The sequence below is a fragment of the Streptomyces sp. NPDC001070 genome, from assembly GCF_053598835.1.
Genome location: NZ_JBSFLB010000024.1, coordinates 1 through 54961, shown reverse-complemented (window position 1 = coordinate 54961; position 54961 = coordinate 1). Strand labels below are relative to the sequence as shown.

At 73.8% G+C, this 54961-nt stretch carries 55 protein-coding genes and 2 pseudogenes; 31 read left to right on the top strand and 26 right to left on the bottom strand.

The window, feature by feature from the left end; all coding sequences use genetic code 11:
• Positions 1-17: 17 nt before the first annotated feature.
• Positions 18-221, bottom strand: a complete 204-nt coding sequence (locus ACWDAS_RS27135; RefSeq protein WP_450395837.1) for a cold-shock protein — start codon at positions 219-221, stop codon at positions 18-20.
• A gap of 445 nt (positions 222-666) precedes the next feature.
• On the opposite strand from ACWDAS_RS27135, the gene ACWDAS_RS27130 reads away from it, so the two are divergent.
• The 9 genes from ACWDAS_RS27130 to ACWDAS_RS27090 all read left to right on the top strand — a co-directional run bounded on the left by ACWDAS_RS27130 (position 667) and on the right by ACWDAS_RS27090 (position 16547).
• A complete protein-coding gene (locus tag ACWDAS_RS27130) occupies positions 667-1770 on the top strand; it encodes an AfsR/SARP family transcriptional regulator (protein WP_450395833.1) in 1104 nt (367 codons plus the stop codon).
• An 81-nt stretch (positions 1771-1851) separates the two neighbouring features.
• Positions 1852-4101, top strand: a complete 2250-nt coding sequence (locus ACWDAS_RS27125) for a TOMM precursor leader peptide-binding protein (protein ID WP_450395830.1) — start codon at positions 1852-1854, stop codon at positions 4099-4101.
• A complete protein-coding gene (locus tag ACWDAS_RS27120) occupies positions 4091-6019 on the top strand; it encodes a TOMM precursor leader peptide-binding protein (protein WP_450395828.1) in 1929 nt (642 codons plus the stop codon). Before ACWDAS_RS27125 ends, ACWDAS_RS27120 begins: the two co-directional genes overlap by 11 nt.
• 51 nt (positions 6020-6070) lie before the next feature.
• Positions 6071-7714, top strand: a complete 1644-nt coding sequence (locus ACWDAS_RS27115) for a SagB family peptide dehydrogenase (protein WP_450395825.1) — start codon at positions 6071-6073, stop codon at positions 7712-7714.
• Positions 7715-7770: 56 nt separating this feature from the next.
• Positions 7771-10473, top strand: coding sequence for a lantibiotic dehydratase (locus ACWDAS_RS27110; protein WP_450396078.1), 2703 nt, complete (start codon positions 7771-7773; stop codon positions 10471-10473).
• Positions 10470-11582 (top strand): lantibiotic dehydratase C-terminal domain-containing protein, encoded by a 1113-nt coding sequence (locus ACWDAS_RS27105; protein ID WP_450395823.1) that lies wholly within the window; start codon positions 10470-10472, stop codon positions 11580-11582. The genes ACWDAS_RS27110 and ACWDAS_RS27105 overlap by 4 nt, the downstream gene beginning before the upstream one ends.
• Before the next feature lie 1364 nt (positions 11583-12946).
• Complete coding sequence (locus ACWDAS_RS27100) at positions 12947-13861, top strand: ABC transporter ATP-binding protein (RefSeq protein ID WP_450396075.1); 915 nt, start codon at positions 12947-12949, stop codon at positions 13859-13861.
• Between the two features lie 2 nt (positions 13862-13863).
• Entirely contained in the window at positions 13864-14625 is a 762-nt protein-coding gene (locus tag ACWDAS_RS27095; protein ID WP_450395820.1) for an ABC transporter permease, read from the top strand.
• Positions 14622-16547: a TOMM precursor leader peptide-binding protein gene (locus ACWDAS_RS27090; RefSeq protein WP_450395818.1), complete on the top strand. Its 1926-nt coding sequence runs from the start codon at positions 14622-14624 to the stop codon at positions 16545-16547. The genes ACWDAS_RS27095 and ACWDAS_RS27090 overlap by 4 nt, the downstream gene beginning before the upstream one ends.
• 91 nt (positions 16548-16638) lie before the next feature.
• On the opposite strand, the gene ACWDAS_RS27085 is transcribed toward ACWDAS_RS27090, so the two are convergent.
• Entirely contained in the window at positions 16639-16812 is a 174-nt protein-coding gene (locus ACWDAS_RS27085; RefSeq protein ID WP_089228050.1) for a thiazolylpeptide-type bacteriocin, read from the bottom strand.
• A gap of 220 nt (positions 16813-17032) precedes the next feature.
• Here ACWDAS_RS27085 and ACWDAS_RS27080 point away from each other — a divergent pair, with 220 nt between their 5' ends.
• A complete protein-coding gene (locus ACWDAS_RS27080; protein WP_450395815.1) occupies positions 17033-18349 on the top strand; it encodes an amidohydrolase in 1317 nt (438 codons plus the stop codon).
• A gap of 144 nt (positions 18350-18493) precedes the next feature.
• Here ACWDAS_RS27080 and ACWDAS_RS27075 read toward each other — a convergent pair whose 3' ends face one another.
• Positions 18494-18928, bottom strand: a complete 435-nt coding sequence (locus ACWDAS_RS27075) for a YciI family protein (protein ID WP_450395812.1) — start codon at positions 18926-18928, stop codon at positions 18494-18496.
• 348 nt (positions 18929-19276) lie between these two features.
• On the opposite strand from ACWDAS_RS27075, the gene ACWDAS_RS27070 reads away from it, so the two are divergent.
• Positions 19277-20212 (top strand): Ppx/GppA phosphatase family protein, encoded by a 936-nt coding sequence (locus ACWDAS_RS27070; RefSeq protein ID WP_450395809.1) that lies wholly within the window; start codon positions 19277-19279, stop codon positions 20210-20212.
• Between the two features lie 164 nt (positions 20213-20376).
• Here the strand turns inward: ACWDAS_RS27070 and ACWDAS_RS27065 are convergent, their stop codons facing one another.
• Positions 20377-21558, bottom strand: coding sequence for a PP2C family protein-serine/threonine phosphatase (locus tag ACWDAS_RS27065; protein ID WP_450395806.1), 1182 nt, complete (start codon positions 21556-21558; stop codon positions 20377-20379).
• Positions 21555-23243 (bottom strand): sensor histidine kinase, encoded by a 1689-nt coding sequence (locus ACWDAS_RS27060; RefSeq protein WP_450395803.1) that lies wholly within the window; start codon positions 23241-23243, stop codon positions 21555-21557. Before ACWDAS_RS27060 ends, ACWDAS_RS27065 begins: the two co-directional genes overlap by 4 nt.
• Positions 23244-23362: 119 nt before the next feature.
• Between ACWDAS_RS27060 and ACWDAS_RS27055 the strand changes: the two genes are divergently transcribed.
• The 8 genes from ACWDAS_RS27055 to ACWDAS_RS27020 all read left to right on the top strand — a co-directional run bounded on the left by ACWDAS_RS27055 (position 23363) and on the right by ACWDAS_RS27020 (position 28852).
• Positions 23363-23743 (top strand): hypothetical protein, encoded by a 381-nt coding sequence (locus tag ACWDAS_RS27055; protein WP_450395800.1) that lies wholly within the window; start codon positions 23363-23365, stop codon positions 23741-23743.
• Positions 23744-23745: 2 nt separating this feature from the next.
• Complete coding sequence (locus ACWDAS_RS27050; RefSeq protein WP_450395797.1) at positions 23746-24174, top strand: response regulator; 429 nt, start codon at positions 23746-23748, stop codon at positions 24172-24174.
• Positions 24175-24289: 115 nt separating this feature from the next.
• Complete coding sequence (locus ACWDAS_RS27045) at positions 24290-24748, top strand: ATP-binding protein (RefSeq protein WP_450395794.1); 459 nt, start codon at positions 24290-24292, stop codon at positions 24746-24748.
• Between the two features lie 170 nt (positions 24749-24918).
• A complete protein-coding gene (locus ACWDAS_RS27040; protein ID WP_450395791.1) occupies positions 24919-25485 on the top strand; it encodes an NADPH-dependent FMN reductase in 567 nt (188 codons plus the stop codon).
• Positions 25486-25556: 71 nt separating this feature from the next.
• Positions 25557-26414, top strand: a complete 858-nt coding sequence (locus ACWDAS_RS27035) for a PP2C family protein-serine/threonine phosphatase (RefSeq protein ID WP_450395788.1) — start codon at positions 25557-25559, stop codon at positions 26412-26414.
• A gap of 9 nt (positions 26415-26423) precedes the next feature.
• Positions 26424-27650, top strand: coding sequence for a PP2C family protein-serine/threonine phosphatase (locus ACWDAS_RS27030; RefSeq protein WP_450395786.1), 1227 nt, complete (start codon positions 26424-26426; stop codon positions 27648-27650).
• 99 nt (positions 27651-27749) lie between these two features.
• Positions 27750-28370, top strand: coding sequence for a DUF1349 domain-containing protein (locus ACWDAS_RS27025; protein ID WP_450395783.1), 621 nt, complete (start codon positions 27750-27752; stop codon positions 28368-28370).
• Between the two features lie 197 nt (positions 28371-28567).
• Positions 28568-28852, top strand: a complete 285-nt coding sequence (locus ACWDAS_RS27020) for a hypothetical protein (RefSeq protein ID WP_450395782.1) — start codon at positions 28568-28570, stop codon at positions 28850-28852.
• A gap of 161 nt (positions 28853-29013) precedes the next feature.
• Here ACWDAS_RS27020 and ACWDAS_RS27015 read toward each other — a convergent pair.
• The 3 genes and pseudogenes from ACWDAS_RS27015 to ACWDAS_RS27005 form a co-directional block, all read right to left on the bottom strand.
• Positions 29014-29082 (bottom strand): annotated as a pseudogene (locus ACWDAS_RS27015) (hypothetical protein); the annotation flags it as partial.
• A gap of 684 nt (positions 29083-29766) precedes the next feature.
• Complete coding sequence (locus ACWDAS_RS27010; protein ID WP_450395780.1) at positions 29767-30633, bottom strand: alpha/beta fold hydrolase; 867 nt, start codon at positions 30631-30633, stop codon at positions 29767-29769.
• 92 nt (positions 30634-30725) lie between these two features.
• Positions 30726-31379: a hypothetical protein gene (locus ACWDAS_RS27005; protein WP_450395778.1), complete on the bottom strand. Its 654-nt coding sequence runs from the start codon at positions 31377-31379 to the stop codon at positions 30726-30728.
• Positions 31380-31557: 178 nt separating this feature from the next.
• Between ACWDAS_RS27005 and ACWDAS_RS27000 the strand changes: the two genes are divergently transcribed.
• Positions 31558-32325 carry a hypothetical protein gene (locus ACWDAS_RS27000; RefSeq protein WP_450395775.1) on the top strand — a complete coding sequence of 256 codons (768 nt, stop codon included), beginning with the start codon at positions 31558-31560 and terminating at the stop codon, positions 32323-32325.
• Positions 32326-32465: 140 nt separating this feature from the next.
• Here the strand turns inward: ACWDAS_RS27000 and ACWDAS_RS26995 are convergent, their stop codons facing one another.
• Positions 32466-33389, bottom strand: a complete 924-nt coding sequence (locus ACWDAS_RS26995; RefSeq protein ID WP_450395772.1) for an RNA polymerase sigma-70 factor — start codon at positions 33387-33389, stop codon at positions 32466-32468.
• Between the two features lie 426 nt (positions 33390-33815).
• Here ACWDAS_RS26995 and lexA point away from each other — a divergent pair, with 426 nt between their 5' ends.
• The gene (gene lexA / locus ACWDAS_RS26990) at positions 33816-34514 is read left to right on the top strand and encodes a transcriptional repressor LexA (protein WP_450395769.1); all 699 of its coding nucleotides are present in this window, start codon (positions 33816-33818) and stop codon (positions 34512-34514) included.
• A gap of 30 nt (positions 34515-34544) precedes the next feature.
• Here lexA and ACWDAS_RS26985 read toward each other — a convergent pair whose 3' ends face one another.
• Positions 34545-35219 (bottom strand): ThuA domain-containing protein, encoded by a 675-nt coding sequence (locus ACWDAS_RS26985; protein WP_450395767.1) that lies wholly within the window; start codon positions 35217-35219, stop codon positions 34545-34547.
• A 264-nt stretch (positions 35220-35483) separates the two neighbouring features.
• Entirely contained in the window at positions 35484-36419 is a 936-nt protein-coding gene (gene hemC, locus ACWDAS_RS26980) for a hydroxymethylbilane synthase (protein WP_450395764.1), read from the bottom strand.
• Positions 36420-36573: 154 nt separating this feature from the next.
• Here hemC and ACWDAS_RS26975 point away from each other — a divergent pair, with 154 nt between their 5' ends.
• Together ACWDAS_RS26975 and ACWDAS_RS26970 are read left to right on the top strand one after the other, a co-directional pair.
• A complete protein-coding gene (locus ACWDAS_RS26975) occupies positions 36574-38271 on the top strand; it encodes an ArnT family glycosyltransferase (protein WP_450395762.1) in 1698 nt (565 codons plus the stop codon).
• Positions 38272-38839: 568 nt separating this feature from the next.
• Positions 38840-40417 (top strand): Na+/H+ antiporter, encoded by a 1578-nt coding sequence (locus tag ACWDAS_RS26970; RefSeq protein WP_450395759.1) that lies wholly within the window; start codon positions 38840-38842, stop codon positions 40415-40417.
• 15 nt (positions 40418-40432) lie between these two features.
• Here the strand turns inward: ACWDAS_RS26970 and ACWDAS_RS26965 are convergent, their stop codons facing one another.
• The 7 genes and pseudogenes from ACWDAS_RS26965 to ACWDAS_RS26935 all read right to left on the bottom strand — a co-directional run bounded on the left by ACWDAS_RS26965 (position 40433) and on the right by ACWDAS_RS26935 (position 43110).
• Positions 40433-40705, bottom strand: coding sequence for a UBP-type zinc finger domain-containing protein (locus ACWDAS_RS26965; protein WP_450395757.1), 273 nt, complete (start codon positions 40703-40705; stop codon positions 40433-40435).
• 53 nt (positions 40706-40758) lie between these two features.
• On the bottom strand, positions 40759-40884 hold the full coding sequence (locus tag ACWDAS_RS26960; RefSeq protein ID WP_450395753.1) for a hypothetical protein: 126 nt from the start codon (positions 40882-40884) through the stop codon (positions 40759-40761).
• 55 nt (positions 40885-40939) lie between these two features.
• Complete coding sequence (locus ACWDAS_RS26955; protein WP_450395751.1) at positions 40940-41467, bottom strand: GNAT family N-acetyltransferase; 528 nt, start codon at positions 41465-41467, stop codon at positions 40940-40942.
• A gap of 102 nt (positions 41468-41569) precedes the next feature.
• The gene (locus ACWDAS_RS26950) at positions 41570-42142 is read right to left on the bottom strand and encodes a Clp protease N-terminal domain-containing protein (protein ID WP_450395749.1); all 573 of its coding nucleotides are present in this window, start codon (positions 42140-42142) and stop codon (positions 41570-41572) included.
• Positions 42143-42144: 2 nt separating this feature from the next.
• The gene (locus tag ACWDAS_RS26945) at positions 42145-42354 is read right to left on the bottom strand and encodes a helix-turn-helix domain-containing protein (protein ID WP_450395746.1); all 210 of its coding nucleotides are present in this window, start codon (positions 42352-42354) and stop codon (positions 42145-42147) included.
• A 5-nt stretch (positions 42355-42359) separates the two neighbouring features.
• Positions 42360-42778: pseudogene (locus tag ACWDAS_RS26940) on the bottom strand (DUF6204 family protein).
• Between the two features lie 119 nt (positions 42779-42897).
• A complete protein-coding gene (locus ACWDAS_RS26935) occupies positions 42898-43110 on the bottom strand; it encodes a hypothetical protein (RefSeq protein ID WP_450395745.1) in 213 nt (70 codons plus the stop codon).
• 171 nt (positions 43111-43281) lie between these two features.
• Here ACWDAS_RS26935 and ACWDAS_RS26930 point away from each other — a divergent pair, with 171 nt between their 5' ends.
• The 3 genes from ACWDAS_RS26930 to ACWDAS_RS26920 all read left to right on the top strand — a co-directional run bounded on the left by ACWDAS_RS26930 (position 43282) and on the right by ACWDAS_RS26920 (position 45249).
• Positions 43282-43659: a DUF2255 family protein gene (locus ACWDAS_RS26930; protein WP_450395743.1), complete on the top strand. Its 378-nt coding sequence runs from the start codon at positions 43282-43284 to the stop codon at positions 43657-43659.
• 33 nt (positions 43660-43692) lie between these two features.
• Positions 43693-44358, top strand: coding sequence for an SDR family NAD(P)-dependent oxidoreductase (locus tag ACWDAS_RS26925; RefSeq protein ID WP_450395741.1), 666 nt, complete (start codon positions 43693-43695; stop codon positions 44356-44358).
• A gap of 150 nt (positions 44359-44508) precedes the next feature.
• Positions 44509-45249: an SDR family NAD(P)-dependent oxidoreductase gene (locus ACWDAS_RS26920; protein ID WP_450395738.1), complete on the top strand. Its 741-nt coding sequence runs from the start codon at positions 44509-44511 to the stop codon at positions 45247-45249.
• 55 nt (positions 45250-45304) lie between these two features.
• On the opposite strand, the gene ACWDAS_RS26915 is transcribed toward ACWDAS_RS26920, so the two are convergent.
• Positions 45305-46756 (bottom strand): MFS transporter, encoded by a 1452-nt coding sequence (locus ACWDAS_RS26915; RefSeq protein WP_450395736.1) that lies wholly within the window; start codon positions 46754-46756, stop codon positions 45305-45307.
• A 165-nt stretch (positions 46757-46921) separates the two neighbouring features.
• Between ACWDAS_RS26915 and ACWDAS_RS26910 the strand changes: the two genes are divergently transcribed.
• Positions 46922-47377, top strand: coding sequence for a MarR family winged helix-turn-helix transcriptional regulator (locus tag ACWDAS_RS26910; protein ID WP_450395735.1), 456 nt, complete (start codon positions 46922-46924; stop codon positions 47375-47377).
• On the opposite strand, the gene ACWDAS_RS26905 is transcribed toward ACWDAS_RS26910, so the two are convergent.
• On the bottom strand, positions 47349-47972 hold the full coding sequence (locus ACWDAS_RS26905; protein WP_450395733.1) for a DUF6817 domain-containing protein: 624 nt from the start codon (positions 47970-47972) through the stop codon (positions 47349-47351). The two genes, ACWDAS_RS26910 and ACWDAS_RS26905, sit on opposite strands and share 29 nt — an antisense overlap.
• Positions 47973-48200: 228 nt before the next feature.
• Here ACWDAS_RS26905 and ACWDAS_RS26900 point away from each other — a divergent pair, with 228 nt between their 5' ends.
• The 3 genes from ACWDAS_RS26900 to ACWDAS_RS26890 all read left to right on the top strand — a co-directional run bounded on the left by ACWDAS_RS26900 (position 48201) and on the right by ACWDAS_RS26890 (position 49873).
• Positions 48201-49151: a threonine/serine dehydratase gene (locus ACWDAS_RS26900; RefSeq protein WP_450395732.1), complete on the top strand. Its 951-nt coding sequence runs from the start codon at positions 48201-48203 to the stop codon at positions 49149-49151.
• 186 nt (positions 49152-49337) lie between these two features.
• Positions 49338-49535, top strand: coding sequence for a hypothetical protein (locus ACWDAS_RS26895; protein WP_450395729.1), 198 nt, complete (start codon positions 49338-49340; stop codon positions 49533-49535).
• Entirely contained in the window at positions 49532-49873 is a 342-nt protein-coding gene (locus ACWDAS_RS26890; protein WP_450395726.1) for a YcxB family protein, read from the top strand. The genes ACWDAS_RS26895 and ACWDAS_RS26890 overlap by 4 nt, the downstream gene beginning before the upstream one ends.
• On the opposite strand, the gene ACWDAS_RS26885 is transcribed toward ACWDAS_RS26890, so the two are convergent.
• From ACWDAS_RS26885 to ACWDAS_RS26860, 6 genes are all read right to left on the bottom strand, one after another.
• A complete protein-coding gene (locus ACWDAS_RS26885; RefSeq protein ID WP_450395724.1) occupies positions 49827-50486 on the bottom strand; it encodes a TetR/AcrR family transcriptional regulator in 660 nt (219 codons plus the stop codon). The genes ACWDAS_RS26890 and ACWDAS_RS26885 overlap by 47 nt on opposite strands.
• A gap of 25 nt (positions 50487-50511) precedes the next feature.
• Positions 50512-51615, bottom strand: a complete 1104-nt coding sequence (locus ACWDAS_RS26880; RefSeq protein ID WP_450395722.1) for a DNA alkylation repair protein — start codon at positions 51613-51615, stop codon at positions 50512-50514.
• 21 nt (positions 51616-51636) lie between these two features.
• A complete protein-coding gene (locus ACWDAS_RS26875) occupies positions 51637-52149 on the bottom strand; it encodes a winged helix-turn-helix transcriptional regulator (RefSeq protein WP_450395720.1) in 513 nt (170 codons plus the stop codon).
• Positions 52150-52259: 110 nt separating this feature from the next.
• Positions 52260-52619 (bottom strand): nuclear transport factor 2 family protein, encoded by a 360-nt coding sequence (locus ACWDAS_RS26870; RefSeq protein WP_450395717.1) that lies wholly within the window; start codon positions 52617-52619, stop codon positions 52260-52262.
• A 23-nt stretch (positions 52620-52642) separates the two neighbouring features.
• Positions 52643-53428 carry an SDR family oxidoreductase gene (locus tag ACWDAS_RS26865; RefSeq protein ID WP_450395714.1) on the bottom strand — a complete coding sequence of 262 codons (786 nt, stop codon included), beginning with the start codon at positions 53426-53428 and terminating at the stop codon, positions 52643-52645.
• A gap of 753 nt (positions 53429-54181) precedes the next feature.
• Positions 54182-54340: a hypothetical protein gene (locus tag ACWDAS_RS26860; RefSeq protein ID WP_450395712.1), complete on the bottom strand. Its 159-nt coding sequence runs from the start codon at positions 54338-54340 to the stop codon at positions 54182-54184.
• 177 nt (positions 54341-54517) lie between these two features.
• Between ACWDAS_RS26860 and ACWDAS_RS26855 the strand changes: the two genes are divergently transcribed.
• Positions 54518-54781: an SHOCT domain-containing protein gene (locus tag ACWDAS_RS26855; RefSeq protein ID WP_450395709.1), complete on the top strand. Its 264-nt coding sequence runs from the start codon at positions 54518-54520 to the stop codon at positions 54779-54781.
• Positions 54782-54961 lie beyond the last annotated feature (180 nt).

The following is a 54961-nucleotide window of genomic DNA, read 5'->3' as shown; positions in this document are numbered from 1 at the left end:
ACCCCGGTCACGAGCCGTCAGTTGCGGATGATGTTCTCCGCCTGCGGCCCCTTCTGTCCCTGGGTGACGTCGAACGTCACGGCCTCACCCTCGAGCAGTTCGCGGTAGCCGGTGCCGGCGATGTTCGAGTAGTGCGCGAACACGTCGGGGCCACCCCCGTCCTGCGCGATGAAGCCGAAGCCCTTTTCCGAGTTGAACCACTTCACGACGCCTGTCGCCACCGCGTCCATCCTTCACGTTCCAGCTGACGAGCCACGCCGACTGCGTGGCCCGCAGTCGTCCCGTGTCCGGGACGCCCACGGACCCCTCCATACCCGATGTGCTCGACTTTTACGCCACCCAGCCTCATGCGTACGCCCCCTGCGGCGGCGGACCGTCCGGCAGGCCGGTGCCGAACCGGGGGCGGCCGACCGTGCGGCGGCACGAAAGGACGCCGCTCCGGGGCGCCGCTCCGCACCGACTTCCGCACATTCGTGGAGCAATGCCCGAAGTCCGCCGGGAGAGCCCCGCGGAATTTTGCGCACCTCTGGGTCGACACGCGTAGATGTTTTAGGTTAAATGGTGCATACGCTGTCGCGGCAATCCCCGGGCAGGGCTTGCGATCCCCTTGTGACGAGTTCGTGTGCGTGATACGTTCGCGGGCGTCAGCGGGGAGTGTGGGCGGAAATGCATAAAAAGCAATCTGTCGACCATGTCCAAGAAGCGTCCGGTGACCTCGGACCGATCAACTTATTAGATTCGGACGAATTAAGTCCGAAGTTCCTCATGCTGGGACCGGTGAGGCTGGCGGGCGGTGGCAATGTCGTCGCACTGCAGCCGTCGAAGCCCGCCAATCTCCTGGCGGCGCTCCTTTTACATCCCAATTCCACGGTGTCCGCGGAATTCCTGCAGCGGGTGGTGTGGGGCGAGGAGCAGCCCGTCTCCGCCAGGTCGGCCCTGCACACGTGCGTGCAGCGACTGCGGCAGCTCTTCGCCAAGTACGGCATCGCCGGCACCCTGATCGAGGCCGTCCCGGGCGGCTACCGGATCGGCGCGGACGCCGGCTCGCTCGACCTGATCGCCTTCCGCGACCTGCTGCGCGGCGCGGAGGAGGCACCGGACCCGGAGCGCGAACTGCGCATCCTGCGGGCCGCGCTGGCGCTGTGGCAGGGCCCGCTGCTGGCCAACATCCACTCCGACATCCTGCAGCGCGAGGTCGTGCCCCGGCTGACCGAGGAGCGCCTGCGCGCCATGGAGCGGGTCTTCGACATCGAGCTCGCGCTCGGCCGGTGTCGCCAGGTACTCGCGGAGCTGTGGCCGGTGGCCCGCTCCCATCCGGCCCACGAACCCTTCTGGGCACAGCTGGTCCAGGCCCTGCACCGGACCGGCCGGCGCGCCGAGGCGCTGAGCGAGTACCGGGTGGTCAAGCAGTACCTGCGCACGGAACTCGGGGTCGACCCCGGGCCCGCCCTGCAACGGCTGGAGCTGGCGGTACTGCGCGGCGACGACCTGTCGGCCGGCCCTCCCGGACGTTTCCTCCCGCATTCCGGCACCAATGGTCGAGACCATTCCGCCGCCCGTTCCGATATCGCCCCGGCGGATCCCGCACCCGGTAGCTCTTTCCTGTCCCGGGGCGCCGCCCAGGTCCTGGAAACGCTCATCGGGGCCGGCCTGCTGGAGGAGGGGCCGGACGGCCACTACCGAATGCACGACTCGCTCCGCATTCTCGCCCGGGGGGCGATGGAATTGCGGACGGAGGCGTCCGGTCCCGATATGTCCCCCAGTTCCTGATCGCCGTTCCCGGCGGCTCCGGGAATGTTACCGCCGGTATCCGTTGTCCGCTGACCGCGCCCGAATGGGAGTAATGACGGCATGACCGCTGCGTACGAGGAAGTCGCGCATTCGTATCCCCGTATCCGTCGTGACGTTCTTTTCACCGAGACACCGGACGGCGTCGTATTCCATAACGCCCACGGTGGATTCAATCTGCGGGGCAGATCGGCCTACCGGTTCGCCTCGCTCGTCGTCCCCCACCTGAACGGGACGAACCGCGTCGAGCAGATCTGCGCGGGCCTGGGCGACCAGCAGCGGGCCATGGTGGGCGAACTGGTCGGCGCCCTGTACGGCAGGGGCTTCGCCCGCGACGTCCTCCCCGGCAGTGACGGCCTCGACGAGCTGGCCCCCGAGGTAGCCGAGCACTTCGCCGCGCAGATCGACTACATCGACCACTACGTCGGTGAGGCGGGGACCCGCTTCCGCCGCTTCCGGGAGATCCGCGTCGCGGTGCTCGGCGACGATCCGGTGGCCCAGTGGTGCGCGCTCAGCCTGGTCCGCAACGGCTGCGCCGCGCTCGCGCTCCCGGCCGCCACCGGTCCCGGCACCGACCCCTTCGGCGAGGCCCTGCGCGAGGTGGCGGGCCTGGACGGCGAAGGCTGCCCCGTGGAGGTCGTCCGATGGGACGTGACGGGCGACGACGGCTGGGACGACCTCGCCGGCTACGACGTGGTCCTGACGACCGGCGCGCCGGGCGCCGCCCTGCGGCTGCTGGAGGCCGGTGTCCCCGAGGGCGTCCGGCTGCTGCCCGCCTGGACCTTCGGCGACCAGGCGGTCGTGGGACCGGTCATGACGGCCGGGACGGCGGGGTGCTGGTCCTGCGCCGCTCTGCGCCTGGGCGCCAACGGCGAGCCTGGCGCGGCCGCCGACCTGTGGAGCGCCGTCCGCCTGGACGACCCGGAGCGGGCCGAGCAGGGGCGGATGTCCGGGCCGCCCGCCGCCATGCTCGGCAACCTGCTGGCGTACGAGGTGTTCCGGCTGGTGACCGGCGTGCTGGCCCCGGAGACCGAGGGCCGTCTCGTCCTGCAGGACCTCGACTCCCTCGACGTCGTCACCGAGCCGCTGCTCCCGCACCCGCGCTGCCCCTTCTGCCGGGAGGACGAGGAGCCGGCCGGCGAAGCCGCCCTCGGCGCGGCGGACCTGACGGACGATCTGCCGGGCGGCCTGCCGGCGACCGCCCCCGGGGCGATGGCGCCCGAGGCGGACGCCGACGAGGCGCTCGCCGCACTCGACGCCCGCGCCGCGCTGACCCACCCCCGCGCCGGGGTGTTCGGCGCGTTCGCCGACGACGCCTGGGAGCAGACCCCGCTCAAGGCGGGGACCGTCCGGCTGGCCGTGGGGCACTCCGGCCCGCGGGAGATCACGGCGTTCGACGTCCATCATGTCGCGGGTGCCCGGCTGCGGGCGCTGTACCGGGCCGCGGAGGTCTACGCCGAGCACGTCGTCCCCCAGCGGGGTGTGGTGGCGGGCGCCGCGCTGGAGGTGGCGCGCGAGAAGTGGCCGCTGCTGGCCCCGGCCGCCCTGGACATCGCATCCGGCACCGGCGCGACCGCGGAGTCGGTGCGTTCCTGGGTCCCGGCCACGTCCCTGGGCGGGGCCCGTACCGCGCTCGTCCCGGCGGCGGCCGTCCGGACGTTCGGCGGCCACAACCTCGACCGGCTCTTCGTGCCGACCTCCGCCGGGTCGGCGGCGGGTCCGTCACCGTCACGGGCCGCGGTGCGCGCCCTGTACTCGGCGGTGGCCTTCCACACGCTGACGCTGGCACTGCGGTCCCGCTGCGCGGCGTCGCCGACGGCCCCGCGGTGGGCCGCTGACGACCCGGAGGTGGTCTTCCTCCTCCGCTCGGCGGCGAACCTCGGCCTGGACGCCGAAGTGCTGGACCTCGGCGGCCCGGGCGGACTCGCACCCGTGATGTTCGCCCGCGCCGAGGACCCGCACACCGGTCGCCCGGCGTGGGCGATCGAAGCCGCGCCGACCCGGCGCCGCGCGGCGGTCGGCGCGCTGCGCGACCTCCTCGGGCAGGTGCAGCTCGGCCGGGACCACGCGCTGACCTCGCCCCTCGACACGGGCGACCCGTTCCTGGGCGACCTCGACCCGATGACCGTCGCCGTCACCGGGGAGACAGCGGACGGGGAACCGGCGGCCGCCGACGGTGCCGAGGTGCTGCGCCGGGTGCGGGACCGCGGTCTCGACGCCCTTGTCGTCACCACCGGTTCCGCCGATCTCCGGTCGGCCGGTGTCCATGTCGCCCGGGTCCTGCTCACGCACGGGGCCGTGGATGCCCTCTGACGTGAGCGTGCGGCCGTCCGGCACCGCAGGCGTCGTGGAGGAGCTGCTGGGCCGCGGCCTGCGCCGCCACCCGGGCGCCGGCCCCCCGCCGCGGGTCACCCTGCTCGGCTTCCGGGACGAGCAGGAGGTCCCCGCCGGGGAGGGACGCCGACATCCCGGCACCCCGGTGCATCTGTACGGGCACCACGCGCTCGTGGGGCCCGGGCCCGGCACGGACGGGACGGCGGCGTGCACGCGCTGTCTGGCGCGGCGCTGGCAGGCCGTACGGCCCGGCATCCTGCGCGACGCCCTCGAACTCGGCTCCGCCACAGGGGCGACGGGCCCGTGGCCGTTCACCACCGCCTTCGCGATGGACGCCGTCGCCGCCCTCGTCGCCGCGGCCGGGCGGCGTTCCGCGGCGGGGGCGGACGGGGGCCGCCACCCCGTCGTCCACCTCCTCGACCTGGAGAGCCTGGAGGTCAACCGGGCCGTGGTCGTGCCCGACGCCGAGTGCCCGGAGTGCGACCGGCGCGTCCCCGACTCCCCCGAGGCCGCGACCATCGCGGTGCGCAGCGTGCCCAAGGCGGACCCCTCGGGGTTCCGCAGCCGGCCGATCGAGGCGTACGACCTGCCGCTGGAGGCGTTCGTCAACCCGGTGACGGGCATGCTCGGGCCCTCGGTCGCGCCGGACCTCACCTCGGCGTCGACCGCCTCCACCGTCGGCGCCTTCACGCTGCGCTCCGGAAGCTACCTGCGGGAGTCCTACTGGGGTGGCCACACGGGCAGTTACGCCCGCAGCGTGCGGGTCGGCGTCCTGGAGGGCATGGAACGGCTCGCCGGGATGCGGGCCCGCGGCAAGCGGACGACCGTTGTGGCCCCGCTGACGGAACTCGGCGACGACGCCATCGACCCGCGCACGTGCGGGGTCTACTCCGACGTCTTCTACCGGGCCCAGCGGGTCGTGCGGCCGTTCGCGCCCGACCGGCCGATCCCGTGGGTGTGGGGGTACTCGCTGCGCGACCGGCGTCCGCTGCTGGTGCCGGAGGTGCTGGCGTACTACCACGCGCCCGGCGGCCTGGAGAACCGCTTCGTGCAGGAGAGCTCCAACGGCTGCGCGTCCGGCGGCAGTCTGGAGGAGGCCGTGCTGTTCGGCCTCATGGAGGCCGTCGAACGGGACGCCTTCCTGATCGCCTGGTACGCGGGCCTGGCCCTGCCGGAGATCGATCCGGCCACCAGCACCCGGGCAGCGACCCGGCACATGGTCGACCGGCTGGCCATGTACGGCTACCGCGCCCGGTTCTTCGACACGCGGATCACCTTCCCCGTCCCCGTCGTGACGGCCGTCGCGGAACGCGTCGACGGCGGCACGGGGGCGCTGTGCTTCGGCGCCGGGGCCGCCTGGGACCCGGAGGCCGCGCTCGCCGCGGGCCTGTCGGAGATCGCCACCGACGCGGTCAAGCTGCGGCGCCGCACCGAGCGGGACCACGACCGGCTGGCCGCCATGGCCGCGGACTTCGGCACGGTCCATGTGCTCCACGACCACCCGCTGATGTACGGGCTGCCGGAGATGGCACGGCACGCCGCCTTCCTGCTGGACGGGCGCGGGCGGCCGGGGACGCCGCCGCTGGCCGTGGCCGACCTGCGGACCGGCCGCCCGCCGGCCGCCGACCTGCGCGAGGACCTCGACGCCGCAGTGGCCGCGGTCACCGCGCACGGCTTCGACGTCGTGGTCGTGGACCAGACGATGCCCGAACAGCGCGACGTGGGCCTGCACACGGCCTCCGTCCTCGTGCCCGGGCTGATCCCCATCGACTTCGGCTGGCACCGCCAGCGCGCCCTGCACATGCCCCGGCTCCGCACCGCCCCGCGCGAGGCCGGATTCGCCGACCGCGACCTGCGGACGGCGGAGCTGAACCTCGCCCCGCACCCCTTCCCGTGAACCGCCGCCCGTGCGCAGCGGCAGAACAGCCGCAGACAGAAAGGACCGGACATGGGGCACACCCATGAGTACGCGACCGCGGTGATGCGGCGCGGCAGGGTCGCGATGGAGCCCTCCGACTTCGTACCCGACTGGGTGGACCGGCCCAGGAAGGAGAAGTACTACCCGGGGGCGGAGCGTTTCCCGCTCCCCGACGGGGACTTCCCCGACGACGCCGGGGTCGGCCGCGGACTGTCCGGCCCGCACGGCGACGGCGCGTTCGGCCTGCCGCTGCTGGGCGGCATGCTGCGCGACTCGTACGGGCTGGTCGGCCGCCGTCTGGCGGTGCAGGCCAACACCGACCTGGGCACGCTGCCGATGTACACCCAGGCCAACTGGTCGCGCGGCACGGCCTCCGGCGGCGGGCTGTACCCGGTGGGCGTCCACTGGGTCAGCGGGGCCTCGGGCCCGATGACACCGGGTGTCTACCACTACTCGCCCTCGCACCACGCCGTACGTCGGCTGCTGACCGGGGACGTCTCCGGTGAGGTCCGCGCCGCGGTCGGGGACGCGGAACTGCACCGGGACACCGACCAGTTCCTCGTCCTCGGTGTCAAGTTCTGGCAGAACTCCTTCAAGTACAACAGCTTCAGCTACCACGTGGTGACCATGGACGTCGGGGCGCTGCTGCAGACCTGGCGGATGTGGGCACAGGCCCGCGGGCTGCGGATCGAACCGGTCCTGTGGTTCGACGAGCCGCGGCTGGGCCGGCTGCTGGGCGCGGAGGCCGAGGACGAGGGGGTGTTCGCCGTCGTGCCGCTGCGCTGGGACGGGGCCGTCCCCGCGGCGCCGGCCGGGGCGGGCACGTCCGGAGTCCGCCGTATGGAGCAGGAACGGTCCCGCCGCGTCCTGGCCTTCGAGACGGTGCGGCAGGTGCACCGGGCCACGCTCGACGGCGCGTCGGACCGTCCGGAACCGGGCGCGCTGGACGGGGCGGCGGCCCCGGCGGTGCCGCCGGGCGGTCAGCGGCAGCCGCTGCCGCCGGCCGCGCCGATGGAGCTGAGCGTGCGCCGCGCGCTGCGGGCGCGCCGCAGCAGCTTCGGGCGGTTCACCGGCATCCGCCCGCTGCCGGCGGAGCACCTGGCCGCCGCGCTGAAGGCGGCGGAGGCGGGCGCGGCGCTGGCGACCGACGCCACCCCGGCCGGGAGCCCCCGGCTCGCCTCGATGTACGTCTTCGTCAACCATGTCGAGGGCGTCGCCCAGGGCGTGTACGCGTACGACGCCGAGGCCGCGGAGCTGCGGCTGCTCAGGCACGGCGCGCCGGGCGCGTTCCTGCAGGCCCACTACTTCCTCAACAACTACAACCTGGAGCAGGCCGCCGCGGTGATCGTCCCGGCCGTCCGCACCCACGCCGTACTCGACGCCGCGGGTGACCGGGGCTACCGGCTGGTCAGCGCGGCGATCGGGGCCGCCGCACAGGCGGTCTACACGGCCACCGCGGCCTCGGGGACCGCCTGCGGGGTGGCGCTCGGCTTCGACAGCGTCGCCTTCGCGGAGGAGCTGGGGCTCGGCGGCACGGGGGAACTCCCGCTGCTGCTGATGCTCGTCGGCCACGAACGTCCCCGCCCGGCCGATTTCCGCTACGAGCTCGTGCCGTCCGCGGAGGAACGCGACGCGCGGGCGGGCCGGGCAGGGCAGGAGGGCGAGGCGCGGTGAGCACGTCACTCGAACGACCCGCCGCCCGCCGGGCTGCGGTGCTGTCCCCGCGCTTCATGCTGCGGCTGGCCGGGCTGCCCGTCGAGGCGGCGCAGCGGCTGCGCAGCCCCGACGCCCGCCGGTGGGCCGACCACGTCCTGGCGGAGGAGCGGCGGCTGGCCGAGGCCGGCGCCCGCCTGAGCGACCCGCTCGCCGCGCTGGTCGCGGACAGCGACGACGACCGGATGCGCCGCGAGGTGCTGCGCCTGCGCCGCGCCGTGTTCAACAACCGCCTCCCGCAGGACGCGCCGGGCACCCTCGCGCTCGCCGCCCGCCTCGGGGGCCCGACCGGTGCGGAGCTGCTGGCCTGGCTGCGCGACCGGCAGGCCTGGGAGGAGCAGCGCGCGCGGGGGCAGGCCGTGCTGGCGGCCGCGTTCGGCCAGGGGCGGACGGCGCTGCGCGAGCTGGCGGGTGGCGAGCAGCTGCGCATGGGGCTGCTGCTGGCCTCGCCGACCCTGGAGGGGCAGCTCGACGCCTACATCAGGGGTGACGCGGCCGCCTCCGGCAAACGGGGCCGGAAGATCGAGCGGTCGCTGCTCGCCTATCTGTACCGCACCGCCTGCAAGACTAGCCCTTTCAGTACCTTCACCGGGGTCGCCGTCGGCGAGTTCCGTACCGACGGCGCGCCAGGTGGGGACGTCCGGGTCGCCGAACGGTGGACCGGTCACCCCCGGCTGAACGTCGTGGTGCTGCGGCGGCTCGCCGAGGCCGTCGCCGCGGATCCGGAGCGCCGCGGCGACCTGCTGGTCTCCCTCGCCTCGGGCTGGGAGCTGGACGACGACCGGGTCCGCTTCGTACGGCGCTCGGTGACCGCGGGCGACGACTCGGCACCCGTCAGCTTCGACGCGGCCCGCGACCGGCTGTTCTTCCTGCGCCGCAGCGGCGCGCTGGAGGGCCTGCTCGGCCTGCTGCGGGAACGGCCGCTGCTGCGCCACCGGGACCTGGTGGCGTGGCTGGGCACCGAACGCGGCGCGAGCGCCGAGGAGGCCGAGCGCTACCTGTCGGCGCTCCTGCAGCTCGGCATGGTGCAGCTCAACTCCCTCCACCCGGACGTGCACAGCCATGATCCGCTGCGGGCCTTCCAGCAGGCGCTGCTCGAGGTCGGCCGGCCGTGGGCCACCGGACTCGCCGAGCGGCTGGAGGGGACCGCCGCCGACGTCGCCGCGTACGCCGCCGCGCCGCTGGACCGGCGGCGCGAGCTGCTGACCGGGCTGCGGCGCGATCTGCCCGCCGCCGTGGAGTCCCTGGGCGCCTCAGGGACGACGCTGCCGCAGACCCTGCTGTACGAGGACGCGCGGGCCGCGGCAGGTCCCGTCACCGCCGACCTGCGCCGGTGGAGGGAGCTCGCCGAGGGCCCGCTCCGCTCCCTGGCCCGGCTCCTGCCGGCCTTCGACGTCTCCCTCGCGCAGCGGCTGACCTTCAAGGGCTTCTTCCTGGCGCGCCACGGCCGGGGCGGCCGCTGCGAGGACCTGCTGAAGCTCGTGCACGACTTCCACGAGGACCTGTTCGAGCAGTATCTGCTGTTCACCTCCCGGCGTGGCCCGCACGACAGCCGGGAGGGCCACGCGGCGGAGGAGAACTGGCTCGGCCTCCCCCAGATCACCGCGCTGGACCGGGCCCGCGCGGCCTTCGTCGAGGGCATGCGGGAACGGTGGCGGACCCGGGACGCGGACGCGGCGGAGCTCCGGATCGACGAGGACCTCGTCGACGCGGTCGCCGCCGAACTCGCGCCGATCCCGCCGGGTTTCGCCCCGCAGAGCCACTTCGTGCAGCTCGCCGACCGCGCCGGGGACCCCCTGGTCGTCCTCAACGGGTCCTACGGCGGCCTGTGTTTCCCGTTCACACGCTTCACGCACTGCTTCGACACCCCCGACGACGGCCCCGGACTGTCGGAGCACCTGCTCGCGGCACTGCGCGCCGCGCAGCCGGACGGCGCGGTGTTCGCCGAGATCACCGCGGGTTCGGTGACCACGAACCTCAACCTCCACGGTCGGCTGACGGACCACCAGATCCTGTGCCCCGGCGAGACCGGCTCCGCGCCGCCCGAGGCCCGGATCCATCTGGACGACCTCCTCGTGGAGCACGACCCGGACGAGGACCGCCTGGTGGTGCGCTCGCGGCGGCTCGGCAAGGAGGTGATCCCGCTCTACCTGGGCTATCTCGTGCCGATGGTGCTCCCCGAGATCCCGCGCACCCTGCTGCTGCTCTCCCCGACCTCCAAGACGGCCCTCGACGTGTGGACCGGCGTCCCGGAGGGGCCCGCCGTCGAGGGAGTGACCACCCGGCCGCGGGTCCGGTACGGCTCCGTGGTGCTCAGCCGCCGCCGCTGGACCGCCGGCGCCTCGGCGCTGCCGCGGCGTCCCGCCGGGGAGGACGACGCCGACTGGTTCCTGCGGTGGCAGCGCTGGCGGCGCGGTCACGGGGTACCCGCCCGGGCCTTCGCCACCGTCCTGCCCGCCGAGGGCGCGTCCGGCGGCTGGGCGGGCGGCTCCAAGCCGCACTACGTCGACTTCGACAGCCCGTTGTCGCTGCTGGCCCTGGAGGGCCTGGTGAAGGACCGCGCGGGCCGCGTCGTGCTGGAGGAGATGCTGCCGGCCGAGGACGACCTCCACGTCACCTCGGAGCGGGGCAGGCATGTCGCGGAACTCGCGGTGGAGATCCTCCCCACCGGCCCGGCCCATCCCGTACCCCACGAGGAAGGACATGGTGAGCGGGCATGACCTCACCCGCCCAGACCGGCTCCGCCGCGGCCCCCGGCGGCCCCGCCGCGCCCGGTGACTGGCAGGCCCTGCACGTCTTCTACGCGGCCAGCCCCCGACCGCTCCTCCTGGACTGCGTCAGGCCGCTGGTCGACTCGCTGACCGGGGACGGGCTGCTGTCGGGGTACTTCTTCATCAACTACTGGCTGCAGGGCCCGCACGTGCGGCTGCGGCTGCGGCCCTCGTCGCAGGCGGCGACCGAGGAGGTCCGCGACCGGGCGCTGGAGTCCGTCCAGCGTTTCCTCACCACCCGCCCGGCGCTGTACGAGGTCAAGGCCGGTTTCCTCGCCGACCTCTACAACACCCTGTTCGAGCTCGAGTACCCGCAGGAGCAGCGCGAGAAGCTGCTCGGCCCGGACGGCCGGATGCTGCTGCGGGACAACAACTCGGTGAGCCTCGAGCCGTACGAGCCGGAGTACGGCAAGTACGGCGGCCCGGCCGGCGTCGCCCTGGCCGAGTGGCACTTCCAGCGCTCCAGCGACCTGGTCATCGAGGCGCTGCGCTCGATGAACCTGCACGTCCGCACGGTGCTGCTGGGGACGGCCGCGCAGCTGATGATGGTGATGTCGGCGTCCTTCCTGGCGGACGACGAGGAGCTGGCGCACTTCCTGGAGCGCTACCACGCCTTCTGGGACGGCGCGTTCTCCGAGACCAACTTCACCGCCCGCAAGGGCTACGACCGTGCCTACCAGGACATGGGCGCGGAACTCGGCCGCCGCTTCAGCGCCGTCCGGGCGGCCGTCACGCGCGGCGCGGAGGAGGAACTGCCGGCGTTCCTGCGGGGCTGGGCGCTGCACTGCCGCGAGCTGGCAGGGCGGGTGCGGGCGCTGGCGGCCGACGGCGAGCTGGTGTTCCGGCGCTGGAGCGGGGGCGAGGAGTTCGGCATCACCGACGAGCGGCACGCGCTGGCGATGCTCATGTCCCCGTACATGCACATGACCAACAACCGGCTCTCGGTGACCATCCGGGACGAGGCGTTCCTCGCCTATGTGCTCGCCCGAACCCTCCGCGCGGACGCGGACGCGGACGCGGACCCGGGCGCCGCCGGCGTGCCGGGAGGGACGGGATGACCGCGCCGGGGATGCTCGGGCTGCGTCCGCGGCGGCGTCCCGACCTGCTCGTCGGTCCCGCGGTGCTGCGCGGGGCGGCGGAGGTCCACCCGGTCAAGGACCCGGTCAGCGGACGCCGTTACGAGCTGCGGGCCAAAGAGTTCTTCGTTCTCGACCGGCTCGACGGGGAGCGCACCCTGGCCGAGGTCGGCGACGCGTACGCCCTGCGCTTCGGCACCCGTCTCGGCGACGCCCACTGGCGGCAGCTGCTGACCCTGCTGTACGGGCGCCACCTGCTGGCCGGCGCGGAGGGCACCCCGCCGGGGCCGGCCGGACCGGCACCGGAGCAGCGGGTGCAGGCCGGCCGGTCCACGCTGCTGAACGGGCACACCCGCATGGTGGCCGACGCCGGGGCGCTGATCGAGACCCTGCACCGGCGCACGGCCTTCGCCCGTACCCCGTACTTCCTCGCCGCGGTGCTGCCGGCGTTGATCGCGATGATGATCCATCTGGTCGCCCAATTCGGCACACTGGTACGCGACATGACAGAGCTCACCCACCGTCCCGTGCTGCTGATGGCGGTCGGCGTCGTCCTCTGGGTGAGCCTGGCCCTGCACGAACTGGCACACGGCCTGGTGGGCCGCGCCTTCGGCGGCACCGTCACCGAGATCGGGCTGCGCTGGCGGCTGCCGGTGACCTATCTCTACTGCCGCGTGCAGGACGTGCCGTTCTTCGCCCGGCGCCGCCACCAGGTCGCCACCGCCGCGGCCGGGCCCGTCATGAACATCGTCTTCCTGCTGCCGTTCTGGCCGCTGTGGGCCTGGCTGCCGCGCGAGGACCCCGCCCACCACGCGCTGGGCGGCATGCTGCTGCTGGGCGTCGCCATCGCCCTGGCCAACCTCGTGCCGCTGCCGCCGCTGGACGGCTACAAACTGCTCGGGTACGGCCTGGGCGTGCAGCAACTCGCCGCAGGCAGCCGGGCGTTCCTGGGGGCGGCGGCCGCCGGGCTGATCGGCCGCGGCCCGGGCACCGGCGCGTACCCGGCGCGGTCGCGGGTGGTGTACACCGCGTACGGGCTGCTCGCCGGGGCGCTGTCGACGGGCACCGCCGCGATCCTCCTGCTCTGGGCCTCCCGTTCGCTGGCGGACCGCTACGGCGCCGCGGCGGGCTCGGCCCCGGCGCTCCTCCTGCTGGCCGCCGTCGTGCTGTGGCGGCTGGGCCTGGCGGCACGCGCCAGGCGCCTTCAGCACACCCCGCCGGACGGGAGCCACGACGCGCGGGACACCGCGCGGCCACCCGGAACCGCGCCGGCCGTCCCCGCGGGCCTCCCGCGGGACCGGACCGGCGACGACCATCACCCAGCAAGGGAACCAAGGGAACCAGAGATGACGCCAGTGGAATCGGCCGCCGAGGCCGTGGTGATCGACGACGTCCGCAAGCGCTACGGCGACGTCCAGGCCGTGGACGGGGTGTCGCTCACCGTGCGCCGCAGGGAGTTCTTCGGCATCCTCGGGCCGAACGGCGCGGGGAAGACCACCCTCATCGAGATGGTCGAGGGCCTGCGGCGGGCCGACAGCGGCGCCGTCTCCGTCCTGGGCTCCTCCCCGTGGCCCCGGAACACCGCCCTGCTGCGGCGGCTCGGCGTCCAGACCCAGGCCTCGGCGTTCTTCACCCGGCTCAGCGCGCTGGAGCACCTGCGGACCGTCGCCACCCTCTACGGCCTGGACGCCGACGCCGCCGACCGCGCCCTGGAGCAGGTGGGGCTGGCCGAGCAGCGGAACGCCCGCGTCGACGACCTCTCCGGCGGGCAGCGCCAGCGCCTCGCCATCGCGACCGCCCTCGTCCACGAACCCGAGCTGATCATGCTGGACGAGCCCACCGCCGCCCTCGACCCCGAGGCCCGGCGCTCGCTGTGGAGCCTGCTGCGGAGCCTGAAGAGCGAGGGGCGCACCATCGTCCACACCACGCACCACCTCGACGAGGCCGAGGCCCTGTGCGACCGGGTGGCGATCATGGCGCACGGCCGGGTCATCGCGCTGGACACCCCCGCCAACCTGGTCCGGTCCCTCAAGGCACCCACCCGAGTCCTGGTGCCCGCCGACCGGATCACCGTCGAACGCGCCCTCGCCATCGAGGGCGTGGACCACGCGGAGGCGCAGAACGGCGAGGTCGTCATGGAGACCCGGGTCCCGGGCCAGGTGATCGTCGCCGTGAACGAGATCGCCGGGCCCGACGCGGTGCAGACCCGCACCGCGACCCTGGAGGACGCCTATCTCGCCCTGACCGGATCGGAGCACTGACCGTGAGCGCGTACGCCGCACTGACCCGGGCCAACTACCGTGCCTACGTCAGGGACCAGACCACCGTCTTCTTCACCTTCGCCTTCCCCCTGCTGTTCCTCGTCGTGTTCGGCCTGATCTTCAAGGGGCAGACCGTCCAGGACGGCGGGCCCCCGTACATCAACTACATCGCCCCCGGCGTGCTGTCGTGGGGCGTCGGCAACGCGGCGATGTTCGGCGTGGCCTTCACGATGATGCACTGGCGCCGCGACGACATCCTGCGGCTGATCTGGCGCACCCCCACCTCGCTGCCCTCGGTGCTGGCCTCGCGCTACGCCATCGCCGTCGGCGTGGGGCTGGTGCAGGCCGCGCTGTTCATCGGCGTCGCCCTGCTGCCACTGTTCGGGCTCCACCTGGCCGCGGGCTGGCCGCTGGTCATACCGGTGCTCGTGCTCGGCATCACCACGTTCATGGCGCTGGGCCTGGTCGTCGGCAGCCTGGCCGACACGCCGGAGGCGGTGGCGGCGATCGCCAACTGCCTCATGGTGCCGATGGCCTTCCTGTCAGGATCCTTCTACCCGGGCGATCTGATGCCGGGCTGGCTGCGCGACCTGTCGCTGGCGCTGCCGCTGCGCTACTTCAACGACGGCATCCTCGGTGTGCTGTCGCAGACCCACCACGGCAGCGCCTCCGACCTCGCCGTCGCGTGCGCCGGACTCATCGGCTTCGCGGCCGTGTTCGCGCTCATCGCCGCGAGGACCTTCCGCTGGAGCAACCGCGGATGACCACCGACCTCGCCGCGCCCGCGGCCGCGCCGTCCTCGGCGCTCATGGACGCCGCGGTTCGCCTCCTCGGCGACGCGCTCGCCGCGCGGCACCCCTCGGCACCGCCGCTGGTGGTACCGCTGGGCGCCGCCGACGCCCTCGCCCCGGGCCGCGATCCGCACCACGCCGACCGCCCCGCCGCGACCGTCCACCTCACCTGGGACGCCGTCCTCATCGGCCCCTGGCGCGGCACCGACCCCGCGCAGACGGCCTGCGGCCAGTGCCTGGCCATGCGCCGTCAGCGGCTGCGCACCCGCTCCGAGCGCGAGGCCTGGGAGACCGGCACCGCGACCCGGGCGGCCGGCCAGTGGCCGGCGCTGCCGGAGTACGTCGTCGACGCCGTCTCGTCCCTGTACGAGCACGCCCTGACCAGCGGCGCCGCCGGCCCGCTGCCCCGGGTCACCCGGCTCGACCTTGCCACCCTCCAGGTCGCCTCGGTCCCGCTGCTGGGTGATCCTCTGTGCCCGCACTGCGCGCCGGAGGCCGGGACGGGCACCGCGGAGCCGGTGACGGCGCTGGTCCCGCGGCCCAAGCCGGCCCCGGAGGCGTACCGGCTGCGCTCCCCGCGCTCGTACGCGCTGCCCGCCGACGCGCTCGCCAACCCGGTCTGCGGTGTCCTCGGCGCCACCACCTGGACCGACGTCAAGTCCCCCACGACCGCCCCGGTCGCCGGGAGCGTCTTCATGCGCGGCTACGCGGGCCTGACCGACGTCACCTGGAGCGGCCAGGCCAACTCCTTCCGGGCCAGCCGCGACCTGGCCTTCCTGGAGGGGCTGGAACGCTACGCGGGCACCCACCGGCGGCGCCGCGGGGCCCTGCTGACCGAGGCGTACGACGTCCTCGGCGACCGCGCGCTCGACCCGCGCGAGTGCGGCCTGTACGCGGCGGAGACCTACCGCGACGACCCGATGCTCAGCCCCTTCGAGCCGGACCGCCCCATCCCGTGGGTGCGGGGGTGGTCGCTGCGCGACGAACGGCCGGTGCTCGTCCCGGCCCGCCTCGTCCACTACAGCGCGGGCGTGGCGGCGGACAACTTCGTCTTCGAGTGCTCCAACGGCTGTGCCATCGGCAGTTGCCTGGAGGAGGCGATCCTGTTCGGGCTGCTGGAACTCATCGAGCGGGACTCCTTCCTGCTCGGCTGGTACGGCAACGCCCGGCTGACGGAGATCGACCTCGGCTCCTGCACCCGCGGCGCGACCCGCGCCATGGTCGACCGGGCCGCACTGCAGGGCTACGACGTCCACGTCTTCGACAACCGGGTGGACCTGCCGGTGCCCGTCGCCACCGGGCTCGCGGTGCGCCGCGACGGCGGTCCCGGCACCCTGGCCTTCGCCGCGGGAGCCGCCTTCGACCCGGAGACCGCCGTGGAGTCCGCGGTGGCGGAGATCCTCACCTACATCCCCCACCTGCCCGGCCAGGTCAGCGAGCGTCCCGACGAACTGGCCGCCATGGCACGGGACTTCGGCCTCGTGCGGCGCCTGCCCGACCACGCCGCCCTCTTCGGCCTGCCGGAGATGGCGGAGCACGCGGCGTCCTATCTGCGGCCGGCCGCCGTACGTCCGCTGGGCGAGCTGTACGCGGAGTGGGAGCGGCGGCGGCCGCGCACCGGGGACCTCCTGGACGACGTGCTGCTGTGCCGGGACGTCCTGAGCGGGGCGGGCTTCGACGTGATCGCCGTCGACCAGACCACGCCGGAGCAGGAGCGGATGGGCCTGCGCACCGTCTGCACCCTGGTCCCCGGGCTCCTGCCGATCGACTTCGGCTGGACACGTCAGCGCGCCCTGCACATGCCCCGGCTGCGCACGGCGTTCCGGCGGGCCGGGCTGCGGGGGACCGATCTCGGGGAGGATGAACTGCGCCGCGTCCCGCATCCGTTCCCCTGACCCGTCCGTCGTTCCGGGCCCCCACGGGTCATCGCCCTCCGCGCGGCGGCGCGAGCCGCGGCGCGGAGGGCGATGACCCGGATCCGGAGGATCAGGCGGTGCAGCTGGTGGTGCTGGTGGTGCTGGAGCAGGTGCTGGTGCTCGAGCAGCTGGTGGACGAGCCCAGCATGACCTCGCTGGCGTCCGAGTAGTCGGTGATCTCGAAGGTCTCGGACTCCAGTTCCAGGATCTCCTGGGCGAGCGACTCGAGCGAGTTCTGCGGCATCGTGTCTCCTCCTGACGGGACGGGCCGGTCGGCCCATGGCGAACGCGACGACAAGGGCCCGGCCCGGGGCGCCGGTTGCGGACAACCGCGCACCCCCGCGCCGTACCCGGGTCCTTTGTAGCGGGGCCCGCTGGCAGATCCATGCGCGTCCCGCTGTCACCCCGCTGTCAGCCGCCTGCGCGGCTCCCCCGTCCCGACGCCCCATCGCAAGGAGTCTGCTGTGAGCCCTTCCCCGACCGGCACCGGCGGCCCGGTCCTCGACGGCCTGCCGGCGGTGCTGCGGCCCACCGTGGCGGACTACCTCGACCTGCACCGGCATCCAGAGCTGTCCGGCGCCGAGCAGCGCACCGCGGCGCGGCACGCGGAGCGCCTGCGCGCCGCAGGGTTCGACGTCTCGACCGGCGTCGGCGGTCACGGCGTGGTCGGAGTCCTCCGCAACGGCCCCGGCCCGGTCGTGGCGCTGCGCGCCGAACTCGACGCCCTGCCGGTCGAGGAGGCCACCGGACTGCCGTACGCCAGCGAGGCCGTGGCCCCCGACGGCGGCGGCCGCCCGGTTCCCGTCATGCACGCGTGCGGGCACGATCTGCACCTGGCGTGCCTGGGTGGTACGGCCGCGCTGCTCGCCGGTTCCCAGGAGCACTGGTCGGGCACGCTCGTGACGGTCGGCCAGCCCGCCGAGGAGACCCTCGGCGGGGCCCGCGCCATGCTGGAGGACGGCCTCTACACCCGCTTCCCCGTTCCGGACGTCGTCCTGGCCCAGCACACCGCTCCCCTGCCGGCCGGGATGGTGGCCCATGCGCGGGGCCCGGTGCTGGCGGGCAGCCGGTTGCTGGAGGTCGTCGTGCACGGGTCGGGCGGGCACGCGGCCAGCCCTCACCTGGCGGTGGACCCCGTGGTGGCCGCCGCCGCGATCGTGCTGCGGCTGCAGGCGGTCGTGTCGCGGGAGACCGCGCCGGCGGAGCAAGTGGTGCTCACCGTCGGCTCGTTGCACGCCGGCACGCGGGGCAACATCGTGCCCGAGTCGGCGACGCTGGAGGTCTCCGCCCGCGCCTTCACCGACGAGGCCCTGGACCGCGTCACGGCGGCGGTACGGCGCATCGCCACCGCCGAGTGCGCGGCCTCCGGCTGTCCGAGGGAGCCCTCCGTCCGGACCCTCGCGCAGTCGCATCCCACGCTGCCGGACGCCACCACCGCCGCCGTCGTACGGCGTGCCCATGAACAGGCGTTCGGCGCCGGGCGCGTCGGGGTCTGGCCCGCGTCCACGGCCACCGAGGACTTCCCGCTGTTCGGCCCGGCCGGCGTCCCCCTCCACGGCGCGACCGGCGTCCGCACCGCCTACTGGATGCTGGGGTGTGTCGGCCCGGGCCAGTGGGCCCGGACGCCGGGAGAGGGTGCCGCGGCCAAGATGGCGGCCCTGCCGCCGAACCACTCCCCCGGCTTCCGCCCCGACCCCCGGCTCGCCGTCCCCGCGGGCGTCACCGCGCTGACGACGGCCGCCCTGGCCCATCTGGCGGGCCCCGCGGGCGCGGCACGGTGACCGCGCGAAGGCGCGCCGGACGGCAACGCGCAGGGCAGGCACGACGGCCGAGGCGGACGTCGGCGCCGGGCCGGGCGACCACGCCCCTGCGGGGCGGGTCCGCGCGGCAGGCCCTCGAACCCGGGTGCCGCGAGCACCGTCCCGTCACTCGCCCGACCGAAGGCAGCTCTCCATTCCGGCGACGTCGCCCGGCACGTCGTCCATCACCCGCCGCACATGGACGGGCTGCCGGGTCGGCACGCCGCCCGCACCGGGGACGGCCGAGGCCCTCGCGGCGATCTCGATCGCCCGCTCCTGGGACTCGACGTCCACGATCCGGTAGCCGGCGACCCATTCCCCGACCTCCGCGAAGGGGCCGTCAGTGCGGACGGGCGCGCTCACGCCGTCCGAGGTGACGATCGTGGCAAGCTCCGGACCCGTCAGGATCCGGGACTCCACCAGTTCGCCGCTGGAGACGAGTTCCCGGTGCAGGGCCGCGCAGTAGTCCAGGTGCGCCGTGATCTCCTCGGGCTTCCACTCCGTCATCGGGGGCGTGCCAGCGCCGGACCCGTAGGTCACGGCCAGCAGGTACCTGGTCACCGTCTGCTCCTTCGCTCAGGCGCGCCCTGCCGGCGCGCTCACCCCTGGACGGAGCCGGTGCCCGGATCTCGACAGGCTCCGCGGAACCCTCCCTTCCACTCGCCGGACCTGCCTCCGGGGGACCGCGACCGCCCGGTGCCCCCTGAAACGATCTCGTCAAAAGATCTTGACTTGGCGGCGCACCGGACCGTGAATAGGACGGCGCGCTGCCCGTCACCAGGGAGGAACAGCGGTCGTTCCGGGCGATTCCGGGGAATTCCGGGGAACGCCGGGGAATGAGGACAGTGCGGTGCCGATACGGGGTGGAGGTACGGATTGAAGGCGGAACGGAAGGTACGCAGAACAGGAGTGCTCGACGTCGGGTGCCACAGCGCCCTGCTCACGGTCGTGGAACGGCGGGACGGCTCGCCCCTGCGGCCGGTGCTGGCGCGCAAGGTGCGGTTGAGGCTGCACGAGACGCTCGACGCGACGGGGCGGATGGACAGGTCGGGCGTGCGGAGCGTCCAGCAGGCGGTGGCGCGCACGCTCGCCGCCGACGGGGAGCATTCCCTGCCCTCGGTCTACGCCTTCGCCACCTCCGTCATCCGGGACGCGCCGAACCGCGACGAGGTCATCGCGCAGGTGGCGCGGACCACCGGTACGCGGCTGCGGGTGCTGTCCGGTGAGGAGGAGGCCCGGCTGGCCTATGTGGCGGCCCGTCAGTGGGCGGGTCCGGACGGGGTGCCGCTGCTCGTCCTGGACATCGGGGGCGGCACCCTCGAGCTCGCGGACGGCACGGCGGAGCAGCCGCGCACGGTTCACTCGCTCCCCCTCGGGGCCCGCGCGGTCAACCGCCGGTGGGACCTGGTGCACGCGGTCTCCTCCAAACGGCGGCTGCACGAGGTTCGCGACCGTCTACGCGCGTCCCTCGGCACGTTGGGCGACGACCTGCCGCAGGCACCGCGGGACGGACGGGTGCTGGCCTCCTCGAAGACGTTCACCCAGCTGGCCCGCCTCGCCGCCGCCCGCGACACGACGGGCGAGGGCCCGGAGCGTCTGTCGCTGGCCCAGGTGCGGGAGATCGTTCCCGTCCTCGCCGCGAAGGGCCCCGAGGGGCGTGCCAAGCTGCCCGGCATCTCCCGGCACCGGGCCGGCCAGTCACTGGCCGGGGCACTGGTCGCCGAGGCGCTGATGGAGATGTGCGGGGCCGACAGCGTGGAGATCTGCCCCTGGTCCACCCGGGAGGGGCTGCTCCTGGAGCGTCTGGAGTCGATGGCCCCCGCCGCCCGCCGCCGCGCCGGCTGAAGGGCAGGACGGACCGGGGCGGGAGCGGTGTCAGACCGGCCGGCGAGCACCTGAAGGAACCGGGCGCCGGCCCCGACAGGCTGTCGCGCCGGCAGCGCGCCGCGACTGCCGCGGGAGCGGCACGCGCCGCCCCGCCCGACGTATCCGGCTCGGACCCGGGTGTTTCAGTCGGCCCCCCAGTCCAGGCGGAGCACCGCCAGGTCGTCCGTGTGGCGTTCGTCGTTGAGGTCGCGGACCTGCCGGATCAGCGCGTCGAGGTGCGCGTCGGGCCCCGTGGCGGGGGTCCGGGCCAGCAGGCGCAGGAGCCCTTCCGGGCCGAGCCGGTCACCGGCGGTGCCCGCGTGGCCTTCGATGAGCCCGTCGGTGTAGAGGGTCAGGGTCCCCTGTTCCGGCAGGTCGAGGAGGGTGGCGGGCCACTGGTCGAGGCCCGGGGCGATGCCGAGGGCGACCCCGTGGCCGGCCTCCACCTGCCTCGTGACGCCGCCGGTGGTGAGCAGGGGCTCGTGGTGCCCGGCGAGGTGCACGGTGGCCCGGTACGCGGCGAAGTCCAGGGTGAGCAGGGTGCAGGTGGTGAACAGGTCCGGGTCGGAGCGTTCGGCGACCAGCATCCTCTCCAGCAGGCGCAGGAGTTCCGGGCCGCGGTGGCCGCCCAGGGTCAGCGCGCGCCAGGCGATGCGCAGGCAGACGCCGAGGGCCGCCGCGTCGGGTCCGTGGCCGCTGACGTCACCGATCACGGCGTGGACACGTCCGTCGTCGGTCTGCACCACGTCGAGGAAGTCACCGCCCAGCAGGGCGCTCTCCCGCCCCGGGAGATAGCGGCTGGTGGCCGCGACGGCGGGCGTGGTCAGCAGGGGCTGCGGCAGCAGACCGCGCTCCAGCCGGGCGTTCTCCTGCGCGCGGAGCCGTCCGGCCTGCAGGTCGGCCCCGGCCCGCTCGGCCTGCTTGCGCTGGACGGCGTAGCGCACGGCGCGCTGCAGGAGTTCCGGCTCGACCTTGCCCTTGACGAGGTAGTCCTGGGCGCCGGTGGCGAGGGCCTCGGCACCGGCCTGCCCCTCCGCCAGGCCGGTCAGGACGATGACGGCGGTGTCCGGGTCTGCCCGCTGGATCTCGCCGACGGCGCCGAGGCCCGCGGCGTCGGGCAGGTGCAGGTCGAGCAGGACGCAGTCGGCGCTGCGCGCGGACAGTTCGAAGCAGGCGTCCGCCAGGGTCTTGTGCCAGACGAGCGTGTACCGCAGAGAGGTGTCCGCCAGCAGTTCGGTCACCAGCAGGGCGTCACCCGCGTCGTCCTCGACGAGCAGGATCCGGTGGTGGGTGGCGGGGTCGAGGGGCGCGAGGGGGGTCGTCACCGCCGGGACTCCCCCGTACCCCCGTCGCCGTGCGCCGTGGCGGGCCCCTGCCCGGCCCCGGACCCGGACTCGGGTCCGGGAGCGGTGTCGGGCCGGGCGGGGAGGGTGAAGTCGATGCGGGTGCCGGGGCCGTACTCGGGGTCGATGGCGATGCCGCCGCCGTGGAACTCGACGATCTTCTTGCACATGGCCAGGCCGATCCCGTTGCCGGGATAGGCGTCCTTGGTGTGCAGGCGCTGGAAGATCACGAAGACCTTCTCGGCGTACTCGGGGTCGATGCCGATGCCGTTGTCGGTGACGGAGAACCGCCACAGGTCGCCGTCGCGCCGGGCCGCGATGTGGATCCGGGGCGTGCGCCCGGGGTGCCGGAACTTCACCGCATTGGAGATCAGGTTCTGCCACAGCATGCCCAGCTGTGTGGTGTCCCCGACGACAGTGGGCAGCGGGTCCCGGGTGATCTCGGCGCCGGACTCCTCGATGGCGACGCTCAGCGCCTCGGTCGTCGTGTCGGCGATCCGGTCGAGGTCCACGGTGCCCTGCTGGTTGTGGACCCGGCCCACCCGCGAGAAGGCCAGCAGGTCGTTGATGAGGGTCTGCATCCGGTTCGCGCCGTCGACGGCGAACGCGATGTACTGATCGGCCCGCTCGTCCAGCTGGTCCCCGTAGCGGCGCTGCAGGAGCTGGGTGAAGCTCGACACCTTCCGCAGCGGCTCCTGCAGGTCGTGCGAGGCGACGTAGGCGAACTGCTCCAGCTCGGCGTTGGAGCGCTTGAGGTCGGCGGCCTGCTCGTCGAGCAGTTGGCGGGCCTTCTCGGCGAAGGAGAGCTCGTCCGCGAGGCGGCGCCGCATCCCCTCCACGTCCTCGCCGAGCCGGCGCAGGTCGGCCGGTCCCGTCACGGTGACGGGGTGGTCGAAACGGCCCCGCGTCACGTGCCGGACCTCGGTGCCCAGCCGCTCGAGCGGACCGGTGATCCCGCGGCGCAGGCCCTCGAAGACCAGCACGGCGAGCAGCACGATGACCGCGGCGATCGCGGTGAACACCCAGTTGCGCAACCGCACGGCGCGGTCGAGCTGGGTGCCCGCGGCGATGCGCGCCTGCCGCAGGTGGTCCTGCTGGGTCGTCAGGGCGCCGCGGACCCGGTCGAAGGCGGTCCTGCCCTCGTCCGCCCGCTCGGTGGCGAGCGGAACCGGCGCTCCGGGCGGGGCGGAGGCGGCGGCGACCGGCCGCGCGATCCGCTCCTGCCAGGCCGCGGCCGCGGTGAGGACGGCGTCGAGGTCCGCGCCGGCCCGCTCGTCGCCCCGGACCAGGGGACGCAGCCGGTCCAGGGCGGTCTTCTCGTCCTCCAGCCCCTGGGTGTAGGGGTCGAGGAACTGCCGCCGGCCGCTGAGTCCGTAGCCGCGGACACCGGTCTCCTGGTTGACCAGCGCGGCCTCCAGCCGGACGGAGTTGACCAGGGCCGGGGAGCGGACGTCGACCAGCTGGTCGGTCAGGGCCGAACTCCGGTCCAGCGCCCATATGCCGAGCGCGCCGAGCACGGCGAGCACCGCGAGGGCGAGGCTCACGCCCACCTGCAGCCACCGGCGGGTCGTCCACGCCGAGAACCGGCCCGCGCCGCGGGCGTCGCGGGGCACGCTCGGTGCCTGCGACCCGCCGGCCGCCCGCACGATCGTCTCGCCAGTTGCCACGCTGTGCGCCCTCCGCTTCCATGGCCGCCGTCGTGTGTCCGCGCGGCGGGAGCCAACTGTAGCCGTCCCCGCGACAACACTTGTTGTCGCGGGAATCTGCAGGTCCTAAGGTGGGGGCCATGCCTGGCACCCACTTCGCTCCGCGTCTGCCGGAGGAGGAACTCGCCGCACTGGCGACCGGCGCGGTCGACGACCTCGCCCGGAGGCTCGTCCGTCGTGGCCTGCGTCCCCTCACCGTCCCCGGTGCCGCCGACGACGGTACCGAAGCACGCGGAGAGGCCCTGGCATACCTGCACATGCTGAACCTCCTCCAGCAGGCGGTCGAGCACCTGGAGAACCGCGCGGCCGAGCAGGCGGCCGCCGCAGGTGCCGGATACCCCCAGATCGGCCGTGCCTGCAACATCAGCCGCCAGGGCGCCCGCCGCCGCTGGCCCGGCCTGGTGACCAGCGACACCCCCCACCGTCCCGAGCGGCGCACCGACCGGACCCGGAGCCAATGACGATGATCGCCCCAGCCCGCCCCTACGACGTGCTCCTGGTCGAGGACGACCCCGCCGACGCCATGCTCATCGGGGACGCCCTGGCCGAGCGCGGAGCGCGCAACCTCACCCAGGTCGAGGACGGCCTCGCGGCCCTGGACTACCTGCGAGACCCGGCCAACCGCCACCCGGACCTGATCGTCCTGGACCTCAACATGCCGCGGATGAACGGCCACGAGCTGCTGGCCGTCCTGAAGAACGACGAGGACCTGCGCGCGATCCCGGTGGTCGTCCTCACCACCTCCGCCGCGCCGGACGACGTCACCGGCGCCTACCGGCAGCACGCCAACGCCTACGTCACCAAGCCGGTCAACCTCGACGACTTCGAGCGCGCCGTGCGCAGCATCGACGCCTTCTACCTGGACACGGTCACCAGGCTGCCCCGCGAGTGAGCGCCGGACGGCGCATGCCGGTCGGCGGGTGCGTCAGTGCCGGAAAACGGGGTAGACGCGTCTTCGGCCGCGCGTGAGGGCGGCCGCGCTGTGACGTAGTACGAAAGGCACGAGCATGGAACCGAGGCTGGACGGCCGTACCGCACACCTGGCCGACTGGCCGTGCATCCATGCCGGTTTCGCCCACGAGGGCGACTCGGAGGCCATCTCGGCGGCGCGGCGCTTCGCCGCCGACTTCCTCGCCCGCGCCCAGAGCGAGCACGGCGTCCCGGTGCCCACCGAGACGATCGAGGCCGCGCAACTGATCGTCAGCGAGCTGGTCACCAACACCTGCAAGTACGCTCCCGGTCCCGGTCTGCTCGACCTGGAACTGGACGTGGACGCGGCCACGCTGCTGGTGTCCGTCTGGGACACCAGCAGCACGCTGCCCCTGGCCCGCGCCGCCGAGCCGGGACGGATCGGCCAGCACGGCCTGGAGATCATCCTCGCGCTGTGCGAGGGCTACGACGTGCAGCGCCAGCCGGTGGGCAAGCGCATCACGGTCCGCATCGCCCTGGAGTCCCCCGCGCGCTGACGCGCGTCGCGGACGGCGACCGGTCGTGGACGGCGACCGGGTGAATCGGCGGCCCGGGCGGGTTGGCCCGGGGGCGCGCATGGAACGTGCCTCACGCGCCGACCCCATCGCCGACCCGCCCCCACCGCTCCGGCCCGGCCACCGGAACAGTACCGTTCAGGAGCAGTGCCATGACCAGGATCGCCGTCATCCTCGGCAGTACACGCCCCGCGCGTATCGGCGAGGCCGTCGCGCAGTGGGTGTACGAGATCGCCGCCCGCCGGGACGACGCCGAGTACGAACTCGTGGACGTCGCCGACTACGACCTGCCGCTGCTCGACGAACCGATGCCGCCGATGATGGGCCGGTACAGCCGGCCCCACACCCTGGCCTGGGCGGAGAAGATCGGCTCCTTCGACGGATACGTCTTCGTGACCGCCGAGTACAACCACTCCATCCCCGGCGCGCTCAAGAACGCCATCGACTACCTCTTCGCCGAGTGGAACAACAAGGCGGCCGGCTTCGTCTCCTACGGAAGCGCCGGCGGCACCCGCGCGGTCGAGCATCTCCGGCTGGTCATGGCCGAGATCCGCGTCGCCACCGTCCGCGCGCAGGTGGCGCTGTCCCTGTTCCGCGACTTCGCCGACATGAGCCGCTTCGAACCGGGCCCGCACCGCGCGGGCGAGGTGGGCGTCGTCCTGGACGAGGTCGTCACCTGGAGCACCGCCCTGGCCCCCCTGCGCCGGACGGCGCCCTGAGGCGGCGGCCCCGGCCGCCCCGGGCGGCGGCGGGGCGATGCACCGGGCGGGCCCCGGCTAGGGTCTGGCGCATGGACGATCAACCCGGGGGCGGAATTCAGGCGTGCGCGGAGTGCGGCGGGACGGTGGCACCGGACGGCCACTGCTGGGACTGCGGCGTCGCACAGCCGGCGTTCCGCTCCCGTGTGGAGACGACGGCGGGAGGCGCCGCGGGCGTCAGCGACCGGGGGAGGCGGCGTGAGGTGAACGCCGACGCGATGGCCGTGACCACGGCCGGCACCTGGACGATCGGCGTGGTCTGCGACGGGGTGTCGATGTCGCCCCGGTCGGAGCGGGCGGCCCGGCTCGCGGCCGAGGTCGCCTCGACGGCTCTGGCGGCGGCGTTGCGGGCGGGCACCGTGCCCGAGATCGCGCTCGACGCCGCCGCCCGGCGCGCGGACGGCGCGGTCCGCGCGCTCGCCACCTCCCCCGACGAGGCCCCGGCCTGCACCTTCGTCGCGGCCGTCGCCGGTCCCGAGGGCTTCTGGTGCGCGTCGATCGGCGACAGCCGTGCCTACTGGCTGCCGGACGAGGGCCTCGCCTTGACGCTGACCGAGGACGACACCGGCGAACTCGACGCCCTGTCCGCGTGGCTGGGAGCCGGCGCCGGCGAAACCGTGCCCCGCATCCGCAGCGCCCGGCCCTCCGTTCCCGGCCGACTCCTGCTGTGCACCGACGGGCTGTGGCGCTGCTTCCCCGACGCGGAGGCGGTACGGGACCGGCTGCTCGCCACCGCGCGGCGCGCGGGCCGTGGGAGCGGCCTCCTGGACGGTGCGCGCTCGCTCGTCGGGTGCGCCCTGGAGGCCGGCGGACACGACAACATCACGGCCCTGCTGCTCCCCGTGCCCGCCCATGTCCCGCCACGGGCGGGGGCGGCGGGAGAGGTGTAAGCAGGAGATATGCGTTACCCACGACGCGCGGACACGTACTGGTCCGCCGAGCGGAACCCTGCCCTGATCGTGGTCCCGGTGCTGCTGATCGTGGCGATCGTGATCAGCGACCTGCTGATCCCCACGGAAGGCCACCTGGGCCCGCTCCTGGTGGTGGCGCCGGCGCTGACAGCGTCGTTCGGCGGGCTCCGGCTCACCGCGCTCATCGGTGGCCTGGCGGTGGCGGCGCTCACGGTGGTGTCCGTGGCCGACGGCACCATCACCACCTCCTACCGGCAGAGCGAGATCATCGCGCTCATCCTGGTCTCCGCCTTCACCGTGCTCTTCTGCCGGCTGCGCGAACGGCACCAGGCCGAACTCAAGCAGGTGCGCTCGGTCGCGGAGGCGGCGCAGCAGGTCGTCCTGCAGCCCCTGCCGGAGCGGATCGGCCCGCTGCGGATCGCCTTCGACTACCAGGCCGCCGAGGACCAGGCCCGGATCGGCGGCGACCTGTTCGCGGCGGTGCGCACCCCGGGCGGCACCCGGCTGCTCATCGGGGACGTACGCGGCAAGGGCCTGCCCGCGATCGGTGACGCGGCGCTGCTGCTCGGCGCGTTCCGCAGCGCCGCCTACCGTGCGCCGCCGCTGACGGCACTGCACGCGCACCTGGAGGCGACGGTGTGCTGGAAGGCGGCGCAGGCCACCGGCGACGGCGCCCAGGAGGACACCACGGTCGAGTCCTTCATCACCGCGGTTCTGGCGGACTTCCCCGACGACCGGCCCGAGGTCCGGATCCTCAACTGCGGTCACCCGCCCCCCTTCCGCCTGGCCGGGGACGGCCTCGCGGCCCTCGACCCCACCCAGCCCGCACCGCCCATCGGGCTGGGACTGCTGCAGCACTCGCATCCGGGCGTCGACACCTTCCCGTTCGCTCCCGGTGACATCCTCATGCTGTACACCGACGGCGTCACCGAGGCGCGGGACGCCGCCGGGCGCTTCTATCCGCTCGCCGAGCGAATCACCTCCTGGCCGGAGTGCCGGACCCCGGACGAACTGGTGCGGCACGTCCGTGACGACCTCCTCGCCTACTGCGGCGGCCGGCTCGGCGACGACGCGGCCCTCATCACCGTGCGGAGGGAACCGGTCGTCCGCGCCCGCTCGCGGGAACCCCGCGCGGCTGAGGACGCCTCGGCCCTGCCCGCGGGCACGCACGCCGCCCCGTCCGCGACGGCGTCCCGCCGCCCCGAGGAGGGCTGACCCGGCGAAGTCCCGGTGCCGCGCGGGCGGACCCTGGCGCCTGCTGCTGTCGGAGCGCTGATCTACGCTGGGCGATCACGCCACCCGGAAGGACGGTCCATGAACCAGCAGCGCCCGATCGACTGGTCCGAGGCCACATGGCTCAACGCCCCGCAGCGCGCCGAGGCGGACGGTTCCGGAATGCTGGTCACCACCCGCGACCGCAGCGATTTCTGGCGCACCACCGGCTATGGCTTCGTCCGCGACGACGGGCACGCCCTGCTGGCCGCCTTCCCCGCGGACACGTCGATTGAGGTGACCTTCCTCGCGGACTTCGACACGCTGTACGACCAGGCCGGACTCATGATCCGCGTCGACGCGGAGAACTGGATCAAGGCCGGGGTCGAGATGTCGGACGGCATGCCGCACCTGGGCGCGGTGGTCACCCGCGGGGTGTCCGACTGGTCGCTCGCGCCGGTCCCCGAATGGGCGGGCCGCCCGGTCACCGTACGCGCCAGCCGTTCCGGCGACGCCGTCACGATCCGCGCCCGCGGTGGTGACGGCCCCTGGCGGCTGGTCCGCCTGGCCCCGCTCGCCCCGGACGCCGCCGCCGGCGCGGGCCCCTTCTGCTGCTCCCCGGAACGCGCGGGCCTGCGCGTCGGCTTCACCGCCTTCACCCGCGGCCCGGCCGACGCGGCCCTTCACGAGCCGCCGCAGTCCGCCGGCGCCGAGGGCCACTGAGAGAACCGGTGCCGTGGGCTTCGAGGGCGGCACCTGGCGCATGCCGGGCGACGGACGAGCGGCGGGCCGGCCTGACGTCCGCGCGGAGCCTGAACGGTGCGACACGCGAGTTGAACAGCCTTTTCGCGCCGCGCCCAGGCCGCGGCGTGGCGGGCGGACCGGGGTGCGGTTCCCGCGAGTACCTTGATCGTCCAGGCGTGCGTTCGCCCCGAGGGAGCCACGCCCCTGTCCGCCGCACCCCGGCGCACGCCGCCGAACCGCTCCGGCACTTCGCCGACCCGCGCGACGGGGCGCAGCTTCCCGCCCTCCACGCCCTCGCCGCCGACCTGACCCACCTCGTGTCCCGGCGCGACCACCGGATCGTCCCCGCGACCGTCGCGGGCCGCGACCCGGGACCGGGACGGCGCTACGCCGGGACCCCCGCGCATTTCCTGAGCCTGGTAGTGGTACTACCAGGCTCCTTCCTTGACGCCACGACGTAACCGCAGCAGCGTGGGGCATGTGGACAAATAGTGGCAAAAGCAACATTTCGAACATCACCACTTGACTGCGGGACCTCACAACCCGCCGCGCGGCCCGGGCGCACTTCAGACAGTCCGGCGCCATGGTCACGCGCCTCGTCCACGCCCAGGAATCAACCTGGCTAGGGAGAGTTGTCATGCGAATTCCCAAGTGGCCCCTCGCCGCAATGGCAGGACTTGCGCTCGCCCTGGGGGGTGCGGCCACATCGGCCGTCGCCGCACCGGCCAGTTCACCGGCCTCAGCGGTCAGTTACGCCGATCACGGCGGTGGCGGTGGCGGTGGCCACGGCGGCGGTGGCGGCCACGGCGGCGGCTACGGCGGCGGCCACGGTGGCGGCTACGGCGGCCACGGCGGCTACGGCGGCTACGGCGGCTACGGCGGTTATGGCTACGGCTATGGCGGCCACGGCGGCTGGGGCGGCTGGGGCGGCTGGGACGACGACGGCTACGGCGGCGGCTACGGCGGCCACGGTGGTGGCTACGGCGGCGGTGGCTACGGCGGCGGTGGCTACGGCGGCGGCCACGGTGGTGGCGGCGGCTACGGCGGCGGGCGGTAGTACCCATACCGGGGACTGGTCCACGACCAGCCCCCGGTCCCGGCTGAACAACCTGAGGCCGACCGAAGCAGGGCTTTGACCCCGCGCAGCCGGCTACCCCTCATGGAACGGAAGTCGCACCCACGGGAAACCGGAGGGCGCGGCTTCCGCCCTTTGTGTCCGCGACACGGCTCGAGCGGACCCGTGTGGGACGCGTCTGCGGCTGGACCACGCGCTGCGCTCATGCCCGGCTCCGTCCTCCGCCGGACCGCCCCGCCCGGTGCCGCGCCCGGCCCTCCGGCGGTTCCCCGCGCCGGCGGGCGCACTCAGCCATGGACATCAGGGCAGGACGCGCCCGAGGAAGCCGCGCACGTACCCGGCGATCGCGTCCAGATGGCTCTCCAGGGCGAAGTGACCGGTGTCGAGGAGGTGCACCTCGGCCTCGGGCAGGTCGTTCAGGAAGGCACGGGCGCCGGCCGGGGCGAAGATCTCGTCGTTGGCGCCCCACACCGCCAGCAGCGGCACCTGACTGGTCCTGAGGTACTCCTGCAGCGCCGGGAAGAGGTCCACGTTGCTCGTGTGGTCGCGGAACAGCCGCAGCTGGATCTCGTCGTTTCCGGGGCGCTGCAGCAGCGCGACGTCATGGACCCAGGTGTCGGGGCTGACCAGGGTCTGGTCGGGGACGCCGTTGAGGTACTGCCAGCGCACCGCGTCCGGGGTGAGCGCGTAGCGCACCGCCTTCTCGGTCTCCGGCCCGGGATGGGCTGCGTAGGCCCACACGTCGGCCCAGAAGGAGTCGACGAAGCCCTCCGTGTAGGCGTTGCCGTTCTGCGAGACGATCCCGCTGATCCGCGCCGGGGTGCGCAGCGCCAGGCGCCAGCCGATCGGCGCCCCGTAGTCCTGGACGTACATCGCGAAGCGCTCAACGCCGAGCCGCCCGAGCAGGCCCGCCGTCACGTCGGCGAGCGCGTCGAAGGTGTAGGGGAAGTCCTGCGGGGACGGCATCGACGACCGGCCGAAGCCGATGTGGTCCGGGGCGATGACGCGGTAGCGGTCCGCCAGCAGCGGGATGAGGTGCCGGAACATGTGCGAACTGGCCGGGAAGCCGTGCAGCAGGAGGACGACGGGGGCGTCGCGGGGCCCCGCCTCGCGGTAGAAGACCTGCCGGCCGTCGACGGCGACGGTGAGGTGGCGGACCGGGACCATCACTGACCTCCTGCGGGCACGGCGTACCTGTCGCATGCCACGCGGAGGACGCGGATCACGCTCCTCGGCGCAGATTCACGCGGTTGCTCCGTTCAGGCGTCGTCCCCGCAGACCAGGGCCTGGGTCTGCGCCGCGTCCTCGGGCAGTTCCTGGCCGGGACCGCAGGTCAGGAAATCCCTGTAGGGCACCGTCGACCATGTGCTCACCGTGCCCCGCACGGGCTCCGTTCCGGCGTCCGCGCAGGTGAACCGGAAGGACGCCTCGACGAGCCGCACCCTTACGGAGGCGACCATCTCTCCCGAGTAGGGCCCCGTCGTCCCCGTCTCCACCACGGCGTGACCGGCGCTGAGGGTCCAGGCGGTGCCGATCCGCGCCAGCGACAGTCCGGTCATGCGCTCCAGCGCCCCGACCGCGGCGGCCGGGTCCACACGCGTGAGCCGGCCGGACGGGGTCAAGGTGGCCCGCATCGACCGGATCGGGACGAGCTCCAGCCGGGTCCGCGCGCTCTTCCCCACGGCGATCCGGACGGGCTGAGGGTCGGACACCGCCGCCGGCACGTCGCGCTTCTGGACGTCGCCCCAGTGGAACCGGCCCTCGGCGCAGTGCGTTCCCGCGGTGGTGCCCGGCCGTGCGTGCCCGGCCGGAACGGTGTCCGCGGCCTCACCGTGGGCGCCCGCAGTGCAGGACGTCGTCATCAGGACGGCGGCGGCGCCGAGTGACGCCGACAGCCGAAGTGATGCGTTCATGGGGTTCTCCGGTCTCGGAAAGGGCCTGGACGTGCGCAGATTCAATCCCACCCGGCGCGGCGGCGGCGCACCGGGGCCCCACCGCCTGCGGCGCGCACGAAGTGAGTAGCCGTACTCATGTCCGCAGGCCGACGCGGCGGGACGATGACCGCACCGGATACGGAGGTTGGGGGCGGGCATGGGGCGATTCTTCGGCGCGGTGCTGGCGTTGGCGGTGACCGCGGGGGCGCTTGCGCTGGTGTACGCGGTGGGCGCGCCGTTGCCGGTGGTGCTGGGCTCGGGCGCGGGGGTGCTGTGCCTGCTGTGGCTGCTCGTCCTGCTGACGGTGCCGTGGAACATGTACTTCCGGGCGCACACGGTGCTGGCCGAGATCGCGGTGAGCCGGGAGAAGGGCCTGGTGGTCCCGCCGGCGCGCGACGCCGAGGCCGCCCGGATCGCCCGCATGATGCTGCGCGTCGCGGTCGCGGGCCATCTGCTGACGGCGGCCGGGGTCGTGGCGGTCACGGTGGCGACCGGTCACCGGACGGGCTACTGGATCGCCGGGTTCTTCCTGCTCAGCACGGTGTTCCGGCCCGCGGGGGCCTGGTTCGCGCAGTTGCGCAAGCGGCTGGGCACCCTGCTGGACGACGTGGCCTACCCGCGCGACGACGTAGTGGCGTTGCGGGAGCGTGTCGAGCACACCGACGGCGGCATCAAGGTGCTGGAGGAGAAGGCCGAGGAGCAGTACCGGGCCCTCGCCGAGCTGCGGCGCACCGTGGACGCGCTGGGCGTGGCGGTGTACGAGCGTGCCGAGGACGCCGACCGGCGGATCACCGCGCTGGCGCGGGAGTTCGAGGCGACGGTGAACCGGCTCACCGACAACGAGGAGATCATCACCGGCCTGAAGGCCTTCCTGCGGCTGCTGCGGACGGGCGACGGCCCCGTCGGCCGCGCCGCGGACACCTGACGGGCACCCGGGCAATCGGCCACGGAGCCGCTGCCGCACCGTGGCCGCCGCCGGCGGGGCCGCATCGCCGCACGGTCGCCTCGCTCTCCGGTCGAGGGGACGGGGCGGGCTCCGCGTCGGCGGCACCCCGCCCCGGAGGCCTATGCGAGGGGCTCGCGCGGTCCCGTCAGCGACCGGGTGAAACCGGCGAGCTTCGCCGGGTTCATCACCCACATGAGCTGGTCGATGCCCCGCTCGGAGGCGCTGATGACCAGCAGGGCCACCGGCGTCCCCGCCCGGGAGAGCAGCACTCCCGGCTGCCCGTTGGCCTCGACCCACTCCGCCTCGGTGCCGGGCCAGAACCGCGGGGTGAAGGCCACCAGGAACCTGGCGACGCGGGTGGCACCGGCCACCGGGACCCGGGCGGCGTCGCGCACCGTGCCGCCGCCGTCGGCGTAGCTGACCACGTCCGAGGCGAACAGCTTCTCCAGTCCGGCCAGATCGCCGGTCCTGGCCGCGGCCACGAAGGCCTCGAGGAGCCGCCGGTGCTCCCCCGCGCCCACCTGCTCCCGCCGCCCGGCGGCGATGTGCTTGCGGGCCCGGCTGACGAGCTGGCGGGTGTTGGCCTCGCCGAGGTCCAGCACGGACGCGATCTCCCGGTACGGGTAGTCGAACGCCTCCCGCAGTACGTACGCCGCGCGTTCGGTGGGCGTCAGCCGCTCCAGGAGGAGCAGCACCGCGAACTCCACCGCCTCGCCGCGCTCGGCTCCGACCACCGGATCGGCTCTGGTGTCCACGGGCTCGGGGAGCCAGGGGCCGACGTAGGCCTCGCGCCGGACGCGGGCGGACTGGGTGACGTTGATCGCCAGGCGGGTGGTCGCGGTGGCCAGGAACGCGGACGGATTCTCGACGGCCGCGCGGTCCGTGGCCTGCCACCGCAGCCAGACCTCCTGCACGACGTCCTCGGCCTCCGCGGCGCTGCCGAGCATGCGGTAGGCGATGCCGAACAGCCTGGGGCGCAGTGCGGTGAAGACCGCTGCCGCCTCGTCGAGCGAGTCCGCGCGCTCCCCGTTCCCTGGCTGCATAATCGCTTTTTCCTCCACCGTCGCATTCGCGTCGCTGCCCGCCCCAGCGTACACACGGGGCAATTCCCGCCCGGACTCCGACGCCCGCCACGGGCGCGATATCCCCAGTTCAGAGGCGACGGTCGCCCTCCGGGCGGCCTTCCGGGCCGAGCGGGCGAATTCCCCTCGACGGACCATGGAAGTGGCCGTCCCGTTTTCGCGGGGAATTCCGGCGCCCTTCCGCTTCCCTGCTTGTGGGCGCACCCTCCCCAAATACCGACAGGACAGCGGCTCCGGTTGTGACACCGGGATCCCGCCGGTGATCGTGGCCCCTCCGCGCGATGCGTCCGCCCGCCTTCACGGAATTTCGTACATGCGTTCCAAAAATGCCGTGGAACAGGGTAACGTTACGTATCGAGGCGAGATCCGCACAGGGAGGGACGGGGCATGGAGCCCACCAGGACGACAGTGCGCCGGGGGCGCCCCCAGGGCGCGGACACCACCGGCCCCGACGGGCTGACCAGCCGTCAGACCCGCATCGTCGAGGCGATCCTGACCTCGGTGGAGAACCGCGGTTTCCCGCCGTCCATGCGGGAGATCGGCGAGGCCGTGGGGCTGGCCAGCACGTCCTCGGTCGCGCACCAACTGGCGGTGCTGCAGCGCAAGGGCGTCCTGGAGCAGGATCCGCACCGGCCCCGCGCGTACCGCGTACGGTGCTCCTGGCCGTCGCAGCAGGAGGCCGAACCGGGGGCCGAACCGGTCAGCGCCTCCCCGGCCGCGCACGTGCCGGTCGTCGGCCGGATCGCGGCCGGCTCGCCGATCCTCGCCGAGGAGCAGGTCGACGAGGTCTTCGTGCTCCCCCGGCAGATCGTCGGCGCCGGCGAGCTGTTCGCCCTCAAGGTCGTCGGGGACTCCATGACGGGCGTCGCGATATGCGACGGGGACTGGGTCACGGTGCGCAGCCAGGACGCCGCCGACCACGGCGACATCGTGGCCGCGATGATCGACGGCGAGGCCACCGTCAAGCGCCTCAAGCACGAGGGCGACCGCGTCTGGCTGATGCCGCACAACCCGGCCTACGACCCGATCCCGGGCGAGGAGGCGGTCATCCTGGGCAAGGTCGTGGCGGTGCTGCGGCGCCTGTGAGGCCGTGCGGTGTCCGCGTCGGTCAGGATGTCAGAACGCCGCCGCCGGCATCACCGACCGCAGCCCACCGAGCAGATGCGCCCGGAAGGCGGGGTCCCGGTAGGCCTGCGCGGAGTGGCCGAGCGCCGTGTAGAAGACGGGACCTCCGCCGTACTCGTGGCACCAGACCAGCGGATGGTCCGCGCCCATCGAACCGCCCGCGTAGGAGGACTCGTCGGCGCAGGCCAGGACCCGCACCCGGGGCCGGGGGTTGCGGTCGAAGTCGTACCACTCGTCGGAGACCTTCCACGCCGCGCCGAGGTGCGCGGTGGCCGCGTGGCCGGCGTCCTCGACGAGGAGCGTGCCGGGCTGCAGGGGCGGATGGCCGGTGAAGCGCGCGCCCAGCAGTTCCCCGTAGTACGGCCAGCCGTACTCGGTGCAGGCGGCGGCGTGCACGCCCATGAACCCCGCGCCGTCCGCGTGGTGCGCCACGAAGGCGGCCCGCCCGGCGTCGCTGAGCACATCGCCGCTCGTCGAAAGGAACACCACGGCGTCATAGGGGCGCAGCCGGGCCCCCTCGAAGTCCTCGGGCCGTTCGGTGGCGTCCACCCGGAAGCCGTGCTCGGCCCCCAGCTCGGTCAGGGCGCGGACGCCGTCGGGAATCGAGTCGTGCCGGTAGTCGGTGGTGCGTGTGAAGACGAGCACGCGGGGGTCGCGGCGGGGCAATCGGCTCTCCCGGTGCGGTGACGGGTGGCGGCGGACGCCCACCAGTCTCCCCGGCGCCGCGCGGACGTCAACGGCGGCCCCGGGCAGCGATCCCGGCGCTCCCCGTCATGGACACCGCGGAGCCACGCGGCGGCGTCGCCGGACACCGTGAAGCGCAGCACCCGGAGGATGCGGCGCATCCCCCGGCCTGTGTCATGGGCCCCCGTCACCGTCCCGGCCCCCGCCGGGAGGCAACGTACGGCACGGCCCCGGAAGGCCGGAGCGTCAGTGGCCGATGCTGTCGATCAGCTCTCGGGCGCCCTGCCGCAGCAGTGCCACGGCGACCGAAGTGCCCAGGGTGGCGGGGTCCAGGGGCCCGGCCCACTCGTGCGCGTCCAGAACGGTCTTGCCGTCGGGGGAGAACACCCGGGCCCGCAGCGAGAGGCGCCCGTCGCGTTCGGCACGGGCGTAGCCGGCGATCGGGCTGTTGCAGTGGCCCTGCAGGACGTGGAGGAACATCCGCTCCGCCGTGGTCTCCCGGTGGGCGGTCGGGTCGCCGAGGTCGCTGACGGCGTCGATGGTCTCGGTGTCGCCCTCACGGCACTGCAGGGCCAGGACGCCCGCGCCGATCGGCGGGATCATCGTCTCGACCGACAGCACCTCGCTGATGACATCGGTCCTGCCGATGCGTTCGAGACCGGACACGGCGAGGAGCAGCGCGTCCGCGTCGCCCGCGGCGAGCTTCTCCAGGCGGCGGTTGGCGTTGCCGCGCAGGGGGACGCAGGTGAGATGCGGGTGCGAGGCCATGAGCTGGGCGATGCGGCGCACCGAGGAGGTTCCGATGCGGGTACCGGGCGGGAGTTCGTCGAGGGTGAGGCCGCCGGGGTGCACCAGGGCGTCGCGGATGTCGTCGCGCTTCAGGAACGCGGCGAAGACCGTGCCGGCCGGCAGCGGCCGGTCGGCGGGGACGTCCTTCACGCAATGGACGGCGAGGTCCGCCCGGCCCTCCAGCAGTGCGGCGTCGACCTCCTTGGTGAAGGCGCCCTTGCCACCCAGTGCGGCCAGGTCGCCCAACCACCGGTCGCCGGACGTGGTGACGGGCACGACGTCCGTCCGGATGCCGGGGTGGAGCGCCGCCAGTTCGGCACGCACACGCTCGACCTGGGCCAGCGCCATCGGTGAGGAGCGGGAGACGATGCGGATCAGCTCGGGGACTGCCATGTGCCCACGGTACGGCGTCCGGCGGGCGCCCCGGGCAACAGCCTGAAGGCCACGCGCGACGGCGACGGCGCCGCTAGTGTGTCCCGCGGCGCCGACGGGACGGCGCCGGCGCGGAAGTCGGCGCCGTACGGACACGCACCGGAGTGAGCGCACGATGACGCAGGACCGGCTGTCGCCGCCCGCGGTGTCCCCCGATCCGGCGACGCCGACGGCCGCCGGGAGGCCGGTGGGGCCGTGGCGGCACCGGCGGTGGCCGTACGCGGCGGTCGTGGTCGTACTCCTCGCGCAGATGGCGTTCGCCATGGTCACGACGGCCGTCCAGCAGACGCCGACCATCGACGAACCGGTCTACGTGGGGGCGGCGACGGTCTATCTGCGGGAGCACAGCCTGCGCTTCAACCCCGAGCACCCGCCGCTGGGCAAGCTGATCATCGAGAGCGGGCTGGCGTTCGCCCACCCGCGCCTCGCCCCCGCCTTCGAGGGCGACCAGACGGAACTCGGCCGGAGTGTGCTCTACGAGTCGGGCAACGATCCCTGGCGGCTGATGCTCGCGGCGCGGCTGCCCGTGATCGCGCTGACGCTCCTCTTCGGGCTGGTGGTCCTCGCGTTCGCGCGCGATCTCACCGGCCGCACCGGGGGCCTGCTCGCGCTGGCCCTGTACGCGTTCTCGCCGGACGTCATCGCGCACGGCTCCCTCGCCACGCTCGACGTCGCGGCGGCCGGCTTCCTGCTGACGTCGGTGTGGGTGCTGTGGCGGGCCCGGCAGCGGCCGCGCCTCCACCTGCCGCTGGCCGGCGCCGCGCTGGGCGCGGCGCTGGCCACGCGGATGAGCGCGCTGCCGGCGGTGCCGGTCCTGCTGCTCCTCGCCGTCCTGTCGGTGTGGCACGGTCGCCCCCGGACTCCTGGGCGGCACACCGCGGTCCGCGCGCTGTGGCGTGGCGCGGTCGCCGCGGCCGGGGTCGGGGTGATCGCGGTCGCCGTGGTGTGGGCCGCCTATCTCGCCGTCGACCCGCACCTGCGCTGGACGACGCCCGACACGGTGCCGGCCCTTCACGGCCTGCGCGGCCTCGTCGTCGACGCGCTCCCCTTCCCCCGGGCGTACCGGGACGGGGTGGCCGTCCAGTTCGGCTTCGAGGACTCGGCGTTCGAAGGCTTCCTCTTCGGCCGCCACTACCGGGGCGCGCTCTGGTACTACCTGCCGGCCGCGCTGCTGGTGAAGACTCCGCTCGGCATGCTGGCCCTGTGGCTCGCCGGCGCGACCGCGGTCCTCGCCCTCCCCCGGCTGCGCCCCGCGGCACCGTACCTCCTCGTCCTCCCGGCCGTCCTGCTGGCCGCGGCCATGACCGGGTCCCGGGACTTCGGCGTCCGCTACGTGGTCTTCCTGCCGATGTTCGGGGCGGTCGCGGCGGCCTGTGCGACCGCCCTCCGACGCCGGTGGACGGGGGTCGTGGCCGGGGCTCTGGTCGTCTTCGTCGCCGTCAGTTCGCTGCGGACGTTCCCCTACTACTTGCAGTACTCCAACGAGGCCTTCGGCGGCACCTCCGAGACCCACCTGAGCCTGCACGACTCCAACGTCGACTGGGGCCAGGACCTGGGCCGCCTCGCGGACCGCCTCCGCGAGGGCTATCCGGGGCAGCGGGTGTGGCTGGTCTACAAGGGCAGCGGCGTGCCCGCCCACTACGGCATCCAGGCCTCCGATCCGCTCAAGGTCCCGGCTGACGAGGTCCACGGCCTGCTCGTCGTGTCGGACTCCTCGATCGCCAAGGCCGAGGGACAGCTCGCGGAACTGATCGCCGGGAGCGAGCCGATCGACGAGGTCGGACACTCGATCACGATCTTCCGCCGGGGCTGAGGCCAGGTCACGGGAGGCGCCGCGGCGGCCGGTCCACGGGGGTGGCGATCATGGCCTGGACACGCCGGCGCACGGCTACGGCGTCGACATCTCCGGCTGAACCCCGCACACGGGCCCGTACCCGCGACGAAGGTCGCCGGCGTGATCAGGTCGACGCCCCCACCGGCCCGAGCGTCAGCGGTGGTGAGGCCGGCCCGAAGTGCTGGGCGATGATGCGCACCGTGTGGGTGCCGCCGGCGTTGGAGGCGGGGTCGGCGTCGTACCGCGGGGTGTCGCGGCCGACGATGCCCGCGCCCGGCAGTTCGCGGACGAGCAGGTCGGCCGTGCCGCCGGCGCGCCGGGATTCGCGGCGCGGACCCAGGTCGAAGTAGGGCGGAGCGCGGAAGCCGCGGGTCAGGTAGGCGGGGTGGACGACGCCGAGGGGCGCTGCACCGGACGATGTTCATCGGCTTCCCGGAGGCCGTGCCCGGGCCCGCCCCCACCACGGAGGACCGAGACCCGGCCGCGTCACCACTACAGTCGAGCCACACGTGCGGCGCGTGCCGCCACAGGGGTGGAGGGGACGTCCGTGGAGGGGCTGGCGCTCGTCACGCTCATGGTCGGTGCGGTGCTGGTCACCGCCGTCGCCCGGCGTCTGGGGGTGTCTCCCCCGCTGCTGCTGGTCGCCGTCGGCCTGTGCGCGTCCTTCGTGCCGGGGATTCCCGCCTACGCCATCGAGCCCGAGGTGGTGATGGTGCTGGTCCTGCCCCCGCTGCTGTACTCCTCGGCGCGGGAGAGTTCCTACCTGCGCTTCCGGGAGAACCTGCGCCCCATCGGACTGCTCGCCGTGGGCCTGGTGCTGTTCACCACGGTGGTGATCGGCTACGCCGCGTCCTGGCTGGTGCCGGGGCTGCCACTGGGCTCGGCGCTGGTGCTCGGCGCGGTGCTGTCGCCGCCCGACGCGGTCGCGGCGACCTCCATCGGGCGCCGGCTGGGGCTGCCGCGCCGGGTGCTGACCGTGCTCGGCGGCGAGAGCCTGGTGAACGACGCCACCGCGCTGACGGCCTACCGCGTGGCCATCGCGTCCGTGGCCGGCGCCGGCTACACCCTGCTGCAGGGCGTCGGGGTCTTCCTGCTGGCGGCCGTGGGGGGCTCGCTGATCGGTCTGGCGATCGGCTGGCTGGCCCGCCTCGGGCACCGGTTCCTGCCCGGGGACCTGGCCAGCGCGCTCGGGCTGCTCGTGCCGTTCCTCGCCTACCTCGTCGGCGAGGAGGCGCACACCTCGGGGGTACTGGCCGTGGTCGTGTCCGGCCTGTACCTGGGACACCGGTCCCCCGACGTGGAGGCGACCTCCCGGCTGCAGGTGTACGCGGTGTGGAACGCCCTCGACACGGTGCTGGAAGCCCTCGTCTTCGCCCTGATCGGCCTGCAGGTGCGGGGCATCGTCGACGGGGTCGACACGGGTGTGGGGCGGCTGGTGGCGGCCGGTGCCGCGCTGACGGCGGTGACCGTCCTGGCGCGTATCGTGTGGGTCTACCCCGCGACCTATCTGCCGCGCTTCCTCTTCCCGCGGATCCGGGCGCGCGACCCGTATCCCCCGTGGCAGTACCCGGTGGTGCTCTCCTGGGCGGGCATGCGCGGCGTGGTCTCGCTGGCCGCGGCCTTCGCGTTGCCGGAGACCACGGACAGCGGCGCGCCGTTCCCCGGGCGCGACGAGATCCTGTTCCTGACCTTCTTCGTCACGGTCGCCACGCTGCTGCTGCACGGGATGACGCTGCCTCCGCTCATCCGGCGGCTCGGCATCTGCAACAAGGAGGCGTACCAGGACGCGCTGGCCGAGGCGAGCGCCCAGCACAGTGCCGCCCGGGCGGCACTGGCACGCCTGGAGGAACTGGCCGGGAACAAGGGCTCCCACCAGGCCGTGCTCGAGACCCTGCGGCAGACCGCGGAGGCCCGCCGCAACGCCGCCTGGGAACGGCTGGGCGGCCCGACCGGCGAGGGCGCCGAGCCCCCGAGCGTGGCCTACCGGCGGCTGCGCCGCGCGATGCTGGAGGCCGAGCGGCAGGAGTTCGTGCGCTTCCGCGACGAACGGCTCATCGACGACGAGGTGCTGCGCCGCGTCATGCGCGAACTCGACCTGGAGGAGGCGGCGCTGCAGCGAGAGTAGCCGTCGGCCCGGGCCTCAGCCCATGCACTCGTGGACGTAGCACCAGCGCCAGCTCTCGCCCGGCTGGTGCGAGCGGATCACGGGGTGTCCGGTGGCCTCGTGGTGCGCCGTGGCGTGCCGCCCCGGCGAGCTGTCACAGCAGCCGACGTGGCCGCAGGTGAGGCACAGGCGCAGATGGACCCAGTCATGGTGTCCCGCGGCCAGGCAGTCTGCGCAGCCGCCTTCCGGCGGGGCGGCCGCGACCTCGGCCGGAGCCTGCTGAAGATCGGGACATGCTCCTCGCGTCACACGGACCCCTCGTGCCGTCTGCGGATCACTGCCGGTGGACGCCCCAGGCTACGTCAGCGGGGAGTCTCGGGGCGATCGGCGTCCCGGACGACCTCGCGGCGGTGCCGGTCGGCGAGCGCGGCGAACAGCGTCCCGATCTCCATCTCCTCGAGGGCGAGGTGGCGTTCCGCGTCGGGCACGGCCGCCTCCTTCCCTGAGGTACGACGCGGATCCTACCCGCGGCCCGCCCGCGGCTCAGTCGCGGAGTTCGCCCTCCAGCAGGCCCATGGTGAACATGTCGTACCACCGGCCGTCGCGCCGGAAGACCTGCCGCAGCCGGCCCTCGTCGACGAAGCCGACCTTCCGGTAGACGCGGTGCGCGGCCTCGTTCTCGGTCACGACGGTGAGCGAGATCTTGTGCAGGCGCATCTTGTCGAAGCCGTACCGGCACATCGCGCGCATCGCGTCGGTGGCGAAGCCGCGGCCCCAGTACTCCTTCTCGCCGAGGTAGATGTCGAGTTCGGCGCAGCCCGTCTCGGGCTCGGCGTCGCGCAGGCGCACCAGGCCGATGAGGCGGCCGTCCTCCCGCACCTCGATGCCGTAGAGCACGTCGCCGTACGCGTTGCGCGGCCGCTCCTCCATGCGCTTGCGCACCTGCGCGAGCGGCTGGGCGTAGTCGTCGTCCATCCAGCGCATGACCTCGGGGTCGTGGTTCCACCGCCACAGAGCCTCGGCGTCCGAGGGCTCCATGGGGCGCAGCTTGACCTGTCGTCCGAGCACCATGTGCGGGCTTCCTTCCGGTTTTCATGATCGGCGTCGCGAGCCCGAGATTTAGCATGGGCCACGGCGCGCGCTCAACCGAATTGGCCGCCGCGGGCCGCGCGTTCAGCTCGCCCGGGTCCGGCCCTCGCCGTCTGCCGCGAGCGCGCGCTCGACGTCGGCCCACGAGGCCCCGTACTCGGCGAGGACGTCCGCGACCACGCCGGGGCCGACGGTGAGCCCCAGCAGGATGTGCTCGTCGCCGATGTGGCGGTCGCCGCGTGCCACGGCGGACCTCAGGGACCGCTCCAGTACGGTCTTCGCCCCGCGTGTGAACGGCCGGCGCCCGGTGCTCCACCACCGCCCCGGCCGTCGGCCGACGGCCAGGGCGCCCGCCCCGTGGGCGTCCTCCACGCGCGCGACGATCTCGGCGACGTCGATGCCGAGACCCGACAGCGCCTCGGCGTCGGCCCGTGAGATCCCGCCGCGCCGCCGGGTCTCCCTCAGCGCCTCCTCCAGGGCCTCGCGCCGCCGGTCGACGCCCAGCGCGGCCAGGGCGGCGGAGGCCCGGGTGCCCTCCAGGTCTAGCAGGGACAGCAGCAGATGCTCCTCGGTGATCGTCCCGGCCCCGGCCCGCTCGGCCTGCCCGACGGCGCCCTCGACGACCTCGCGCGCGCTCTTGGTGAACCTCTCGAACATCCTCAATGCCTCCCGTACTTCTTGTGCACGGCCTGCCTGCTGACGCCGAGCTCGTGGGCGATCTCCTGCCACGACCAGCCCTGCGCCCGCGCGCTCCTGACTTGTACTGCCTCGAGCTGCTCCAGCAGCCGCCGCAGCGCGGCGACGGCCCGCAGCCCGACCCGCGGGTCGCGGTCGCCCGCCCGCTCGGCGAGATCGGTTGCCTCGGTCACATCTGTCAATCTACGTTGACAGACGAGAGAGTGTCAACCCGAGTTGACAGCCCGGGGCGGCGGAGTCGGGCCGGCTTCTGCGCGGCGGCGCGGCGCTGCCGCTCGGACAGGGGCGCCTGAGAGAGGTCCTCCGCCTGGGACCTGAGGTTCTCGCAGCCGTAGCCGCGCGCGGTCAGCCACGCCGTGGCCGCCTCCTCGGCGCGCTCGGTCGCGTCCAGGATGTCCTCCTCCGCGTCGCCGGAGTCCAGGAAGCGGAAGGTGAAGGCGGGCCGGGTGGCGACGTCGTAGCCGAGGTGGCCCCCGGGGTGGAGGCCGCGTGGAGGACGCCGTGCTCCGCGGCGCGGGCCGCGAGTTCGGCGCGCTGCTCGGCGGTGAGGCCCTCGAAGGCGCCACGGACGGTGACACGGAAGGTGCGTGTGCTCATCCGGCGACCCTGGGCACAGGCGCGGCCCGGCTTCACCGCATTTCCGGCGGAGCCGGGCGGTCACCGCCGGCACGGCGGCCCCCCACACAGGGGGCCGCCGCTTCGGCCGGGCTGCCGGGTCAGAGACCGGCGAGCACCGCGAACGGGTCGGCCGCGCCGCCGTTGTCGACCACGACGATCCTGCGCCGCAGGGTGAACGCGGCGCCCGGATCGAGCGTCACCTGCCGCTGTGTCATCACCCAGATCCCGCAGGCGTACGCCGTGAACCCGGGCTCGTCGTAGACCAGGCCGTATGTCTGGCCCCGGATTCCGGTGTGACGTGGCCGATTCACCCCCGGTCCGGGTCCGCACGCTGCGCACGGTGCACCGTCGGCACGTCGCGGGGTACGCGAAGGGGAACCCGTCTGGCCGCATCCCCCTTCAGGCCGGGGCGGAAGTTGTCGATCACTTCCAGCAGTACGCACGGGGGATACCGAACCCGACACCACCGAGGAGTCTTGCCGATGACGACGTGGACGAAGGACGAACTGGACCGCATCGCGCACGCCGACGAGCTCGCCATCACGCCGCTGGGCGACGGCGTCCCGCAGAGCCCCCCGACGACCATCTGGGTGGTGCGCGACGGCGACGACCTGTACGTGCGCGCCCATCACGGGCGGGAGGGGGCCTGGTTCCGTGCCGCGCGGGAACGGCACGAGGGCCACATCAGCGCCGGGGGCGTCGACAAGGACGTCACCTTCGTCGAGGAGGGCGACCCGGGACTCAACGACCGGCTCGACGCCGCCTACCGCAGCAAGTACCGCACCTACAGCGCGACCTACGTCGACCCGATGGTGGCCGGGACCGCGCGCGCCGCGACGCTCAAGCTGGTGCCGCGCTGACACCCCGCGCGAACGAGACCTCGAGGCAGAGACATGACGACCATGGCCATCGTCGGGGCCGGGCGCGGCCTGGGTGCCGCCGTGGCCCGCCAGTTCGGTTGCGACGGCTTCGACGTCGCGCTCGTCTCCCGCAACCAGGAGCACCTCGACACCCTCGCCGCCGAGCTGGACAAGGACGGGGTGACCGCGCAGGGCTTCGCGGCCGACGTCCGGGACCCGGCCGCACTCGGCGCGGCACTGGAGGCCGCCTCGGCCGCGATGGGACCCGTGGAGGTCCTGCAGTACAGCCCCGCGCCGCACCGCGACTTCATGCGACCCGTTCTGGAGACGACCGCCGGCGACCTCGCGGGGCCCGTCGCGTTCTCCGTCTACGGGGCCGCGGCGGCCGTCCACCAGGTCCTCCCCGACATGCGGTTCCTCGGCCGCGGCACCATCCTCTTCGTCAACGGCGGCGGCGCGGTGCGGCCCCACCCCGGCCGCGCCGGGACCTCCGTCGCCTTCGCCGCCGCGAGCGCCTACGCCCGGATACTGCACGACGCCCTGGCCGCCGAAGGCATCCACGTCGCGCAGTTGATCATCCCGCGGGCCATCGTCCCGGGCCATCCGAGGAAGGATCCCGCCGTGCTCGCCGGGACCCTGTGGGGCATCCATGAGGGCCGGACGGGGTTCCGGCACTTCGCCGACGACCTGGACCGCTGACCCGCGGCGCGCGGAAGAGGGGACGGCGTTCCCGATCGGCCGCAGGGCGGCGAGCCGCCTTCGGGGGGCGCGGAGCCGTGCGGTAGACAACCAGCGCGGACACGGCCCGGGTCGCGTCCGCAGACCGCGCCGCGCATCGAGGAGCCCTCCGTGACCCAGGAATTCTCCGGTTCCACCGCCCTCGTCACCGGTGCCACCGCCGGCATCGGCCGCGCCGTCGCCCAGCGGCTGGCGGAGCTGGGGGCCGAGGTGGTCGTGCACGGGCGCGACGCGGACCGCGGCGCCCGGACCGTCGAGGAACTCGGCGCCTCGGGCGGCCGCGCGCGGTTCCTCGCCGCGGACCTGGCCGATCCCGACGACGTGCGACGGCTCGCCGCGGAGGCGGGCGAGGTGGACGTGCTGATCAACAACGCCGGCGTCTACCGGTTCGCGAGCACCCCGGAGACCACGCCCGGCATGTTCGACCTCCACATGGCCGTCAACACCCGTGCCCCGCTGCTGCTGGTCGGCGCCCTCGCGCCGGGCATGGCCGCCCGCGGCCGGGGGGCGATCGTGAGCATGTCCACGATGGCCGCGAGTACGCCGGCACGCGGCGCCGCCGCGTACGGGGCGTCCAAGTCCGCGCTGGAGTTGCTGACGCGCGTGTGGGCCGACGAGTTCGGGGCCGCGGGCGTGCGGGTGAACGCGGTGGCCTCCGGGCCGGTCCGTACCCCCGGCACCGCGGACATGGGAGAGGAGGCGCTCGCGGTCATCGCGCGGCACACCGCCCTGGGCCGCGTCGGCGAGGCCGGGGAGATCGTGGAGGCGATCGTCTTCCTCGCGTCCGACCGCGCCGGTTACGTCACCGGCGCGGTCCTGGAGGCGTGGGGCGGGCGGGTCGCCGTCGGCTGACGGACGGCGGACCGCCGGAGGACGGCGTGGCCACCGACAGGCGTCAGACGAGGCCTCAGGCCCGGGCGACGGCCCCGGCGCTGTCCTCCGCGGCATCGGCCCCGGCCTCGTCGCGGCGGACGAGGCCGGGGATGACGGCCGCCACCGCCGCGGCGACCAGCGCGACGCCGCACCCGATGAGCAGGCCCACGCGGAAGCCGTTCTCCGAGGGCAGGGTGAAGCCGCCCAGGTCGACGGTGAGCTGGGAGAGCACGACGCCGGTCACCGCGGCGGACACCGAGGTGCCCAGCGAGCGCATCAGGGTGTTGAAGCTGTTGGCGGAGGCCGTCTCGGACTGCGGGACCGCGCTCATGATCAGCGCGGGCATCGCCCCGTACGCGAGGCCCACACCGGAGTTGATGACCATGCTGACCACCAGCAGCCCCCAGGTGGAGCCGAGCAGCGGCATGGAGATGCCGTAGCCCAGGGCGATCACCAGGGCGCCGCTGACGAGGGTGAACTTCGGCCCGCGCAGACCGGTCAGCTTCCCGCCCAGCGGCGAGACGATCATCATCATCAGACCGGAGGGGGCCATCCACAGACCCATCGCCAGCATCGACTGGCCGAGCCCGTAGCCGGTGGCCTCGGGCAACTGCAGCAGCTGAGGCATGATCAGCGCCTGCGCGTACATGGCGAAACCGACGAGCACCGAGGCGACGTTGGTCAGCAGCACCCGGGGACGGGCGGTGACCCGCAGGTCGACCAGCGGATCGGCGTGCCGCAGCTCCCACCGGCCCCAGCCGAGCAGCAGCACCACGGTGGCGGCGAACAGGCCGAGAGTCAGCGGGTCGCCCCAGCCCCAGTCGCCGCCCTTGGTGACCGGCAGCAGGAGGCAGACCAGGCCCGCGCCGAGGCCGATCGCGCCCGGGAGGTCGAAGTGCTGGCCCTTGGCGCCGGCCACGGCGGGCGGGACGAGGAACCAGATCATCGCGGCGATCACCAGGGTGAGGGCCGCGGCCCCCCAGAACAGCACGCGCCAGCTGGCGTACTCGGCGACGGCCGCCGAGATCGGCAGGCCGAGACCGCCGCCGATGCCCATGGAGGCGCTGACCAGCGCGATGGCGGAGCTCAGTTTGCGGGCGGGCAGCACGTCGCGCAGCAGGCTGATGCCCAGCGGCACCACGCCCATGCCCATGCCCTGCAGTCCGCGTCCGGCGATCATCGGGACGACGGAACCGGCGACGGCGCACACCACCGAGCCCGCCAGCAGCGGCACGCAGCACACGAGCAGCATCAGGCGCTTGCCGTACAGGTCACCGAGCCGGCCGCTGACCGGGACGAAGACCGCCGCCGAGAGGAGGGTGGCGGTGATCACCCATGAGGCGTTGGAGGACGAGGTGTGCAGCAGCGTGGGCAGCTCGCCGATCAGGGGTGTGACCAGGGTCTGCATGATCGCGGCGACGGTGCCGGCGATCGCCAGTGTGGCGACGACGCCGCCGGCGCGGGTGGTCGACTGGGGGCCGTCCATGACGGGTCTCCTCGGGGAATCGGCAGGCATCGGAGCACGGGAATCGATGTGCATCGTACACATCTTATGCATCATGCATGTCAGCCGGCCTGTGCATACCCTCGTGATATTGATGGGGACGCCGCCGCAGGACAGCGGAGTGGTCGCGGCAGACGAGGATCCGGCATGGACAAACCCACTGACCTGGTCGAGTACGAGCAGATGCTGCTCGGCCGGCACCAGCATCTGCGCAAGGGCGGATTCCGCCGCCGCCCGGACGGTCTGGAGCGCAGCGCGTACATCCTGCTCAGCCGGATCCGGGTGCAGGGGCCCATGTCCATCAGCGAGCTGAGCGACGCGTTCGGGCTCGACGCCTCCACCCTCAACCGGCAGACCGCCGCCGTCCTGCGCGCCGGCCTGGTCGACCGCATCCCCGACCCGGAAGGCGGCATGGCCCGCAAGTTCCGGCTCACCGAGGAGGGCGAACGCCGCCTGGACGAGGAGCGCGGGGGCCACGTGCAGGACCTCGACCGGATCATGGCCGGGTGGTCTCCGGAGGACGTGGCCGCGTTCGCCGGCTACCTCCAGCGGTTCAACACCGACATCGAACGCCTCACCGGCCGTCCCTGGCCTCGCCCTTGAGCCGCCCGCCGGGGCCGAGCCTCCGGTCGCAGGCGTCCTGCGCGGAGGCGGAGAGCAGGTCGCGGCAGCGGTCGAAGAGCCGGTGAAGGGCGGGGCCGTGGCGCACCGCGAGATCGGCGTTGTGGGCCAGCACGTCGAGTTCGTTGGCCGCGGTGATCTCGGCGAAGGCGCGCAGGTCCGCGGCCGCCGGGGTGTGCTCTCGGCCGGTGAAGCGGTCGCGGAAGAGCACGGCACCGTCCGCCCGCGCCGCCCGCAGGCGCGGATAGACGGTCGCCCGATCGCAGCTCGCGTACAGGTGGACCAGGGACTCCGCGCGGTCGCCGATCAGTCCGCGGAGTACGGCACGCCCGGACCGGTCGAGCAGGGGGTGGTCGAAGCCGTCGGTCCCGTACGCGGCGTGGCACAGGCCGGCGGCCTGGACGGCGGTATCCGCTCCCCAGTCGGCGAGCAGCCGCCTGACGCGGAGCAGGTGCTCCAGCAGCGTGCCGCCCGGATGGGGCGTGCCGCCGGCCCCCGCCCCGCGCAGGAAGTCCTCCGCACGCGGCCAGTCGACGCCTGATTCCATCCGCCCCTGCCGCTGATGCCCGCTCGTCACACCACGGGTCCTACCCCCCGGGGCGGCGCGGTTCACGCCGGCCGAGGAGCCGGTCGCCCGCGGTGTTCCTCCGCGGGCACCGCGTCTGCGACCACGGAGAGGGCCACGCTCGCCCGGGACCGGCGGGACCACCCACGGGACCGCCGGCGGGACCCTCGGGCCCGGCCATCCGTAACACTGGTTGATACACTGTTTCACAGCTCACCCCCGATCCCGCTGGAGAGACCCGTGACCCTCACGTACGACGACGTGCGGGCCGCGTCCGCCCGCATCGCCGGGCACACGCGCCCCGTCCTGCTCGCCCCGGTGGACCAGGGGGCCTTCGGCGCCGCCGAGGGCTGGCTGGCACTGGAGTTCATGCAGCACACCGGATCGTTCAAGGCCCGCGGCGCGTTCAACTTCGTCAGGAGCCATGTCGAGCGGGGCGCCATGCCCGACGCCGGCGTGGTCATCGCCTCGGGCGGCAACGCCGGGCTCGCCTGCGCGTGGGCCGCGGCCGAACACGGCGTGCGCTCCACGGTGTTCGTCCCCGAGACGGCGCCGGCGGTGAAGGTCGCCAGGCTGCGCACGCTCGGCGCGGACGTGCGCCAGGCCGGCAGCGAGTACGCCGAGGCGCTGGAGGCCTCGCAGCAGTACGCCGCCGACAGCGGTGCCCTCCGGTCCCACGCGTACGACCACCCGTTGATCGCGGCCGGGGCGGGAACCCTGATGGAGGAGATCCTGCGGGCACGGCCCGATGTGGACACCGTGGTCGTGGCGGTCGGGGGCGGCGGCCTCTTCTCCGGGGTCGCCGCGTCCGCCCTGGAGCGCGGGGTCCGCGTCGTGGCGGTGGAGCCCGAGGGCTCGTGTGCGCTGCACGCGGCCGTCGCGGCGGGTGACGTGGTGGACGTGCCCGTCCGGTCGGTCGCGGCGGACTCCCTGGGCGCGCGCCGCGCCTCGCGCATGGCCCTGGAGTGGGCCCTCAAGGACGGCGTGCGGTCCGTCCTCGTCCCCGACGAGGCGATCGTCTCGGCTCGCCGCGCGCTGTGGGACCACCGCCGCCTCGCCGTCGAGCACGGCGCGGCGACCGCCCTGGCCGCCGTCACCTCCGGCGCCCACCGCCCCGCCCCCGGCGAGCGCGTCGCCGTCGTCGTCTGCGGGGCCAACACGGATCCGTCCGACCTGACGCGCGCCTCCTGAGTGCCTGTCCGACGGGACGTCACGCGCCTGGCGCGTTCCGGCCCCTGGGCGGTCGAATGCCGCGGTGACCAACGACAAGGGCACAGCGGATCAGGGCGTGCCGGAGCGGCGGGCGCACTCCCCCGCGGGCTGCCCACCGACGGCATACGGGCCGTGGAATTAACCCCTGCGGCGAGCAAGGACGACATGGCCGAGGTGCTCCGCGTGCAGCGGCGCCGCTTCGAACTCTGGCGGGCCCCGTTGTTCTTCGTGGCGGTCACGGTGGCGGTGATCGCCGGAATCCTGGTGCTCGTGCCCGGCGCGGCTGCCGATCCGGCCGGTGCCCTCGGCACAGCGGCAGGCGGCGGCGTGGGGGTGCTGGGGGGACGTTCGCTGGCGGATTGACCGACCGGTGGCGCCGATTGCGGAAGATCACCGCGTACGCCCGCGCCCAGGGCGAATGCACCTTTCACCTGGACGACGACGGCATCCGCTCCGGCTCGGCCTTCGGCGAACACAAGGCGCCCTGGACGGCCTTCCGCCACTACGTCGAAACGCCGGGGCTCTTCCTGCTGGTCCGCGACGACGGCATGGGCACCATGACCGTGCCGCCGAAGCGGGGCGTGGGCGGCGGACCGGAGGTGGAAGGGCTGCGCGCGATCGTGACACGGCATCTCGCGCCGCGGCCGCGCGCCGTCAGAGGTGCCCGGCCGGAAGGTGCTCGGCGCGGGCGGCGTGGATGAGGGCGCGCAGCGCCTCGTAGTAGACCTCGTGGTCGACCAGGGCGGGGAGGACGGTGTTCATCGCGCCGGTCAGTGTCGGGAAGTCCTCGGGGTCGAGGGCCGCCAGGGCCGTACGGGCCGAGGCGACCGCCTTCTTCTCGTCCCGGTGGTCGACGAACGCGACGGAGCCCAGGGTGAGCAGGTAGAGCCGGCGGTAGACGCGGATGGCCGTGTCCGCGTCCATGCCGGCGGCGATGCTGTGCGCCATCTGGGGCTCGACGAGGCGGCCCAGCATCTGCGGGCCGAACCAGGGACGGCCGGCGCGCAGCGCGACCAGGCCCGGGTGGTCGGTGAGCACCCGGTACAGGCCCGTGAAGCGGATCTCCGTGGCGATGGCCCAGTCGCCGTCCTGCGGCACCAGTGGCAGCGACGCGGCGACGTGGTCGACGCAGGCGTTGAGCAGCCCGTCGAGGTCGCCGCAGCGCCGGAAGACGGTGGCGTGCGAGACCCCGAGCCGCTCGGCGACCGCGCGGAAGCTCAGCCCCTCGGGCCCGTCCTCGTCGATGGCGGCGAGCGCCGCCTCCGCGATCGCGTCCAGGGTGAGCCGGTCGGCGGTCACCTGCTTCCTCTTCACGCGGTACAGCGTATCGAGCGCTGTCTCACACCGTGACGACGTCGAACGGGACCTTGCCGTGCGGCTCCCCGTTGACCTGCAGCTCCAGGGCGTGTCCCCCGGGGTGGAAGACACGGGTGCTGATCGGTTTGAACGAGCGGGTGCCGGTGTGCTCGCTCCGCTCCCCCGGCTGGAGGGTCCTGGTGGTCAGCTTGTAGACCTTCGGCGCCGTGCTGCCGTTGGCCTTGCGGTAGTGCACGACGTAGTCGACGACGAGACGCAGCGGCTTGTCGCCGCGGTTCTCCAGGGTGAAGCCGAAGCGCAGTTCCCCGCCCACCGTGACGGTGGACTCGGCCACGGCCGGCCCGTCGACGGCCAGGCCGGTGGCGGGCTCGAACCCCAGCAGGGCCAGTGCCTGCCGGTCGCCGCGCTTGACCGCGGTGCGCAGCGCGTGGCGGACGAGCCGGGGCGTGTGGGCGTCGGGGGCCGCCGCCCACCGGCCGGCCGTCTCGACGGCCAGGTCCACCCGGGCGTGGCTGATGTCGTTGACGTGGTTGGCGACGGACCTGCGCACGTACTCCGAGGGGTCCTGGTAGAGCGCGCTCAGGATCGGCAGCGTCGCGTCGGGGCGGGCGAGGATCCCCGGTACGCGTACCGCCCACGGCAGGCGCGGCCGCGTCCCCTCACTGGCCAGGCGGCGGACGTGCTCGTCCGGGTGCCCCGTCCACCGGGTGACGACGGCGAGCGCCCGGTCGAGGTCGGCGTTGAGCAGCCGGCGGACGGCGAACTCGGCCGTCAGGCGCGGAGTGAGATCGGCCAGCAGGTGCAGCGCGTCCTCGAAGGCGGTGCCTTCGGACGTGCCGGAGGCCAGGGCCGCCACGGCCTCGGTGACCGGCCAGATCATCCAGCCGGTGAAGCGGGGATCCGGGAGGACGGCCCGTACGACGGCCTCCAGGGCCGCCGGGTCCTGCGGGCCGGAGGCGAGCATCGCGTCGCGCACCAGGTCGCTGCGCTCCCGCAGCGCCAGGCCGTCCAGCGCCGGCGCGCAGTCGCGCACGGCGGCGGCCATCTGCGCCGAGCCGGCCGCCGCCAGGCAGTCGGCCAGTCCGGTCACGGCGGCGGCGCCGAGCAGTTCGTCCGCGGTGGGCACTGGGCCTCTTCCTCCGGTGGGTTACGTGCGGTCGCGGTCGCGTCCACGTCCGCGTTCTTCGTAGCGGGCGCGCATGACCTCACCCGCGGCGGGACCCGCGGCATACACGAACGCCTCGCTGTCGTCGAGCCGCCGCCCCGTGGCGGCGTCGACCACGACCGGTTCGACCTCCTCGCCGGTCTCCGCGTCGACCAGGATCATGCTGCGCTCCTCCGGCGCGAGGCGGGAGTTGCCCCACGCGGCGAGCGCCACGACGACGGGGCGCAGCGACCGGCCGAGGTCGGTGAGCAGGTACTCGTAGCGGGTCGGATGGGTCTGGTACGGCCGCCGTTCCAGCAGCCCGTCCGCGACGAGGGTCTTCAGGCGGGTGGTGAGCATGCTCGACGAGATGCCGAGGTTCGCCTCGAACTGGTCGAAGCGGGTGTACCCGTCGAAGGCGTCGTGCAGGATCAGGAGCGTCCACCACTCGCCGACGTGCCCGACCGTCGTCGACAGCGGGCACTCCCGGTCCTCGAGCCGGATGCGGCTCACCATGTCGACCACCTCCGCGCCGTCGGGGCCAGGTTCCACGAATGTTGTCGCTTTCATCTTAGCAGCAACTTCGGCACCGACCCGCGGCCCCGGCGGCCGCGATCAGACCTGGATCAGACCTCGATCACCAGGCGCTCGATCAGGTCGTCGCGCAGGGTGAATCGGTAGCGGAGGTCGACGGTCCCGCCGGGGAAGTCCCCCTCCAGATGCTGGAAGGCGACGTAGTGGCGCGCGTCGGACCGCTCGGCGCCGGTCAGTTCCGTCGTGTAGGTGTACTCGCTCGCCGCCTTGTTCAGCCAGTCCTCGATCGCCGCGGCGCCGTGGCGTGTCACGCCCTCGTCGGTCACGACCGCGTCGCCGGCGAAGGCCGTGAGGGCCGTGGCGGTGTCGCGGACGCGGTGCGCGACCAGGTAGCGGGCGATCACCTCGGGCAGGTCGCCGGTCGGGACGGGCCGGGGGCCGGGGGTGCTCATGGTGGTCCTTCCGGGGTAGGGGGTCAGACGGTGGGGATCGTGCCGCCGTCGATGACGTGCTCGGCGCCGACGATGGCCGACGCGCGGTCGGAGACGAGGAAGGCGACCAGTTCGGCGACCTCCCGGGGCTCGTTGGGGCGGCCCAGGGGGATCCCGCCGAGGGAGTCCATCAGGCGCCCGAGGGCGGCTTCGGCCGAGATGCCCGCCTCGCGGGCGATACGGTCGACGAGGGCGTCGGCGGCCGTGGTCCGGACGAAACCGGGCGAGACGGTGTTGACCCGCACCCCGTGCGGGGCGACCTCGTTGGCCAGGCCCTTGCTGTAGGTCGTCAGGGCGGCCTTGGCCGCGGCGTAGGCGAGGGTGCCGTTCCACAGCGGCATGCGGCGCTGGATCGAGGCGACGTGGACGATCGCCCCCTTGCCGGACTCGATCATGCCGGGGAGCAGACCGCGGTCCAGGCGGACGGCCGCGAGGAGGTTGGTGTTCAGCTCCTTCGCCCAGTCGTCCTCGCCGAGCGCCGCGAACCCCCCGGCGGGCGCGTCCGAGTGGCCGAGGTTGTCGACCAGGATGTCCACACCGCCCACCCGGGCGATCACTTCGCCGACGACGGCGGCCGCCCCCTCCGGCGCGGCGAGGTCCGCGGCGATGAAGGACTTCGGGTCGATGCCCTCGGGCTCACTGCGGGCCGTCACCAGGACGGTCGCACCGGCCTCGGCCAACCGGCGGGCGATGGCCGCGCCGACGCCTTTCGTGCCTCCGGTGACCAGGGCACGGCGGCCGGCGAGGGATTCGTTCAGGGTGACGTTCACACTGCACTCCGGAGTGACTGCTAGAACAGAAGTTATGGCTTCGACTTTAGCACCAACTCCTCGCGGCGACATCCCGGCGTTCGCGAATCACCCACATCCCGGGACTGCATTGGTGTGATGGCCTGACGTCAAGAACGCCGAGATCGGGAAGGGGCCACCGTGGGCGGCGGAACCACCGCAGCGCCGGACTGGGGGCGGCGGAGCGGATACCGGATCCCGCGCTGGACTTCGCCGGGCTGACGATCCTGCGTCCGGGGCGTACCGAGCAGCGTCGCGAGGTCGCCGAGGCCACCCGGTGGCTCGACGATCTGGGGGTCGGCCTCCGTCACCCCCGACGCCCTGGCGCAGGCGAAGGCCGCGCCGCCGACCAGGGGGGGTGGGTAGTCGCGACGCGGCCGTACCCTTCGACTTCCCGGCCCGGGCGCGTTCATGCACCCGCCGCCGGAGGTCTCTGGGCTCCCTCGTCCAGCCCTGTTCGCCTGCCGGTGCCCGAGCGGCGGATTGGTCAGGCTCTCGACGGCCTTGCGTTCGGCTCGCCGACGCCGGCGAAGCCCTTGGCTGTGGCTTCGGCAGGGTTCACAAATGTCAACGCCTCCTGGACTTCGGCCCCTGGCGAGTCTCCTTAGCTCGCCCCCCGTGTGGTTGGCCCGCCTGACGGACACCCTGGCCGGACCGCCTCGGCGCGCCCGGGATTCCGGCCGGCGGCTGTATTGCTGGTGGGCCCTGTGACTCACCGGCGTCCAGAGATACCGGTCAGGGGCGCGGCCCTGCGAGGGTGACGGTGACCAGTCGGCGGACGGCCGCCTCGGTCGTGAGGTCGGCGGCCGCGGTGAGGGCGTGGAGACGGTGGCCCGCGAACTCGTCGGGTGCGACGTCGTCGCGCAGGCCGCCGCTTTCCGCGACCTCGAGCATGGTGACGCTTCCGGTGTACCTCTCCGCTGCCCCTGCGAGGCAGGGGCTGTACGACCCCGCAGACAGGGACCGTCCGGCCCCAGCGCACCGCCCGCCACGGAGCGAAGGTGGGATTGAGGCAAGGAGGATCCGGGCAGGCCCCGGTCCCGATGCCCGGTCACCGGGGAGGTGGACACGATGTTCTGGTACGGCCACAACATCGGCGGCTGGGGCTGGTTCACGATGTCGATCGGCATGATCCTCTTCTGGGCGCTGATCATAGGCATCGCCGTCCTGGTCTTCCGTGCCCTGGACCGCCCCCACGAGCACACGCGATACCGCGCCGCCCCGACGCCGGAGCAGGTACTGGCCGACCGGTTTGCCCGCGGCGAGATCGACGACGAGGAGTACCGGCGCCGCCTCGATGCACTCCGCACCGCCGGCCGTCTCACCAAGCCGTGAGCAGGCCCGCCACGAACGCCGACGCCGATAGGCGCAACTACGGCACATACGTCGTGGGGGGCCGCCGGGGGGGGGGGCCCCCCCGCGGCCGGCGGCGGGGGGGGGGGGGCAAAACGGATATACAACCGCGGAAAAACACAACCAAAAGATATTATGGGGGGTTGGGGGGTGGGGGGGTTG

What these genes read in the sequence shown, in the direction of transcription:
- ACWDAS_RS27130 (WP_450395833.1), top strand. Translation starts at nt 667, where the DNA reads ATGCATAAAAAGCAATCTGTCGACCATGTCCAAGAAGCGTCCGGTGAC.
- ACWDAS_RS27125 (WP_450395830.1), top strand. Translation starts at nt 1,852, where the DNA reads ATGACCGCTGCGTACGAGGAAGTCGCGCATTCGTATCCCCGTATCCGT.
- ACWDAS_RS27120 (WP_450395828.1), top strand. Translation starts at nt 4,091, where the DNA reads ATGCCCTCTGACGTGAGCGTGCGGCCGTCCGGCACCGCAGGCGTCGTG.
- ACWDAS_RS27115 (WP_450395825.1), top strand. Translation starts at nt 6,071, where the DNA reads ATGGGGCACACCCATGAGTACGCGACCGCGGTGATGCGGCGCGGCAGG.
- ACWDAS_RS27110 (WP_450396078.1), top strand. Translation starts at nt 7,771, where the DNA reads ATGCTGCGGCTGGCCGGGCTGCCCGTCGAGGCGGCGCAGCGGCTGCGC.
- ACWDAS_RS27105 (WP_450395823.1), top strand. Translation starts at nt 10,470, where the DNA reads ATGACCTCACCCGCCCAGACCGGCTCCGCCGCGGCCCCCGGCGGCCCC.
- ACWDAS_RS27100 (WP_450396075.1), top strand. Translation starts at nt 12,947, where the DNA reads ATGACGCCAGTGGAATCGGCCGCCGAGGCCGTGGTGATCGACGACGTC.
- ACWDAS_RS27090 (WP_450395818.1), top strand. Translation starts at nt 14,622, where the DNA reads ATGACCACCGACCTCGCCGCGCCCGCGGCCGCGCCGTCCTCGGCGCTC.
- ACWDAS_RS27085 (WP_089228050.1), bottom strand. Translation starts at nt 16,812, where the DNA reads ATGCCGCAGAACTCGCTCGAGTCGCTCGCCCAGGAGATCCTGGAACTG.
- ACWDAS_RS27055 (WP_450395800.1), top strand. Translation starts at nt 23,363, where the DNA reads ATGCCTGGCACCCACTTCGCTCCGCGTCTGCCGGAGGAGGAACTCGCC.
- ACWDAS_RS27050 (WP_450395797.1), top strand. Translation starts at nt 23,746, where the DNA reads ATGATCGCCCCAGCCCGCCCCTACGACGTGCTCCTGGTCGAGGACGAC.
- ACWDAS_RS27045 (WP_450395794.1), top strand. Translation starts at nt 24,290, where the DNA reads ATGGAACCGAGGCTGGACGGCCGTACCGCACACCTGGCCGACTGGCCG.
- ACWDAS_RS27040 (WP_450395791.1), top strand. Translation starts at nt 24,919, where the DNA reads ATGACCAGGATCGCCGTCATCCTCGGCAGTACACGCCCCGCGCGTATC.
- ACWDAS_RS27035 (WP_450395788.1), top strand. Translation starts at nt 25,557, where the DNA reads ATGGACGATCAACCCGGGGGCGGAATTCAGGCGTGCGCGGAGTGCGGC.
- ACWDAS_RS27030 (WP_450395786.1), top strand. Translation starts at nt 26,424, where the DNA reads ATGCGTTACCCACGACGCGCGGACACGTACTGGTCCGCCGAGCGGAAC.
- ACWDAS_RS27025 (WP_450395783.1), top strand. Translation starts at nt 27,750, where the DNA reads ATGAACCAGCAGCGCCCGATCGACTGGTCCGAGGCCACATGGCTCAAC.
- ACWDAS_RS27010 (WP_450395780.1), bottom strand. Translation starts at nt 30,633, where the DNA reads ATGGTCCCGGTCCGCCACCTCACCGTCGCCGTCGACGGCCGGCAGGTC.
- ACWDAS_RS27005 (WP_450395778.1), bottom strand. Translation starts at nt 31,379, where the DNA reads ATGAACGCATCACTTCGGCTGTCGGCGTCACTCGGCGCCGCCGCCGTC.
- ACWDAS_RS27000 (WP_450395775.1), top strand. Translation starts at nt 31,558, where the DNA reads ATGGGGCGATTCTTCGGCGCGGTGCTGGCGTTGGCGGTGACCGCGGGG.
- ACWDAS_RS26995 (WP_450395772.1), bottom strand. Translation starts at nt 33,389, where the DNA reads ATGCAGCCAGGGAACGGGGAGCGCGCGGACTCGCTCGACGAGGCGGCA.
- lexA (WP_450395769.1), top strand. Translation starts at nt 33,816, where the DNA reads ATGGAGCCCACCAGGACGACAGTGCGCCGGGGGCGCCCCCAGGGCGCG.
- hemC (WP_450395764.1), bottom strand. Translation starts at nt 36,419, where the DNA reads ATGGCAGTCCCCGAGCTGATCCGCATCGTCTCCCGCTCCTCACCGATG.
- ACWDAS_RS26975 (WP_450395762.1), top strand. Translation starts at nt 36,574, where the DNA reads ATGACGCAGGACCGGCTGTCGCCGCCCGCGGTGTCCCCCGATCCGGCG.
- ACWDAS_RS26955 (WP_450395751.1), bottom strand. Translation starts at nt 41,467, where the DNA reads ATGGTGCTCGGACGACAGGTCAAGCTGCGCCCCATGGAGCCCTCGGAC.
- ACWDAS_RS26950 (WP_450395749.1), bottom strand. Translation starts at nt 42,142, where the DNA reads ATGTTCGAGAGGTTCACCAAGAGCGCGCGCGAGGTCGTCGAGGGCGCC.
- ACWDAS_RS26930 (WP_450395743.1), top strand. Translation starts at nt 43,282, where the DNA reads ATGACGACGTGGACGAAGGACGAACTGGACCGCATCGCGCACGCCGAC.
- ACWDAS_RS26925 (WP_450395741.1), top strand. Translation starts at nt 43,693, where the DNA reads ATGACGACCATGGCCATCGTCGGGGCCGGGCGCGGCCTGGGTGCCGCC.
- ACWDAS_RS26915 (WP_450395736.1), bottom strand. Translation starts at nt 46,756, where the DNA reads ATGGACGGCCCCCAGTCGACCACCCGCGCCGGCGGCGTCGTCGCCACA.
- ACWDAS_RS26910 (WP_450395735.1), top strand. Translation starts at nt 46,922, where the DNA reads ATGGACAAACCCACTGACCTGGTCGAGTACGAGCAGATGCTGCTCGGC.
- ACWDAS_RS26895 (WP_450395729.1), top strand. Translation starts at nt 49,338, where the DNA reads ATGGCCGAGGTGCTCCGCGTGCAGCGGCGCCGCTTCGAACTCTGGCGG.
- ACWDAS_RS26875 (WP_450395720.1), bottom strand. Translation starts at nt 52,149, where the DNA reads ATGGTGAGCCGCATCCGGCTCGAGGACCGGGAGTGCCCGCTGTCGACG.
- ACWDAS_RS26870 (WP_450395717.1), bottom strand. Translation starts at nt 52,619, where the DNA reads ATGAGCACCCCCGGCCCCCGGCCCGTCCCGACCGGCGACCTGCCCGAG.
- ACWDAS_RS26860 (WP_450395712.1), bottom strand. Translation starts at nt 54,340, where the DNA reads ATGCTCGAGGTCGCGGAAAGCGGCGGCCTGCGCGACGACGTCGCACCC.
- ACWDAS_RS26855 (WP_450395709.1), top strand. Translation starts at nt 54,518, where the DNA reads ATGTTCTGGTACGGCCACAACATCGGCGGCTGGGGCTGGTTCACGATG.